General features: G+C 70.1%; 63 protein-coding genes (2 of these 63 running past the window's edge). 23 read left to right on the forward strand and 40 right to left on the reverse strand.

Translation table 11 applies throughout. From position 1 onward, the window contains the following. A protein-coding gene (locus BLT23_RS25740) for a metallophosphoesterase family protein (protein ID WP_090053164.1) crosses the window boundary here: on the forward strand, positions 1-629 show its 3' portion. The gene continues 40 nt to the left of window position 1, outside the view; the window shows 629 of its 669 coding nt (coding positions 41-669); its start codon lies off the left edge, out of view; the stop codon is at positions 627-629. Continuing rightward, a complete protein-coding gene (locus BLT23_RS25745; RefSeq protein WP_090053167.1) occupies positions 619-1,473 on the forward strand; it encodes a ParB N-terminal domain-containing protein in 855 nt (284 codons plus the stop codon). The genes BLT23_RS25740 and BLT23_RS25745 overlap by 11 nt, the downstream gene beginning before the upstream one ends. Before the next feature lie 10 nt (positions 1,474-1,483). Here the strand turns inward: BLT23_RS25745 and BLT23_RS25750 are convergent, their stop codons facing one another. The 14 genes from BLT23_RS25750 to BLT23_RS25815 form a co-directional block, all read right to left on the reverse strand. Continuing rightward, positions 1,484-1,759, reverse strand: a complete 276-nt coding sequence (locus BLT23_RS25750) for a hypothetical protein (RefSeq protein WP_090053170.1) — start codon at positions 1,757-1,759, stop codon at positions 1,484-1,486. 52 nt (positions 1,760-1,811) lie between these two features. Beyond that, positions 1,812-2,423, reverse strand: a complete 612-nt coding sequence (locus BLT23_RS25755) for a hypothetical protein (protein ID WP_090053172.1) — start codon at positions 2,421-2,423, stop codon at positions 1,812-1,814. A 70-nt stretch (positions 2,424-2,493) separates the two neighbouring features. Further along, positions 2,494-3,486: a hypothetical protein gene (locus tag BLT23_RS25760; RefSeq protein ID WP_090053175.1), complete on the reverse strand. Its 993-nt coding sequence runs from the start codon at positions 3,484-3,486 to the stop codon at positions 2,494-2,496. Positions 3,487-3,701: 215 nt separating this feature from the next. Next, positions 3,702-4,589: an SDR family NAD(P)-dependent oxidoreductase gene (locus tag BLT23_RS25765; protein ID WP_090053177.1), complete on the reverse strand. Its 888-nt coding sequence runs from the start codon at positions 4,587-4,589 to the stop codon at positions 3,702-3,704. A 268-nt stretch (positions 4,590-4,857) separates the two neighbouring features. After that, on the reverse strand, positions 4,858-6,042 hold the full coding sequence (locus BLT23_RS25770) for an ABC transporter ATP-binding protein (RefSeq protein ID WP_090053180.1): 1,185 nt from the start codon (positions 6,040-6,042) through the stop codon (positions 4,858-4,860). Between the two features lie 8 nt (positions 6,043-6,050). Further along, positions 6,051-6,896 (reverse strand): carbohydrate ABC transporter permease, encoded by an 846-nt coding sequence (locus tag BLT23_RS25775; RefSeq protein ID WP_090053184.1) that lies wholly within the window; start codon positions 6,894-6,896, stop codon positions 6,051-6,053. Beyond that, a complete protein-coding gene (locus BLT23_RS25780) occupies positions 6,896-7,855 on the reverse strand; it encodes a carbohydrate ABC transporter permease (protein WP_090053187.1) in 960 nt (319 codons plus the stop codon). Before BLT23_RS25780 ends, BLT23_RS25775 begins: the two co-directional genes overlap by 1 nt. After that, positions 7,852-9,105 (reverse strand): ABC transporter substrate-binding protein, encoded by a 1,254-nt coding sequence (locus BLT23_RS25785; RefSeq protein ID WP_090053190.1) that lies wholly within the window; start codon positions 9,103-9,105, stop codon positions 7,852-7,854. The genes BLT23_RS25780 and BLT23_RS25785 overlap by 4 nt, the downstream gene beginning before the upstream one ends. Before the next feature lie 176 nt (positions 9,106-9,281). Beyond that, complete coding sequence (locus BLT23_RS25790; protein ID WP_090053192.1) at positions 9,282-9,806, reverse strand: YflT domain-containing protein; 525 nt, start codon at positions 9,804-9,806, stop codon at positions 9,282-9,284. Between the two features lie 365 nt (positions 9,807-10,171). Continuing rightward, positions 10,172-10,546, reverse strand: a complete 375-nt coding sequence (locus tag BLT23_RS25795; protein ID WP_090053195.1) for a hypothetical protein — start codon at positions 10,544-10,546, stop codon at positions 10,172-10,174. Positions 10,547-11,073: 527 nt separating this feature from the next. Next, the gene (locus BLT23_RS25800) at positions 11,074-11,730 is read right to left on the reverse strand and encodes a barstar family protein (RefSeq protein WP_143036040.1); all 657 of its coding nucleotides are present in this window, start codon (positions 11,728-11,730) and stop codon (positions 11,074-11,076) included. A 141-nt stretch (positions 11,731-11,871) separates the two neighbouring features. Next, complete coding sequence (locus BLT23_RS25805; RefSeq protein ID WP_143036041.1) at positions 11,872-12,435, reverse strand: hypothetical protein; 564 nt, start codon at positions 12,433-12,435, stop codon at positions 11,872-11,874. A gap of 79 nt (positions 12,436-12,514) precedes the next feature. Next, entirely contained in the window at positions 12,515-13,336 is an 822-nt protein-coding gene (locus BLT23_RS25810) for a DUF3396 domain-containing protein (protein ID WP_143036042.1), read from the reverse strand. An 81-nt stretch (positions 13,337-13,417) separates the two neighbouring features. Then, positions 13,418-14,614 (reverse strand): acyl-CoA dehydrogenase family protein, encoded by a 1,197-nt coding sequence (locus BLT23_RS25815; RefSeq protein ID WP_090053207.1) that lies wholly within the window; start codon positions 14,612-14,614, stop codon positions 13,418-13,420. 202 nt (positions 14,615-14,816) lie between these two features. Here BLT23_RS25815 and BLT23_RS25820 point away from each other — a divergent pair, with 202 nt between their 5' ends. After that, positions 14,817-15,206 (forward strand): DUF4190 domain-containing protein, encoded by a 390-nt coding sequence (locus BLT23_RS25820; RefSeq protein ID WP_090053209.1) that lies wholly within the window; start codon positions 14,817-14,819, stop codon positions 15,204-15,206. A 9-nt stretch (positions 15,207-15,215) separates the two neighbouring features. On the opposite strand, the gene BLT23_RS40970 is transcribed toward BLT23_RS25820, so the two are convergent. From BLT23_RS40970 to BLT23_RS25840, 4 genes are all read right to left on the reverse strand, one after another. Further along, positions 15,216-15,392, reverse strand: coding sequence for a hypothetical protein (locus BLT23_RS40970; RefSeq protein ID WP_176946924.1), 177 nt, complete (start codon positions 15,390-15,392; stop codon positions 15,216-15,218). A 144-nt stretch (positions 15,393-15,536) separates the two neighbouring features. After that, positions 15,537-15,797 (reverse strand): DUF4276 family protein, encoded by a 261-nt coding sequence (locus BLT23_RS25830; protein ID WP_245744172.1) that lies wholly within the window; start codon positions 15,795-15,797, stop codon positions 15,537-15,539. Between the two features lie 2 nt (positions 15,798-15,799). Next, positions 15,800-16,876 (reverse strand): AAA family ATPase, encoded by a 1,077-nt coding sequence (locus BLT23_RS25835; RefSeq protein WP_090053217.1) that lies wholly within the window; start codon positions 16,874-16,876, stop codon positions 15,800-15,802. Between the two features lie 43 nt (positions 16,877-16,919). Beyond that, positions 16,920-17,879 carry an HpcH/HpaI aldolase/citrate lyase family protein gene (locus tag BLT23_RS25840; RefSeq protein ID WP_090053220.1) on the reverse strand — a complete coding sequence of 320 codons (960 nt, stop codon included), beginning with the start codon at positions 17,877-17,879 and terminating at the stop codon, positions 16,920-16,922. A 116-nt stretch (positions 17,880-17,995) separates the two neighbouring features. On the opposite strand from BLT23_RS25840, the gene BLT23_RS25845 reads away from it, so the two are divergent. Genes BLT23_RS25845 through BLT23_RS25865 form a run of 5 tightly spaced genes read left to right on the forward strand, consistent with a single transcriptional unit; the run spans position 17,996 to position 21,371 of the window. Next, the gene (locus BLT23_RS25845; RefSeq protein ID WP_090053813.1) at positions 17,996-18,325 is read left to right on the forward strand and encodes a hypothetical protein; all 330 of its coding nucleotides are present in this window, start codon (positions 17,996-17,998) and stop codon (positions 18,323-18,325) included. Continuing rightward, entirely contained in the window at positions 18,322-19,158 is an 837-nt protein-coding gene (locus tag BLT23_RS25850; RefSeq protein WP_176946925.1) for an aminoglycoside phosphotransferase family protein, read from the forward strand. Before BLT23_RS25845 ends, BLT23_RS25850 begins: the two co-directional genes overlap by 4 nt. Before the next feature lie 14 nt (positions 19,159-19,172). Next, entirely contained in the window at positions 19,173-20,426 is a 1,254-nt protein-coding gene (locus tag BLT23_RS25855) for a magnesium transporter MgtE N-terminal domain-containing protein (RefSeq protein WP_090053225.1), read from the forward strand. Next, positions 20,419-20,904 carry a DUF1003 domain-containing protein gene (locus BLT23_RS25860; protein WP_090053228.1) on the forward strand — a complete coding sequence of 162 codons (486 nt, stop codon included), beginning with the start codon at positions 20,419-20,421 and terminating at the stop codon, positions 20,902-20,904. The genes BLT23_RS25855 and BLT23_RS25860 overlap by 8 nt, the downstream gene beginning before the upstream one ends. Next, on the forward strand, positions 20,901-21,371 hold the full coding sequence (locus BLT23_RS25865) for a hypothetical protein (protein WP_090053231.1): 471 nt from the start codon (positions 20,901-20,903) through the stop codon (positions 21,369-21,371). Before BLT23_RS25860 ends, BLT23_RS25865 begins: the two co-directional genes overlap by 4 nt. On the opposite strand, the gene BLT23_RS25870 is transcribed toward BLT23_RS25865, so the two are convergent. Together BLT23_RS25870 and BLT23_RS25875 are read right to left on the reverse strand one after the other, a co-directional pair. Beyond that, a complete protein-coding gene (locus BLT23_RS25870) occupies positions 21,361-21,759 on the reverse strand; it encodes an NUDIX hydrolase (RefSeq protein WP_090053234.1) in 399 nt (132 codons plus the stop codon). The two genes, BLT23_RS25865 and BLT23_RS25870, sit on opposite strands and share 11 nt — an antisense overlap. Beyond that, complete coding sequence (locus tag BLT23_RS25875; protein WP_090053238.1) at positions 21,756-22,223, reverse strand: MarR family winged helix-turn-helix transcriptional regulator; 468 nt, start codon at positions 22,221-22,223, stop codon at positions 21,756-21,758. The genes BLT23_RS25870 and BLT23_RS25875 overlap by 4 nt, the downstream gene beginning before the upstream one ends. A gap of 103 nt (positions 22,224-22,326) precedes the next feature. On the opposite strand from BLT23_RS25875, the gene BLT23_RS25880 reads away from it, so the two are divergent. Continuing rightward, a complete protein-coding gene (locus BLT23_RS25880; protein ID WP_090053241.1) occupies positions 22,327-23,472 on the forward strand; it encodes an Mrp/NBP35 family ATP-binding protein in 1,146 nt (381 codons plus the stop codon). Positions 23,473-23,554: 82 nt separating this feature from the next. On the opposite strand, the gene tatB is transcribed toward BLT23_RS25880, so the two are convergent. The 4 genes from tatB to sigE form a co-directional block, all read right to left on the reverse strand. Then, positions 23,555-23,932 (reverse strand): Sec-independent protein translocase protein TatB, encoded by a 378-nt coding sequence (gene tatB, locus BLT23_RS25885; protein WP_090053243.1) that lies wholly within the window; start codon positions 23,930-23,932, stop codon positions 23,555-23,557. 17 nt (positions 23,933-23,949) lie between these two features. Further along, positions 23,950-25,473 carry a S1C family serine protease gene (locus tag BLT23_RS25890; protein WP_090053246.1) on the reverse strand — a complete coding sequence of 508 codons (1,524 nt, stop codon included), beginning with the start codon at positions 25,471-25,473 and terminating at the stop codon, positions 23,950-23,952. Between the two features lie 65 nt (positions 25,474-25,538). Then, a complete protein-coding gene (locus tag BLT23_RS25895; RefSeq protein ID WP_245744173.1) occupies positions 25,539-26,072 on the reverse strand; it encodes an anti-sigma factor family protein in 534 nt (177 codons plus the stop codon). Then, positions 26,069-26,650 (reverse strand): RNA polymerase sigma factor SigE, encoded by a 582-nt coding sequence (sigE, locus tag BLT23_RS25900; RefSeq protein ID WP_176946926.1) that lies wholly within the window; start codon positions 26,648-26,650, stop codon positions 26,069-26,071. Before sigE ends, BLT23_RS25895 begins: the two co-directional genes overlap by 4 nt. A gap of 219 nt (positions 26,651-26,869) precedes the next feature. Here sigE and BLT23_RS25905 point away from each other — a divergent pair, with 219 nt between their 5' ends. After that, positions 26,870-27,502, forward strand: coding sequence for an O-methyltransferase (locus BLT23_RS25905; RefSeq protein ID WP_090053250.1), 633 nt, complete (start codon positions 26,870-26,872; stop codon positions 27,500-27,502). A gap of 88 nt (positions 27,503-27,590) precedes the next feature. Here the strand turns inward: BLT23_RS25905 and glgC are convergent, their stop codons facing one another. Further along, complete coding sequence (gene glgC / locus BLT23_RS25910) at positions 27,591-28,805, reverse strand: glucose-1-phosphate adenylyltransferase (protein ID WP_090053253.1); 1,215 nt, start codon at positions 28,803-28,805, stop codon at positions 27,591-27,593. 88 nt (positions 28,806-28,893) lie between these two features. Between glgC and glgA the strand changes: the two genes are divergently transcribed. Beyond that, on the forward strand, positions 28,894-30,045 hold the full coding sequence (gene glgA / locus BLT23_RS25915; protein ID WP_176946927.1) for a glycogen synthase: 1,152 nt from the start codon (positions 28,894-28,896) through the stop codon (positions 30,043-30,045). Between the two features lie 1,332 nt (positions 30,046-31,377). Here the strand turns inward: glgA and BLT23_RS25920 are convergent. Further along, the gene (locus BLT23_RS25920; RefSeq protein WP_245744174.1) at positions 31,378-32,664 is read right to left on the reverse strand and encodes an MFS transporter; all 1,287 of its coding nucleotides are present in this window, start codon (positions 32,662-32,664) and stop codon (positions 31,378-31,380) included. 52 nt (positions 32,665-32,716) lie between these two features. Here BLT23_RS25920 and BLT23_RS25925 point away from each other — a divergent pair, with 52 nt between their 5' ends. After that, positions 32,717-33,607: a LysR family transcriptional regulator gene (locus BLT23_RS25925; RefSeq protein WP_245744175.1), complete on the forward strand. Its 891-nt coding sequence runs from the start codon at positions 32,717-32,719 to the stop codon at positions 33,605-33,607. Here BLT23_RS25925 and BLT23_RS25930 read toward each other — a convergent pair. The 3 genes from BLT23_RS25930 to BLT23_RS25940 all read right to left on the reverse strand — a co-directional run bounded on the left by BLT23_RS25930 (position 33,589) and on the right by BLT23_RS25940 (position 36,992). Beyond that, on the reverse strand, positions 33,589-35,187 hold the full coding sequence (locus BLT23_RS25930) for an amidohydrolase family protein (protein ID WP_090053260.1): 1,599 nt from the start codon (positions 35,185-35,187) through the stop codon (positions 33,589-33,591). The genes BLT23_RS25925 and BLT23_RS25930 overlap by 19 nt on opposite strands. A 92-nt stretch (positions 35,188-35,279) precedes the next feature. Then, positions 35,280-36,689 carry a leucyl aminopeptidase family protein gene (locus BLT23_RS25935; protein ID WP_245744176.1) on the reverse strand — a complete coding sequence of 470 codons (1,410 nt, stop codon included), beginning with the start codon at positions 36,687-36,689 and terminating at the stop codon, positions 35,280-35,282. Between the two features lie 135 nt (positions 36,690-36,824). Then, positions 36,825-36,992 carry a DUF3117 domain-containing protein gene (locus BLT23_RS25940; RefSeq protein ID WP_065914675.1) on the reverse strand — a complete coding sequence of 56 codons (168 nt, stop codon included), beginning with the start codon at positions 36,990-36,992 and terminating at the stop codon, positions 36,825-36,827. Between the two features lie 253 nt (positions 36,993-37,245). Between BLT23_RS25940 and BLT23_RS25945 the strand changes: the two genes are divergently transcribed. Both BLT23_RS25945 and BLT23_RS25950 read left to right on the forward strand, forming a co-directional pair. Continuing rightward, positions 37,246-38,043: a PaaX family transcriptional regulator gene (locus BLT23_RS25945; RefSeq protein WP_090053817.1), complete on the forward strand. Its 798-nt coding sequence runs from the start codon at positions 37,246-37,248 to the stop codon at positions 38,041-38,043. A gap of 10 nt (positions 38,044-38,053) precedes the next feature. Next, positions 38,054-38,839 (forward strand): enoyl-CoA hydratase-related protein, encoded by a 786-nt coding sequence (locus BLT23_RS25950; RefSeq protein WP_090053266.1) that lies wholly within the window; start codon positions 38,054-38,056, stop codon positions 38,837-38,839. A 143-nt stretch (positions 38,840-38,982) separates the two neighbouring features. On the opposite strand, the gene BLT23_RS25955 is transcribed toward BLT23_RS25950, so the two are convergent. The 5 genes from BLT23_RS25955 to BLT23_RS25975 are packed head-to-tail and all read right to left on the reverse strand — an operon-like array spanning position 38,983 to position 41,209. Next, positions 38,983-39,528 carry a DNA-3-methyladenine glycosylase I gene (locus BLT23_RS25955; protein WP_090053818.1) on the reverse strand — a complete coding sequence of 182 codons (546 nt, stop codon included), beginning with the start codon at positions 39,526-39,528 and terminating at the stop codon, positions 38,983-38,985. Continuing rightward, a complete protein-coding gene (locus tag BLT23_RS25960; RefSeq protein WP_090053268.1) occupies positions 39,528-39,929 on the reverse strand; it encodes an SRPBCC family protein in 402 nt (133 codons plus the stop codon). Before BLT23_RS25960 ends, BLT23_RS25955 begins: the two co-directional genes overlap by 1 nt. Next, positions 39,913-40,212 (reverse strand): DivIVA domain-containing protein, encoded by a 300-nt coding sequence (locus BLT23_RS25965; RefSeq protein ID WP_090053270.1) that lies wholly within the window; start codon positions 40,210-40,212, stop codon positions 39,913-39,915. The genes BLT23_RS25960 and BLT23_RS25965 overlap by 17 nt, the downstream gene beginning before the upstream one ends. Further along, positions 40,209-40,886 (reverse strand): permease prefix domain 1-containing protein, encoded by a 678-nt coding sequence (locus BLT23_RS25970; protein WP_090053272.1) that lies wholly within the window; start codon positions 40,884-40,886, stop codon positions 40,209-40,211. The genes BLT23_RS25965 and BLT23_RS25970 overlap by 4 nt, the downstream gene beginning before the upstream one ends. Continuing rightward, positions 40,871-41,209, reverse strand: a complete 339-nt coding sequence (locus BLT23_RS25975) for a PadR family transcriptional regulator (protein WP_090053275.1) — start codon at positions 41,207-41,209, stop codon at positions 40,871-40,873. The genes BLT23_RS25970 and BLT23_RS25975 overlap by 16 nt, the downstream gene beginning before the upstream one ends. Before the next feature lie 141 nt (positions 41,210-41,350). Here BLT23_RS25975 and BLT23_RS25980 point away from each other — a divergent pair, with 141 nt between their 5' ends. The 4 genes from BLT23_RS25980 to BLT23_RS25995 are packed head-to-tail and all read left to right on the forward strand — an operon-like array spanning position 41,351 to position 45,751. Next, the gene (locus tag BLT23_RS25980) at positions 41,351-42,511 is read left to right on the forward strand and encodes a cytochrome ubiquinol oxidase subunit I (protein WP_090053277.1); all 1,161 of its coding nucleotides are present in this window, start codon (positions 41,351-41,353) and stop codon (positions 42,509-42,511) included. After that, positions 42,511-43,134: a cytochrome d ubiquinol oxidase subunit II gene (locus BLT23_RS25985; RefSeq protein ID WP_090053280.1), complete on the forward strand. Its 624-nt coding sequence runs from the start codon at positions 42,511-42,513 to the stop codon at positions 43,132-43,134. The genes BLT23_RS25980 and BLT23_RS25985 overlap by 1 nt, the downstream gene beginning before the upstream one ends. Next, the gene (locus BLT23_RS25990; protein WP_090053282.1) at positions 43,104-44,453 is read left to right on the forward strand and encodes an ABC transporter ATP-binding protein/permease; all 1,350 of its coding nucleotides are present in this window, start codon (positions 43,104-43,106) and stop codon (positions 44,451-44,453) included. Before BLT23_RS25985 ends, BLT23_RS25990 begins: the two co-directional genes overlap by 31 nt. Further along, positions 44,450-45,751 carry an ATP-binding cassette domain-containing protein gene (locus BLT23_RS25995; RefSeq protein WP_245744177.1) on the forward strand — a complete coding sequence of 434 codons (1,302 nt, stop codon included), beginning with the start codon at positions 44,450-44,452 and terminating at the stop codon, positions 45,749-45,751. Before BLT23_RS25990 ends, BLT23_RS25995 begins: the two co-directional genes overlap by 4 nt. Here the strand turns inward: BLT23_RS25995 and BLT23_RS26000 are convergent. Together BLT23_RS26000 and BLT23_RS26005 are read right to left on the reverse strand one after the other, a co-directional pair. Further along, positions 45,683-46,594, reverse strand: a complete 912-nt coding sequence (locus tag BLT23_RS26000; RefSeq protein WP_090053820.1) for a glucosyl-3-phosphoglycerate synthase — start codon at positions 46,592-46,594, stop codon at positions 45,683-45,685. The genes BLT23_RS25995 and BLT23_RS26000 overlap by 69 nt on opposite strands. Further along, positions 46,594-46,932, reverse strand: a complete 339-nt coding sequence (locus BLT23_RS26005; RefSeq protein WP_143036043.1) for a hypothetical protein — start codon at positions 46,930-46,932, stop codon at positions 46,594-46,596. The genes BLT23_RS26000 and BLT23_RS26005 overlap by 1 nt, the downstream gene beginning before the upstream one ends. A gap of 116 nt (positions 46,933-47,048) precedes the next feature. On the opposite strand from BLT23_RS26005, the gene BLT23_RS26010 reads away from it, so the two are divergent. Next, positions 47,049-48,542, forward strand: a complete 1,494-nt coding sequence (locus BLT23_RS26010) for a CocE/NonD family hydrolase (RefSeq protein ID WP_090053287.1) — start codon at positions 47,049-47,051, stop codon at positions 48,540-48,542. Between the two features lie 10 nt (positions 48,543-48,552). Beyond that, positions 48,553-49,611 (forward strand): winged helix DNA-binding domain-containing protein, encoded by a 1,059-nt coding sequence (locus BLT23_RS26015; protein WP_176946928.1) that lies wholly within the window; start codon positions 48,553-48,555, stop codon positions 49,609-49,611. Here BLT23_RS26015 and BLT23_RS26020 read toward each other — a convergent pair. From BLT23_RS26020 to dapE, 3 genes are read right to left on the reverse strand one after another with little or no spacing between them, the layout of a single operon-like run. Further along, complete coding sequence (locus BLT23_RS26020) at positions 49,582-50,133, reverse strand: LOG family protein (RefSeq protein ID WP_090053292.1); 552 nt, start codon at positions 50,131-50,133, stop codon at positions 49,582-49,584. The genes BLT23_RS26015 and BLT23_RS26020 overlap by 30 nt on opposite strands. Continuing rightward, positions 50,115-50,891, reverse strand: coding sequence for an LOG family protein (locus tag BLT23_RS26025; protein WP_090053294.1), 777 nt, complete (start codon positions 50,889-50,891; stop codon positions 50,115-50,117). The genes BLT23_RS26020 and BLT23_RS26025 overlap by 19 nt, the downstream gene beginning before the upstream one ends. A gap of 17 nt (positions 50,892-50,908) precedes the next feature. After that, positions 50,909-51,976 carry a succinyl-diaminopimelate desuccinylase gene (gene dapE / locus BLT23_RS26030; RefSeq protein ID WP_090053297.1) on the reverse strand — a complete coding sequence of 356 codons (1,068 nt, stop codon included), beginning with the start codon at positions 51,974-51,976 and terminating at the stop codon, positions 50,909-50,911. Positions 51,977-52,035: 59 nt separating this feature from the next. Between dapE and BLT23_RS26035 the strand changes: the two genes are divergently transcribed. The 3 genes from BLT23_RS26035 (at position 52,036) to BLT23_RS26045 (ending at position 54,664) form a co-directional block, all read left to right on the forward strand. After that, entirely contained in the window at positions 52,036-52,452 is a 417-nt protein-coding gene (locus tag BLT23_RS26035; protein ID WP_143036044.1) for a hypothetical protein, read from the forward strand. A gap of 271 nt (positions 52,453-52,723) precedes the next feature. Further along, positions 52,724-53,680: a 2,3,4,5-tetrahydropyridine-2,6-dicarboxylate N-succinyltransferase gene (gene dapD, locus BLT23_RS26040; RefSeq protein WP_090053303.1), complete on the forward strand. Its 957-nt coding sequence runs from the start codon at positions 52,724-52,726 to the stop codon at positions 53,678-53,680. A 78-nt stretch (positions 53,681-53,758) separates the two neighbouring features. Then, a complete protein-coding gene (locus BLT23_RS26045) occupies positions 53,759-54,664 on the forward strand; it encodes an AlbA family DNA-binding domain-containing protein (protein WP_143036045.1) in 906 nt (301 codons plus the stop codon). Here BLT23_RS26045 and dapC read toward each other — a convergent pair. Next, a protein-coding gene (gene dapC / locus BLT23_RS26050; RefSeq protein ID WP_218133903.1) for a succinyldiaminopimelate transaminase crosses the window boundary here: on the reverse strand, positions 54,654-55,015 show its 3' end. 730 nt of this gene lie beyond the right edge of the window; the window shows 362 of its 1,092 coding nt (coding positions 731-1,092); its start codon lies beyond the right edge, outside the window — the gene reads right to left on this strand; it ends in the stop codon at positions 54,654-54,656. The genes BLT23_RS26045 and dapC overlap by 11 nt on opposite strands.

The following is a 55,015-nucleotide window of genomic DNA, read 5'->3' on the forward strand; positions in this document are numbered from 1 at the left end:
AGCTGTGGACCGAGCAGGTGCGGTCCTACCGGGTCGACCTGGTCCTCGCGGCCGGTGACCTGCCGTTCGACTACCTGGAGTTCCTGGTCAACGCGCTGGAGAGACCGCTGGTGTTCGTGCCCGGCAACCACGACACCGACCTGTCCGGCTACACGAACGTGCGCGGCCTGTGGACCAAGGCCGGCCTGCCGGCGCGCTGGCCGGGCCCCGCCGGTGCGGTGAACGCCGACGAACGCGTGGTCGACGTGGCCGGGCTGCGCATCGCGGGCCTCGGTGGTTCGATCCGCTACAACAAGGGGCCGAACCAGTGGACGGAACGGCAGCAGGCACGCCGGGCCCGCCGGGTGTCCCGGCTGGCGGGGTGGCGCAGGCTGCGGGACGGACGTGGCGTGGACGTGCTGCTGACCCACTCGCCGCCGGCGGGCTGCGGGGACGAGCCGGACCCTCCCCACCGCGGGTTCGAGTGCCTGCACGGCCTGGTCTCGCGCCTGCGGCCGTCGTTCCTGCTCCACGGGCACATCCACCCGCACGGCGTGCCGCGCCCCGACCGGGTGCTGGGACCGACGAGGCTGGTCAACGTCGTGGGGCACAAGGTGCTGGACATCCCGGGAGGCAACGATGAGACATGACACGGGTTTCCCCGTCGCCGACGCCGAGAACGACTTCCAGCGGGCCCGCCGCCGCCAGGTGATGTCCCGGCTGGCGGCCTGGCTGCGCCGCGAGCCGGACGACGTGAACATCATGCTGCCGTTCCACGAGGTCGTGGAGGCACTGGGCATGGTGTCGGAGAAGCGCCTGGGCCTGCAGTCCATCCGGCTCGACTCGATCGTGGGCAGCGTCGACCGCACCCGCGACTTCGACCGCCGCTTCCGCCCGACCTCGAGCCGCGTCCGGGAACGCTGGCAGCGCCTGGCGCTGGCCGCGCGCCGCGGCGAGAACGTGCCGCCGATCGAGGTGTACCGGATCGGTGAGCTGCACTTCATCATGGACGGCCACCACCGCGTCTCGGTCGCGCACGCGCTGGGCCTCACGGTCATCGACGCGTACGTGACGCAGGTGATCACGCGGATCAACTCGTCCGGCATCCGCTACCGCGGCGACCTGATCGTGAAGGACTACCGGCGGCTGTTCCTGGACAGGGTGCCGCTCAGCGGCGAGGCCCGTGCCGCGGTCGTGCTGTCCGACCCGTGGGACTACGCCGAACTGGGCGAGCACGTCGAGGCGTGGGGGTTCCGCCTGATGCAGGACACCGGCACGTTCCTGGACCGCGCGGAGATCGCCCGGCGCTGGTACTCCGACGAGTACAAGCCGGTCGTGGCGATGCTGCGGCAGGCGGACATGATCGGCGACCGCACCGAGACCGAGGCGTACATGTGGGTCGCCAAGGAGCGGTACCGGCTGATCAGGACGCACCGCTGGGACGCCGACGTGATCAACGCCGTCCGCCAGGAGACCCGCGGGCGCCGCGGCTGACGCCGCACCGTCAGGCCGGGCCGAGCTCCTCGTCGAGCAGCTCCGGCCAGTTCCCGTGACCGAGACCGGCGGCCATGAGCAGGTCGCGCCAGTCGACGTGGCTGAGCTCGACCAGCCGCGTCAGCCGCTCCAGGTCACCGCGCGCGGCCAGCACGACCGCGGCCTGCACCCGTTCGACGTCCTGGTTGCCGGTCTCGGTGCGGGCGACCTCCCGCAGCACCTCGTCCACCTGTTCCGCGGGGAAGTCCCCGCGCACGCGAGCAGCGACCCGTTCCGACACGTCCACCGGCCGAACCTACCGCTGTGCGACGATCCCGATCACCGCCGCACGGCGGCACTCACCTCTTCTTCCTGCGCGGGCCCGGCTCGGGGAATTCCCGGCGCAGCACCTCGGCCCAGTCCTCGTGGGCCAACGCGCCATCCGCGGCCATCAACGTGTCACGCGGGTCCACGTGGCTCTCGTGAACGAACGACTTCAAGCGCCGCAGGTCGCCCTTGGCGCCCAGCACCGCTGCGGCCTGGATCCGCTCCGCCAGCGCCTTCAGCGCTTCGTCGTCCCCGGCGTCGCACGCGTAGCCGGTCGACAGCTCCCGCACCACCTCGTCCACCTGCTTCGCCGGGAAGTCCCGGTGCACGCGGGCCGCGACCCGTGCGGACACAGGTCCAGGAGGAGCGCCTGACGAGCCCAGCTCACGCCGGACGCGGTCACGCCAGTCACCGTCGAGGACCCCGCCCTCCGCGAGCACGGCGCGCCGGTCCGCGCGGCTGAGCGCCACCAGCTCCTTCAGCTTCGCCAGGCTCGTCACCGAGGCCAGCAGGATGGCCGCGTGCAGCCGTTCGGCCTCCGGGTGACCGATCCCGGCACCGGCCAGTTCCGCCAGCGCCTCCTCGGCGTCCTCCGCCCGGAAGTAGACGCGCACCCGCCGCTTGACCCGCCCCGTCAGATCCATCGCGATCCCTCCCCCGACCACATTGTGGACCTGACGCCGCCCGCGGAGGAGTGGAATCAGCGGGGTGGAATCAGCGGGGCGCCACCCGCGGCCCGTCCGCCTCCGGCAGCGGCCGTGCCTGGTCCAGCACCTCGTCGGTGTACTTGTCCAGCAACCGGGTGCCGATCTGCTGCGCGTACCCGAAGATCACCGCCCACAGCAGCAGCGCGGCGGCCGACGGGATGCCGATCAGCCCGCTCGTCACCCCCGCTCCCAGAGCCAGGATCCCGACCACCGCCAGCGCCGCGCCGAGCATGATCTTGATCAGCGCCTGGTAGCCGATCATGACGTACGGCGAGAGCGACGGCCGGCGGCGCAACAGCAGCACCACGGCGGCCAGCACCGCGCCGAACGCCCCGAGCACCTGCACCAGCCACACGTCCACCCCGGACGCCTTCACCGTCCCGCCGGGGCACACGGTCGGCAGCGCGTTCTCCTTCGGGTCGACGCAGAGCGGGATGATGCCCGGCTTCGCGATGCCGACGACCCCGAGCACCGTGTTGATCACGAACAGCACGATCGACGCGGCGATCAGCTTGTTCCGCAGCGCCCGCGACCCGGCGTGCGCGAAGTCGGAGTTGTCGAAGGCCGCCCGCAGCGCGTCCACGACGATCGCCCGTTCCACCGCGGGCGTGAACTCCCCCGGCCGCAGCTCGTCCAGGGCACGGCGGCGCGGATCGTCGTCGTCGAGGTACTGCGCCACCCGTGCCCGCAACCCCGGCAGCCGCCCCAGGAACCCGCGCTCCGCCGCGATCGTGGCCACCTCGGCCTCGTGCAGGGCGCGCCAGGCCCGTTCGATGTGCCAGCCCGACCACCACGACGGCACCATGCGCCACCACGGCTCGCGCTCACCCAGCATCGCCTCGACCACCGCCGCCTGCTCCTCGGCGGTGCGGCGCCACACATCACCCTCCGGGTCGACCGGGTCGGGCGGGCCGAGCGCGGCCAGATCCGCGCGGACCCGGTCGAGCCGGGACTGCACGACGAGTCGCCAGTCGGTGACCCTGGGTCTGCGGTCGGCCATGATCCGATGGTGGCAGGCGGCACCGACATTTTCGGGAGCCATCCGTGTGACGTGCGGAAACGTCGCCCGGACGCCTCAGTGCGCGCTCATCGGGCCATCTGGGCGTGAGCCGGGGGCGGCTACTGCCGGTGAGCGGGCCCGCGATGACCGGCAGTCGCCTCCGACGCGCCCCGCCGGGGAGACGTCCCACGCCACGCCTCCCCGGCGGGCCCGGCTCAGGCGGTCTGCGGCGGCTCCACCAGCGCCCGCAGCCGCGGCGGCATCCGCTTCTCCAGCCCGTACGGCTCCAGGTGGGCCTGCAGCACGCCGGTGAACGCCCGCTCCACCGAGGCGGTGTCCCAGCTGTCGCTCTCCAGGATCGGCTGCTTGAAGTACGGCTGCCCGACGAGGTGGAGCTGCCGCCCGTTGCAGCGGATGACCTGGCCGGTGATGCCCTCCGCGCGGTCGGACAGCAGGAACAGCACCAGCGGCGCCACCTTGCCGGGCGTGCGGTCCGCGGGGATCGCGCGCAGGGACCGCTCCGACTTCCACACCATCCGCGTGTGCGCGACCGGGCACACGGCGTTCACCCGGATGTTCTCCGATTCCAGGTCGAGCGCCCAGGAGTAGCTCAACGACGCCACCGCGCCCTTGGTCGCCGAATACGTGGCGAGCTTGCGCTGGCCGAAAGAGGCCCCGGAGGAAATGTTGACGATCGAGCCGCCGCCGGTGGCGCGCATCGCGCGCATCGCCGCTATTCCGGTGTAGATGACGCCCAGGACGTTCACCTCGACGACGTTGCGGATCGTCTCCGGGTCGTCTTCCCACGGCGCGGTCTCGTAGTTCAGGCCGGCGTTGTTCACCAGGCCGTCGACGCGGCCGAACTCGTCCACGCACAGTTCGACGATCTTGGCCGCCTCGCTGGGGTCGGCCACCGTGTGGTTCGAGGAGACGGCGCGGCCGCCGTACCCCCTGATGTGTTCCGCGACCCGTTCTGCCAGGTCACCGTCGTTGTCGTTGACCACCACCGACGCACCCGCGAGGGCGGCGTGCATCGCGTAGGCTTCGCCGAGACCTCGGCCGCCCCCGGTGATGACGACCGCTTTGCCGTCCAGGATCCCCATTGCACGCTCTCTTTCCTCACTCGGCGGCGGCGCTGGACCCCCTGTGTCCTTCTCCCGCCTCCGACAAGCGTGCGGACGATTCGCGAAGACGGCGCGGTGGTTTCGATGAGATGACGCTGCCGAGCGCCCAATGGCGCGGTGAGTTCGGTCGGGCAGTTTCCCCGGACCTGTCGGTCCCACCAGGACCGAGGACTTTCGCCCTCACTCGTCCGAGTGACATAAAACAGGCCGCCGTCCGCATGGGACGACGGCCTGTCCTATCGAGAATTCACCGTTCCGAGTAGGTCAGGTTCTTTCCGCTGGACGGGTCGAACAACTGCACCTTGTCCGCGTCGAACCAGATGTCCGACGAGGCGCCCTCGACGGCGCCGGAGGCCGACGACAGCCGCGTGACCAGTGAGATGCCGTCGCCCGGCACGTCGTCCGATCCCGCGTCCTTCGCGAGCTCCTGGAGCTCGGCCGAAGCCGCCTGCTCGCCCGTGAGGTTGAAGTAGGCGTACTTGTCCGAGCCCATCGACTCCAGAACGTCCACCTGGGACGTGAACTTGCCGCCCGCCGACAGCTTCGCCGGCTCGACCAGCGACGCGTCCTCGAAGTGCTCGGGGCGGATGCCCAGGATCACCTCGCGGGGCGCGTCGGCCGCCTCGACCAGCTGACGGACCCGGTCCGTCAGCGTCACGTCGCCGATGACCGAGCGCAGCGCGCCGTTCTCCAGCGTCGCCGGCACGAAGTTCATCGACGGCGAGCCGATGAAGCCCGCGACGAAGAGGTTGGCCGGGTGGTCGTAGAGGAACTGCGGCGCGCCGATCTGCTGCACGATGCCGCCGCGCATGACGACGACCCGGTCGCCGAGGGTCATCGCCTCGGTCTGGTCGTGCGTCACGTAGACGGTCGTCGTGCCGAGCTGCTTCTGCAGGCGCGACACCGAGGTGCGCATCTGCACGCGCAGCTTGGCGTCCAGGTTGGACAGCGGCTCGTCCATGAGGAACGCCTTGGGGTTGCGCACGATCGCGCGCCCCATCGCCACGCGCTGCCGCTGGCCACCGGACAGGTTGGACGGTTTGCGGTCGAGGTGCTGGGAGAGGTCGAGGATGTCGGCCGCCTCCTTGACCTTCTTCTCGACCGTGGCGTTGTCCACCTTGGCCAGCCGCAACGGGAAGGCCATGTTCTCCTTCACCGTCATGTGCGGGTAGAGGGCGTAGGACTGGAACACCATCGCGATGTCGCGGTCCTTGGGCGCCTTCTCGTTGACGCGCTGCCCGCCGATGCGCAGCTCGCCGTCGGTGATGTCCTCCAGGCCCGCGATCATGTTGAGCGTGGTGGACTTCCCGCAGCCGGACGGTCCGACCAGGATGATGAACTCGCCATCGGCGATCTCCAGGTTGACCTCCTGGACGGCCAACGCGCCGTCCGGATACCGCTTGGTCACCTTGTCCAGAACGATCTCTGCCATTGGTCAACTCACCCCTTGACGGCGCCGGAGGTCAGGCCGGCGACGATCCGGCGCTGGAAGAACAACACGAAGAGGATGATCGGGATGGTGATGACCACGGCGGCCGCCGCGATCGACCCGGCCGGGTCCTCGAACTGCGAGCTGCCGGTGAAGAACGACAGCGCCACGGGGACGGTCCGCGACTGCTCGGTCGAGGTGAGCGAGATCGCGAACAGGAAGTCGTTCCAGCAGAAGATGAACACGAGGATCGCCGTCGTGAACACACCCGGCGCGGCCAGCGGCGCGATGACGCGGCGAAACGCCTGCCCCGGCGTCGCCCCGTCCATCTTCGCCGCCTTCTCGAGCTCCCAGGGGATCTCGCGGAAGAAGGCCGACAGGGTGTAGATCGCGAGCGGCAGCGCGAACGTGATGTACGGCAGGATCAGGCCGGGCCACGTGTCGAAGAGGCCGAGCGTGCGCTCGATCTCGAACAGCGGGGACACCAGCGAGACCTGCGGGAACATCGCGATCAGCAGCGAGACGCCCACCAGCAGGTTCTTGCCGGGGAAGTCGAGCCGCGCGATGGCGTAGGCGGCCATCGTGCCGAACACCACGGCGATCGCGGTCGCGATGACCGCGATGCCGATGGAGTTGAACAGCGCCCGCGTGAACTCCGACGTCGAGAAGATGTTCTGGTAGTTCTCCAGGCTCCACTCGCGCGGGATGAAGTTGCCGTCCGCGAGCGTGGCGGACGACTTGAACGACAGCGACACGATCCACAGCACCGGAACCAGCGCGTAGATCACGACGACGGCGTTCAGCAGACCCCAGCCGACCTTCTTGCCGGTGGTCTCCGCTCCTCCGATTCCAGCCATTACCGCTTCCCCCCGTCGTCACTGCCGGGGGCAGCGGTGCCGAAGAGCTTGATGAACACGAACGCGATGATCGCGACCATGATGAAGATCAGCACGGACATGGTCGACCCGATGCCGAGGTTCAAGCCCTTGATGAGGTTGTTGTAGGTCAGCATCGACACCGACGACGTGCCCTGCGAGCCCGCGGTGAGCACGAAGAGGTTGTCGAAGATGCGGAACGCGTCCAGCGTGCGGAACAGCAGCGCCACCAGGATCGCCGGCTTCATGATCGGCACGGTGATCTTGATGAACCGCTGCCACCCGCTCGCACCGTCCATCGCGGCGGCCTTGAGCAGGTCGTCCGGCACGAGCGCCAGACCGGCCATCAGCAGCAGGGCCATGAACGGCGTGGTCTTCCAGATCTCCGCGAGCGCCACGACCATCAGCGCGGGGATCTTCTCGGTCAGCACCGGGTCGCCGCCGAGGGCCTCGGCGAGGTAGCCGGTGCCGGGCGTCCAGGCGAAGCGCCAGGAGAACGCGGCCACGACCGTGACGATGCCGTACGGGATCAGCGTCGTCGTCCTGACGATGCCGCGGCCGACCAGCGCGCGGTGCATGATCAGCGCGAGCGACATGCCCAGCACCAGCTCGATCGCGACGGTGACGACGGTCAGCAGGACCGTCACCCACACCGCGTTCCACCAGTACGGGCTGCTGAGCACGGTGACGTAGTTGTCGAACCAGATCCACTCGGTCCGGTCCGGGAACTTGAGGTCGAACCTCTGCATCGACAGCAGCAGCGAGTAGAGGATCGGCCAGCCCGTCACCGCGATCATGGTGAGCGCGGCGGGTGCGCAGAGCAGCCAGCCGAGCCTGCGCTCGGCCTTCTTGCCCTCGCTCAGCGCGGCCTTCTTCTTCGGGGCGGGCGCCGGGGAGGCCCCGGAAGCCGCCGCGGTGTCCGTGGTGGTCGTCTGGCTCACGGCAGCACTCCCTTGGAGTCGAGAGCGTCCTGCAGTTCCTTGCGCAGCCTGTCGGCCGTCGCCCGCGGGTCGATGTCCGCGGGCGGGGACAGGATCGTGGAGATCACCGTGGACACGTTCTGGTACGCGGGCGTGCTCGGCCGGGCACTCGCGTTCTGGAGCGTCTCCTTGATGTCGTCCTTCATCGGGTACGCCTCGACCATGTCCGGGTCGTCGTAGATCGACTCGATGGTCGGCGGCACGCCGTCCTTGAGCGCGGCGAACTTCTGGTTCTCCGCGTTGCGCAGGCACAGCACCGCGTCGAAGGACTCCTCCGGGCGCGTGGTGTAGTTGCTGACGGCGTAGTTGATCCCGCCGACCGTGACCTTGGCCTGGTCACCGCTCAGCGCGGGGTACGGCGCCCACTTGAAGTTCTTCGCGAACTCCGGCTTCTTCTGCGCCGCCGCGTAGACGTACGGCCAGTTGAGCTGGAACGCCGCGTTGCCGTTCTCCATGGCGAGGCGCGCGTTGTCCTCGGCCGCGTTGGAGAACGACGGGTCGATCGCCTTGGACGTCGCGAGCTTCTTCAACGCCTCCAGCGCCTCGACGGCCTTGTCGTCGACGATCGCCTTGGTGCCGTTCTCGTCGAGGATCGTGCCGCCGTTGGAGTTGACGAGGGTGTTGTACAGCACGACGAGCCCTTCGTACTGCTTGCCCTGCGCGACGATCTGGCCGGGCTTCCCCTCCGCCACCAGCGCCTCGGCCATGGAGATCATCTCGTCCCACGTCTTCGGCGGCTCCGGCACGAGGTCGGAGCGGTACCAGAGCAGCTGGACGTTGGTGTTGTCCGGAGCCCCGTACAGCTTGCCCTCGTACGTCGCCGTCTCCAGGGGCGCGGGCAGCGTCCCCTCCGAGACCTGGGACTTCGCCGAGCCGGTGAACTCCTTGATCCACCCGGCCTTGGCGAGCTCCGCCGTCCACGTGACGTCGAGCCCGAGGACGTCCATGCTGTCGTCCTCGGCCGCGAGTCTGCGCACTATCTGCTCGCGCTGACCATCGGCTTCTCGAGGCAGTTTGTTGTAGACGATGTTGTAGCGTCCGCCGGCCTTCGCGTTGCAGTTGTCGACGATGGCCTGGAAGTTCTCCTGCGGATATTTGTAGACGTTGACGGTGATGCCGCCGCTGTTGGACCCGCATGCCGTGACAGTGGACGCCGCGAGCAGTGCGACCCCCACACCGGCAGCGAGTCGATAGCGCCGTTTCGCACCCATCGGCCCAGCCTCCTTCCCGACTGCACGGAGGAGCCAGACCGCAGCGCCTGGCACCTCGTCGTGCCACCGGCCGCACCGGGCGGACCGGTTCACAAAACCTAGGCCCGGTGATCACCTACCGCAACCAAGGGAAGCAACGATTCAGAACCAATGCCGCGCGGTGTGTCGCGACCGGACTAGTTCGCGGGCCGCATCGCGAGCCTGGCGAGCAGGTCACGCCCCTTCTCGGCGGACTTCGGGTGGCAGAGCACGTCGTACCTGCCCGCCACGAGCTGGCTGGCCGACTGGAAGTCCCGCTTCCCGCGCGCCGACCCGTACCCGACCGCGGCGAACACGAGCCCGAAGAAGACACCGGTGACCAAACCGGTCAGCACCGGCCCGACCGTCACACCCGGCTCGGGGCTGAAGAGGGTGAGCAGAAGGCCCACGAACAGACCGAACCACGCACCGCTGGCCGCGCCCGTCATGAGCACGCGGCCCCACGTGAGCTTGCCGGTGACCCGCTCGACGAGCATGAGGTCGACACCGACGACCGTGATGTCCTGGACCGTGAAGTCCTCGGTGGCGAGGAAGTCGACGGCACGCTGCGCTTCCTCGTACGTGGCGTACGAACCGATCGGCCACCCCGTGGGCGGGGTGGGCAGGCGGGGCGGGACACCGGGCCGGTTCGGGTTGGCGAACGGACTCGTCACAGGGACCACCTCTGTCGGACGCTGATCGTTCCATCCTGCCAAAGCCGGTTGCGGCGTGCTGAGACGCCTACGGGTGTTTTGCCGGGATCGTCGTCCGTGACGGACGTCGATCCCGGCACCTGCACGGCCCAGGCGCCACGAGGACGCCTGCGCGTCCAGCCAAACGCCTGGCCGCCTCTTTCTCCCACTCTCTTGCAGCAGGCCAGGTGAGCATCCGCTCGCCGTACTTGCGAACCGATGAGCGCACATACGGCTCCCGCATCAGAACGCGGGTCCCGCTCGCCGAACAACCCCTCCACGCATAGCGGACGCCACTCGACATTCGCCTCCGCCACGACTCCCGCAGGTTTTGTCCCACCTAGGCCGCCGCCACATCACTCCAAAATATCCTCTGCCCATGCTCCACCCAAGACGTCCGCCACCCTCTGCGCTGACCTTCGCAACGCCCCCCAACTTTCCACGCTCTCGACGAAATCGAGGGTCCACCCGCCAACCGGAATACTCTCACCAAACTCGAAAACTTGCCGACTGAACCCCTCCAGCAACGCGAAGTGTTCTCTATCGAGAGTCCCGTCATCGACTCTCGACCTAGAGATGTACATGACGTCGTCCAACTGAAGAAAAATCTCATCCAGCCCTACACCGTTCTCACGGAGGTACTGCCGTTGATCTTCAACAGTTGCGGAAAGCGTGGCCAGCACAGAAAGAACCCAATTTCTGAATCCCGCCAAGGCGATTTCATCCGTCACCGGATCACTCCTCCCAGGTCACCATTGAATCCAACGACTCGCCAGCAGGCGCCTTCACCGTGCTCGCGGAACGGGACGTGTCGATATGGATCCCGCACCAGCACCAGCCCGATGTCCCGCTCCCAGGTGTCCCCTCGGACGATCACATCCCCCGGCAACGAGAGCATGACGAAGGCGGGGTTCCCGTGACCATTGCCGAGAAGCCCTGTCGCCGATCCCGCTCCCGCGAGATCCCACGCCCCAGGCAGGCCCACCTCCGCCCATCGCCAGGCCTCCGACTCGTCCTCGGCCGCACAGTTCACCGCGACCAGAAAACGCGGGTCCCCCACGTCGAACAACCCGCCGTCCCAACATGGCCACCTCACGGCCCTCACCTGGCGGCGTCGCGGTAGCGAACCCCGCGAGCGAGGGCGGGATGAGCGGCAGCGACGGGTCCGCCATCTGACGGAAGATCAACCCGGCACGCGCGAGCCCTGCGATGAAGCCCGGTCATCCGGCGAAACCAACCCCTCGTCTCTCTTTCCGCATCACCGCTCGACGACGTCGACGGAGTGCTCCCCCAAGATCTCCAGCACCGTCCGCACGAACGTCCCGCCGAGCGCGCTCTTCGACCTGCCGAGGTCGCGCCATTCGAGCCTCCTCAGCCGCCGCTCCGCATCGCTCGGCCTCAGGCAGTCGTGCAGGGCGTCGCGGTTGGAGCCGAAGTACCCGCCAGGACCGTTCACCGCTTCCCCCAAAGCGCAGTAGAAGCCCGCGCGGGTCGAGAACTGCGCGCCGTCCAAGTGCGCGACACCCTCGTCGCCGTAGTAAGCGGCGGAATGCCCTGACGCGAACCACGAGTTCTGCACCACGTGCAGCCATGCCTCGTCGAAACCGGCGGGCCTGCCGGCCCACTCGCCGGACCGCAGCGGCGTCGCGGACGCCCACCGCCACCAGATGGCAGCCGCCTGCGGAACGTCGCAGCGCTTGCTGAAGACCCGGAAGCGCACGTCGGCGCTCCCACTGCCCGGCGCTTCCTCTGCCGCGAGGCTGCGCACGACTCGTGCGGCGTTGTACTCCCCGATCTTCCGCTGCCGGAGGTCGCGCACTTCGAGGAACGCTTCTTCGGACTTGCGCCTCGACCCCAAGTGGTGCACTCCCTGGAAGACCACATCGGACTCGTCATCAACGAAGAATCCGGACACGCGCTCCGTGGAAACCATCAACTCCCGCGTGCTCTCATCCACCAAGAAATAAATCGGCACTCCTGAGTGCATTCCCGTGTCGCGCGCGAGCGGCCCGCCTCCGGGCACAGCGAAACACGGACCGGCTGCATGGCCAAGTGATTAACGAGCGACCATCAGCTCGAACCGGTGCGCGAAGCCGCGGTAGGAGCGAGCGTAGACGTCCCCGCTGTCCGCGACCCGCTCACGTTCCTCCCGCAACACCTCGCCTGCCGCGCCCACGTCCCCGTTGATCAGATGGGTGATCGCCAGCTTCCGCGCCCGCTCGAAGTCGAGCAACGACGCCGGTTTCGCGACAAGTTCGCGGGACAGCGCATCCCACGTGGCGTGCTTGTCGATATACGGCTTGCCGTGCTCCAAAAACGTTGCCACCAAGCAAGAAGCAGTCGCGGCATGATCGCCACCAGGGACGAAGTTCCAGTGCCACACGGGTTCTTCCGGCATCAGAGCACCGAGCGGCACGGAAACCAGTGGCGCGATGGGAACTCCGACGCCCAGCTGTCGGCAGATCTCGTCATAGCGGCGGAAGCGGACGCCGACCAGCGGGGTCAGGTCGAGCGTGCCCGAGAGGCCGAAGCCGAGCCAGCCCTCGACGCCGTCGCCGCGGTCCTCGAGCCAGACGTGCCCGCGGCGGACGAAGCCTGTGGGACGCAGGGCGGTGCCCACGGCCAGCAGGACGTCGGTCTTCAGCGATGGCCTCATGGACGACAGAGTCCCAAACGACCGCGCATCGCGCCGGGTGATCTCAGTGCAGGACCGGGGCGAGGAACTCGGTCAGCTCCCGGACGGCGTCCGGGGGCACCTCGTCGAGGTGTTCGGTGAGCTGCAGCAGGATTCGGCCGCCGCCGAGGTCCTCGACCGCGAAGCACGGCGCGGTCGAGCGGACCTCCCGCACGCCGCCTAGCGCGGCGACCTGGCGTGGTCCCAGCAGGGTTGCCCAGTGCGGGCCGCGGCACAGTTCGGCCGCCGTGAACAACGACTCGTCGAGACCCACGCCGACGGCGGCCTCGTGCTCGGTCCGCACGCCGGAGCGGTCCAGCGTGACCCAGCCGCCGCAGGCGCGCACCAGGGTGGCGCCGGACTTGAGGGCCGACAGCCATCCTTGTTGGGTGACAAGGGAAATCCAGCCGCCGAACAACGACCGGGAGGCGGTGACGGTGATCTGGTGCGGGAACGCCGGGTCGTCCTTCAGCAGCACCTCGGCCGACCAGCCGCCGTCGACCAGCGGCAGGCCCTGCGAGTCGAGGCGCACCAGCTGCACGCGCAGGAACGACGGCAGGTCCGCCAGCGCGGCCGACCACGACGCCGGGGTGAACTCGCCGGTGGAGAGCAGCAGGCGGGCGTACCCCGGTGGGCCCCAGGGCGTGGTGTCCGAGGGGTGGTAGTCGCGGGCCACCGACACCAGCTCCCCGACCGAGGCCGGGCACAGCGGCAGGAGCAGGTCGGCGACCACCGCGCCGAACCAGGTGGCCAGCGCGGCGCGGTCGACGCCGGAGAACGTGTCCAGCTCCAGACGGACGACATGCGGCGGCGACACCGGCTTCGGAAGCGTCAGGTCTGCACTCAAAGTGAGCGAACCTTACGTCCAGTGGCGGACCCGCGGCAGGGGCCACTCCCGTGAAAGAGCGGCCCCCAACGGAGGAACGGGTTACCCGCGCGACTGGTAGTCGCGGAGCAGGCCGCGGGAGATGATCGTCTTCTGGATCTCCGACGTGCCCTCGCCGATCAGCAGGAACGGGGCCTCGCGCATCAGGCGCTCGATCTCGTACTCCTTGGAGTAGCCGTAGCCGCCGTGGATGCGGAACGCCTCCTGCGTCACCTCGGCGCAGTACTCCGACGCGAGCAGCTTGGCCATGCCCGCCTCGACGTCGTTGCGCTGCCCGGAGTCCTTCAGGCGCGCGGCGTTCACCATCATCAGGTGCGCCGCCTCGACCTTGGTGGCCATCTCGGCGAGCTTGAACGCGATGGCCTGGTGCTCGGCGATGGTCTTGCCGAACGTCTTGCGCTGCTGCGAGTACTCGATCGCGAGCTCGAAGGCGCGGATCGCGATGCCGCACGCGCGGGCGGCCACGTTGACGCGGCCCACCTCGACGCCGTCCATCATGTGGCGGAAGCCCTGGCCGGACTGGCCGCCGAGGATCTGCTCCTCGGCGATCTCGAAGCCGTCGAACACCATCTCGGTGGTGTCGACGCCCTTGTAGCCCATCTTGTCGATCTTGCCGGGGATCGTGAGGCCCGGCAGCACCTCGCCGTAGCCCTCGGGCTTCTCGACGAGGAACGTCGTGAGGTTCTGGTGCGGCTTCTCGGCGCCCTCGTCGGTGCGCACCAGCACGGCGGTGAGGTTGGACGTGCCGCCGTTGGTCAGCCACATCTTCTGGCCGTTGATCGTGTAGCCGTTCGAGCCCTTGACGGCCTTGGTGCGGATCGCCGCGACGTCGGAGCCGAGCTCGGGCTCGGACATCGAGAACGAGCCGCGCACCTCGCCAGCGGCCATCCGCGGCAGGTACTTCTGCTTCTGCTCGGGCGTGCCGTGCTGCTTGAGCATGTGCGCCACGATGAAGTGCGTGTTGATGACACCGGAGACGCTCATCCAGCCGCGCGCGATCTGCTCGACGACCAGCGCGTAGGTCAGCAGGGACTCGCCGAGCCCGCCGAACTCCTCCGGGATCGTCAGGCCGAAGAGGCCCATCTCCTTCATGCCGTCGACGATGTCGGCGGGGTACGTGTCGCCGTGCTCCAGCGTCTGGGCGTGCGGGATGATCTCCTTGTCCACGAACGTGCGCACGGTCGCGAGGATTTCTTCCTGGATGTCCGTGAGACCCGCGGTCTGGGCGAGGCGCGCCATCGCACTTCCCTTCCGAAGCAAGAGTTACCGGCGAGTATGAACCGGTTAACGCTCGTTCGCGACCGCGATGTGCGCTCCGCAACAACGCCGTCGCGAGCTGTACCGAAACAGCACCACTGCCAGATGCGATCCCCCACCCTCGCGGGACGGGACACGCGTGCGGACCTAAGATCCCGGCTCACCACACCTAGGGGGACCAGCGATGACCTACGACCCGTACAACCCGAAGCAGCCGGGCGACCCGTACGGCCAGCCGGACCCGTACGGCCAGCAGCCCTACGGTCAGCCAGGCCCCTACGGTCAGCAGCCTTACGGCCAGCCGGCGTACGGCTATGCGCCACCCAAGCCCCAGACGAGCGCGATCCTGGCCCTGGTGCTGTCCTGCGTCGGGTTCGTGACGTGTGGCATCACGTCGATCGTGGGCGTCGTGTTCGGCCACATCGCGATGGGGAAGATCAAGCGGGGCGAGGAAGACGGCCACGGCATGGCGGTCGCCGGCCTGGTCGTCGGCTACTTCGTCATCGTCGGCTGGGTCGCGTACGCCGCGTTCATCATCGCCGCGATCATCGCGGCGGCCAACTCGACCTACTGACGCCCGGCGTCAGCCCGCGAGGGAGACGTCCAGGGCTCCACCGCAGTGGCGGCAGACGTCGGCGAACACGTGGACGTCCGCGGCGCATCCCGGGCAGCTGCGGAAGCTGCGCTCGAGCAGGTCGTCCTCGCGGCGCTTGAAGAGCCGCAGCCGTCTGCCCGTCTTTGCGTTACTCGAACGTGACATGGCGACGAGCATGCGCTCCTCGGGGGGTCGTCACGCAAACCCTGGTGACGGATTGTGCGTCACCTCACCTGATTTGAACACGAACAGTCATGACTGACTGCGTTCGGTGAGATCCGGGGTGAAATGACGCACAATCCGTGACGATCACTCGAAGGTGCGCAGCCACGCGTCGAAGTGCGGGCAGCGCGCCCGGAGCGCGGTCACACCGAGCTCTTCGAGAGCGATCGGACCGTCCGATGTCTTCATGTAGCCGGGGCAGTAGCGGAGGATCCGCTTGGACGGAGCGGTCGTCGGACCGTCGTTCACCCGCTCCGGTCCACCGGCGGCCTCCTCGTCGGCCCTGAGCCGGTCGGCGACCTCCTGGCAGTGCAGCAGCCCGAGCAGATGCAGACGCCGGTAGCCCACGCTCACGAATCTCCGCTCGGCCTGCCACCGAGGAGGTTCTTCTCCCAGAGGTCGCCCAGGGAGTACTCCTCCAGCCATCCGCGCAGCCGTTCGGGGTCAGGCCGCTCGAACACCGAAGCGCCCTCCTGCCTCCCGACCACGATCAGCTCGTCCAGGGCGAACTGGTTCATCAGGGTCACCGACTGGGTCGCGATGAGCACCTGGCCGCGGGTGGCCGCCTGCCTGAGCAGGTGGGCGAGCTGGACGACCGCGAAAGGATGCAGTCCCAGCTCCGGCTCGTCGAGCACGACGAGCGACGGCAGCCGCGGGTGCAGCAGGAGCGTGGTCAGGCAGACGAACCGCAGGGTTCCGTCGGACATCTGGTCGGCGGAGAAGACGAGATCCGAGTCGGCCTGCCGCCAGCGCAGGCGAAGCTGGTCCCCCTGCTCCGGCTGAAGCACGAAGTCCCGGAAGAACGGCGCCACGAGGCGAATGGTCCGGACGATGCGGCGATAAGCGGGAGGAGCGCTGTCCCGCAGGTGCAGCAGGACGGCGGCGAGGTTCCCCGCGTCGTTGCGCAGTTGCAGGTTGTCCGCGGTGGACACCCGCCTCTTGACCGGAGCTTTCACGCTTGTGTCGTGGAAGTGGTAGACGCGGCATCCGCCCAGGAGGTCGATGACGGGAGCGGCGACGGAGTCTTCGCCGGTGGGCTCCTCCACGTGCTCGTGCAGCCGCGTCTCGCGGTGACCGCGGCCGATCTCCTCACCCCGGCCCCGGTGCCCGATCCACTCCGACTCGAAGATCAGCTCGTCGCCCGCGGCGGGCACCAGCGTGGCCTGGTACCGCGCCTGTCCGTGCAGCGCGACCCGGATCTGGTCCTCGCCCGCGGCGCAGAGCGCGCTGGCACCGCCGTTGCGCCCGACGAACAGGTTGAGCTCACCGTCCGCGATCCGGCCGAGCAGCTCGAAGACGCGGATGAAGTTGCTCTTGCCCGCCCCGTTGGCCCCGACCAGGACGTTGATCTGGCCGAGCGTGACGGACGCCGAGCGGATCGACGTGAACCCGTCGATCTCGATGGACTTCAGCTTCCCGTCGGCCATGCGCCCTACCTTAAGGCGCACGGCCGACAGGAAGCCGGATTGGTCAGTCCTCCGGGGGCGACCAGACGTTCGCGCGCGTCATGCCCGCGGCGCGGCCCTTGCCGGAGATCACCAGCGCCATCTTGCGGGACGCCTCGTCGATCATCTCGTCGCCGAGCATCACCGCGCCGCGCTTCCCGCCCGCCTCGGACGTGAAGTACTCGTAGGCGTCGAGGATGTTCTCGGCGTGGTCGTAGTCCTCCTGCTTCGGGCTGAAGACCTCGTTGGCCGCGTCGATCTGGCCGGGGTGCAGCACCCACTTGCCGTCGAAGCCGAGCGCCGCGGACCGGCCCGCCACGCGCTTGAAGCCGTCGACGTCGCGGATCTGCAGGTACGGGCCGTCGATGGCCTGCTTGTCGTGGGCCCGCGCGGCCATCAGGATGCGCATCAGGATGTAGTGGTAGGCGTCGCCGACGTCGTAGCCGGGGGGCTGCTCGCCGACGACGAGGGACTTCATGTTGATCGACGCCATGAAGTCGGCGGGACCGAAGATGATCGTCTCGACGCGCGGGGACGCGGTGGCGATCGCGTTGACGTTGTTCAGGCCCAGGGCGTTCTCGATCTGCGCCTCGATGCCGATCCTGCCGACCTCGTAGCCCATCGTCTTCTCGATCTGCGTGAGCAGCAGGTCGAGCGCGACGACCTGCTCGGCCGTCTGGACCTTCGGCAGCATGATGCAGTCGAGGTTCGCGCCCGCGCCCTCGACGACCTCGGTGACGTCGCGGTAGGTCCACTCCGTCGTCCAGTCGTTGACGCGCACGACGCGGGTCTTGCCGTCGAAGCCGCCCTCGTTGAGCGACGCGACGATGGTCTTGCGGGCGTCGGGCTTGGCGAGCGGGGCGCAGGCGTCCTCGAGGTCCAGGAAGACCTGGTCCGCCGGCAGCGTGCGCGCCTTGTCGATCATCTTCTGGCTCGAGCCGGGCACGGCCAGGCACGAGCGACGGGGACGCTGCTGGTCGACCACTGGAGTACCTCCTTGTACCGGCCGGTAACTACGAGCGACACAGTCGCACGCATCGTCTCCGGGCGCATATTCGCTGAGTCCGGTTTCACAGACCCTGGCAGGCTGAACCGGTGGAGATGACTCGAGTTCTCGACGCGGCGCTGCGGAAGGCCGCCGCCGTGTGGATCACCTCACCCGGCCACGAGCCCCGTCTCGTGCACGCGCACTGGCGTGACGACGCGCTCTGGGTCATGAGCGGCGGCACCGAACCGGAGGTGCCGCTGGGTGACGGCGCCCAGGTCACCGTCACCGTCCGCTCCCCCAGCACCCACTCCCACCTCGTCGACGCCCCTGCCACCGCGCACCTCACCGAGCCCGATGAGGACACCGCGCAGGCCCTGCGGACCGCCCGTCTCAACACCACCCCTGAGTGGGAGTCGGTGTACCGCCTGGAGTTCGGCGCGTGATCACCGTCCCGGACGGCTTCGGCGCCGAGCTCGGCGAAGGCTCCGCGGAGTGGGTCGCGCGACTGCCGACGATCGCCACCAAGGCGTGCGCGCGGTGGAAGCTCACCCCGGACGGCGCGCTGCTGCACGGCTTCTGCGCCGTCGTGCTGCCGGTCCGCCTCCAGGACGGCCACCCGGCCGTGCTCAAGCTCACCTGGGTCGACGACGAGACGCGGCACGAACCGCTGGCGTTGCGGCTCTACGACGGCAACGGCGCCGTCCGGCTGCTCGACCACGACGCGGAGCTGGGCGCGTTGCTGCTGGAACGCCTCGACCAGCACTCCCTCGACGACGAACCGGTCGACCTCGCCATCGGCGTGATCGGCGAGCTGCTGCGCCGTCACCGCGGGATCGAGGCGCCGGACCAGCTCCGCCGCTTCCGCGACACCCTCCCGCGCGAGCACCCGGTGATCCCGCGCAAGCTGCTCGACGCGGCTCGCGAGGCCGGCACCAGGCCGATGGGCACGACGCTCGTCAACGAGGACCTGCACTACCAGAACGTCCTGCGCGGCGACCGCGAACCGTGGCTGGTGATCGACCCGAAGCCGCTGTCCGGCGACCCCGAGTACAGCGTGATCCCGTTGCTGTGGAACAGGTTCCGCGAGCTGGACGGGCACAAGGGCCTCACCGGGCGGTTCCTCGCGATCTGCGACGCGGGTGAGCTCGACGTCGCGAAGGCCCGCGACTGGACGCTGCAGCGGGCCGTCGCCAACTGGGTCTGGTGCCTGGAGGAGGGCCTCGACGGCATGGCGGCCGTCTGCGCGGACATCGGCCTGTGGGCGGCCGGAACCTGATCTAGCCTGGATCCGTGGTGGCTGTGAACAGGATCTTCATCGCTCAGCTGGCCGGGCTCCCCGTGTTCGGCCCCGACGGCGAACCCGTCGGCAAGGCCAGGGACGTGGTGATCAGCCTCCGCATCGACCGGCAGCCGCCGCGCGTGCTCGGCATGGTCGTCGAGCTGGTGACCCGCCGCCGGATCTTCGTGCCGATGCTGCGGCTCACGTCGATCGAGCCGAACGCCGTGACGCTCACGACCGGGTCGGTGAACCTGCGGCCGTTCCACCAGCGCGTCAACGAGGTGCTGGTGATCGGCGAGCTGCTCGACGCCAAGATCCAGGTCGAGGACGGCCGCACGGCGGTCGTCGTGGACGCCGCGATGGAGCTGACCCGCACCCGCGACTGGCGCATGGTCCGCGTCGCCGGGCGGGAGCGCACCGGCCGGTTCAGCCTCAAGGGCCCGGTGCAGGTCTGGAACTGGGAGGACGTCGGCGGACTGAGCGTCAACGAGATCGCGAGCCAGCCGCAGGGCGCGCAGCAGCTCGTCGCCGTCTTCGAGGGAATGCGCGCGGCCGACGTGGCGCACGCGCTGCACGACCTGCCGCCCAAGCGCCGCCACGAGGTCGCGGACGCGCTGGACGACGAACGGCTCGCGGACGTCGTCGAGGAACTGTCCGAAGAGGACCAGAAGGACGTGCTGGCGCACCTGGACGAGGAACGCGCCGCGGACATCCTGGAGGCGATGAACCCGGACGACGCGGCGGACCTGCTGGGCGGGCTGTCCGAGGGCACCAAGGACCGGCTGCTCGAACTGATGGAACCCCAGGAGTCCGAACCGGTCCGGCGGCTGCTGGAGTACTCGTTCGACACCGCCGGCGGCCTGATGACGCCGGAACCGATCATCCTCACCCCCGACGCGACGATCGCCGAGGCCCTGGCACGGGTGCGCAACCCCGACCTCACACCGGCGCTCGCGTCGATGGTGTTCGTGTGCCGCCCGCCCTCCGCGACGCCGACCGGCCGCTACCTCGGCTGCGTGCACATCCAGCGGCTGCTGCGCGAACCGCCGTTCGACCTGGTCGCGGGCGTCCTCGACACCGACCTGACGTCACTGTCCCCGAACGCGTCGCTCAGCGACGTCACGCGCTACTTCGCCACCTACAACCTGGTGTGCGCGCCGGTGCTCGACGAGACTGAGCACCTGCTCGGCGCGGTGACCGTCGACGACGTGCTGGACCACCTGCTGCCGGACAACTGGCGCGAGACGGGACTGAGCCATGCCTGAACTGCTGCCGCGGCGCAGACTCGACCAGCCCCGCGAACCACGCGGCTTCCGCCTCTCGATCGACCCCGACGCGTTCGGCCAGTTCTCCGAACGGCTCGCGCGCTTCCTCGGCACCGGCAAGTTCCTGTTCTGGCAGACGGTGATCGTGATCGCGTGGATCTCGGTGAACCTGCTCGCTGTCTCGCTGAGGTGGGACCCGTACCCGTTCATCCTGCTCAACCTGGCCTTCTCCACCCAGGCCGCCTACGCCGCGCCGCTGATCCTGCTCGCGCAGAACAGGCAGGACGACCGCGACCGCGTGTCGCTGGAGGAGGACCGGGCGCGTGCCGCGCAGACGAAGGCGGACACCGAGTACCTGGCACGCGAGCTGGCGGCGCTGCGGCTCGCCCTCGGCGAGGTGGCGACGCGCGACTTCATCCGCGGCGAGCTGGAGAAGCTCGTGAAGGAGCAGAACAACCTGAAGAAGGTCCGGCCGTGACGGTCGAGGGGTTCCGCGACGTCGTGGCGGCGTGGCACGTGGGCGAGAAGTCGGCGGCCGACGTCGTGAGCGCCGCCTGCGACCTGGTGCTGGCCGGCATCGACGGCCCGGCCGTGTGCATGCTGGCCGGCGCGTCACCGCGGAACGCGCACGACGAGGTGCTGCTCCTGCTCGAAGACGCCCTGCTGGAGCTCGGTCTCGACCACCACGAGCACCACGGCGACGGCGCGAAGGTCGAAGGTCTGCGCTGGAAGGCCAGGCTGACGCTCTCCGGCGAGTTGCCACCGCACGAGCTCACCCACTGGGCACGGCTCACCTTCTTCGGGAGCCTGCCGGAGGCGGGCACCCTGGTGGACCTGTCCTACCACTACAGATACTTCGACCACTTCGGGCAAAGCTTGGACGGCCTCACCGGGCCGGAGCTGGACGAACGGGTGCTGGCGGAGGCGCGTCGCCTCACGGCCTGACGAGGCCGAGCGTCACCAGGTCGTCGAGCACCTCGTGGATCGCGGGTGCCGTCTCCGCGTGTTCCCGGTACTCGTCGCGGGTCACCCAGGTCAGCTCGGCGATCTCCCCGAACGCCCGCGGCGTGCCGACCGGCCGGGCGGTGAAGCAGGTCATGTCGACCATCGCGCCCTCCCCCTCGCCGTAGGCGGGTGAGACGTAGCGCCGGAACTCGGCCGGGTCCTCCACCTCGGTCCCGAGCTCCTCGCGGACCTCCCTGCGCAGCGCGTCGACGGTGGTCTCGCCGGGCTCGATCTTGCCGCCGGGGAGGTAGAACGCCTTCTTGTTGCGTGAGCGCACAACGAGGAGGCGGCCAGCCTCGACGTGCACAAGACCGACCACCGTGATCACGGGTACACGTCGTCCGCGGCCAGGCGGTCGCACGTGCGGCCGAAGGCTTCGAGCTCGCCGGGGCCGAAGCTCTCCCCGAAGTGCTCGGCCACGCCCGTGAGGTGGGTGGCGGAGGCGCTGCGCAGGCGTTCCACACCGAGCGGTGTGAGCACGGCCACGATGCCGCGTCCGTCACCGTCTGCGCGTTCCCGTCCGACGAGGCCCGCGCGTTCCAGGCGGTCCACCAGGCGGGTCACGCCGGAGCGGGACAGCAGGACGGCGTCGGCCAGTTCGGTCATGCGCATGCGCATGGAAGGCGTCTCGGCCAGTTGAACCAGCACGTCGTACGCCGCGAGCGAAAGGCGCTGCTCAGCAATCAGTTCGGCCTCGAGGACCCTCGTGATCCGTGCATGCGCGCGGAGGAACGATCGCCACACCCCTAGCTCGACACGGGTGGGCAACCGGGAACTACCCGATTCCGGCACGGGCGTCGATGTTACGGACAGCTCCGAACCCACTACGACCTGGGCCTGCACTGGAAAGTGACCGGCCGGTAGGACGGGCGTCCACCGGACGTAGCATGGCCGGGTGACCACCACACAGCCGCTTCCCACGGTCGAGGACGTCCGCAAGGCGCTCTCGGGCGTGCAGGACCCCGAGATCCGCCGTCCGATCACCGAGATCGGCATGGTCAAGGACGTCGAGGTCGGGTCGGACGGCGCCGTGGTCGTGGGCGTCTTCCTCACGGTCGCGGGCTGTCCCATGCGCGACAAGATCACGTCCGACGTGACGGCCGCCGTGTCGGCGCTGGACGGGGTCTCGTCCGTGCGCGTCGACCTCGACGTGATGAGCGACGCCCAGCGCACCGAGCTGCGCAAGACGCTGCGCGGCGGTGTCGAGGAACCCGTCATCCCGTTCGCCCAGCCGGGCTCGCTGACGCGCGTCTACTGCGTCGCGTCCGGCAAGGGCGGTGTCGGCAAGTCGTCGGTCACCGTGAACCTGGCCGTGGCGATGGCCGCGCGCGGCCTGTCGGTCGGCATCGTCGACGCGGACATCTACGGCCACTCGATCCCGCGGATGCTGGGCGCCGACGGCAAGCCCACCCAGGTCGAGAAGATGATCATGCCGCCGCAGTCGCACGGCGTGAAGGTCATCTCGATCGGCATGTTCACGCCGGGCAACACCCCGGTCGTGTGGCGCGGGCCGATGCTGCACCGCGCGTTGCAGCAGTTCCTCGCGGACGTGTTCTGGGGCGACCTGGACGTGCTGCTGCTCGACCTGCCGCCCGGCACCGGTGACGTGGCCATCTCCGTCGCGCAGCTCGTGCCGAACGCCGAGATCCTGGTCGTGACGACGCCGCAGCAGGCCGCCGCCGAGGTGGCCGAGCGCGCCGGGTCGATCGCGCTGCAGACCCGGCAGCGGGTCGCGGGTGTCATCGAGAACATGTCGTGGCTGGAGATGCCCGACGGCTCCCGCATGGAGGTCTTCGGCTCCGGTGGCGGCGAGGCCGTCGCGGAGTCGCTGTCGAAGGCCATCGGCTCGGACGTGCCGCTGCTCGGCCAGGTGCCGCTCGACCCGCGGCTGCGGGAGAACGGCGACACCGGCACGCCGATCGTGAAGGCCGTGCCGGACTCGGCCGCCGCGAAGGTGCTGACCGAGGTGGCCACGAAGCTGAGCGTCCGCTCCCGCGGCCTCGCCGGCCGCCTGCTCAACGTCTCCCCCGCGGGCCGCTAACCCCCTGTCTCGCACTGCACGCGGGGCCCTTTCGTACTGTCAGACAGTACGAAAGGGCCCCGCGTACTTGAAAAACCAGGGGTCAGGTCGCGTCCGGGTCGAACGGCGGGCGCTCGCCGGGGGCGAGGGGGCGCTGCTCGGCCGCGGGAGGCGTGGGCGGCGCCGGGTAGCCGTTGGCCTTGGCCGGCGGCTCGGGGTCGTCGAAGAGGTGCTTGGCCACCGCGCGCTTCGGGTCGAAGTTGCGCAGCTCCCGCAGGTCTTCGAGCGGCTTGCGGAGCTGCTCGAAGTCCGGTCCCATCTCCTGCTTGAGCTGTTCGCGGGCACCGGTCGCATACTCGCGGACCTGACGCACGGTCTTGCCCAGCCAGGCCGCGGCGGACGGCAGGCGCTCGGGTCCCAGGATGAAGAGACCCGCGACCACGATGATGAGGATCTCCACCCATCCGATGCTGTCGAACACGAGTCCCAGCCTACTTCTCAGTCGCTCTTCAAAGTCACGTCCAGCGTGAGTTCCCGGCCCTGACGGGCGAGCGTCACCTGGACGGTCTCACCGATCTCGTGCTCGCGGACGGCGACGACCAGCTCGGCCGCGTTGCGGACCATCCGGTCGCCCACCTTGGTGATCACGTCACCCTCCTGGATGCCCGCTGCCGCCGCCGCGCCACCGGCGGGGACGTTCTGCACCTGGGCACCCTCGGAGGTCTCCGCGGACACCGACTTCACGTTGACGTTCATGTCGGCGTGCTTGACCTGGCCGCTGCGAATCAGCTCCTGGCTGATCTTGCGGGCCTGGTTGCCGGAGATCGCGAAGCCGAGGCCGACCGACCCGCCCGTCTCGGTGCGGATCGACGAGTTGATGCCGACGAGGGCACCGCGCGAGTCGACCAGCGCGCCGCCCGAGTTGCCGGGGTTGATGGCCGCGTCGGTCTGGATCGCGTCGTAGGTGACCTGCGGGCCGCCGTTCTCACCCGCGGCGGTCACCGGGCGGTGCAGCGCGGAGACGATGCCCTCGGTGACCGTGTTGGACAGCTGCAGCGGCGAACCGATGGCGATCACGCTGTCGCCGACCTGGAGCTCGTCGGAGTTGCCGAACTGCAGCACCGTCGGGTTCGTGACCTCGACCTTGATGACGGCGAGGTCGGTCTTCGGGTCGCGGCCGACGACGCGGGCCTGCGCGCGGGTGCCGTCGGTGAAGACGGCGCTCAGCTTGGCCGACGAGTCCTGCGCGGCCGGGGCGATGACGTGGTCGTTGGTCAGGATGTAGCCGCCGCCGTCGATGACGACGCCGGAGCCGACGCCCGCCACGTTGGTGCCCTTGAACTCGATCGACACGACGCTGGGCGTCACGCGCTTCGCGATGTCCGAGATCGACCCGGCGGGGCGTTCCTTGCCCTCGGCGACCTCGGCGAGGGTCACGGTCGAGTCGGTCAGGGGGTTGCCCGCGCGGCCGATCAGCCAGCCGACCAGGCCGCCCACGGCGCCGAGCAGCAGGGCCACGGACAGCAGCAGCGCCAGCGCGGTGGGCTTCACGCGCCGGCCGAAGAGCAGCTCGGGGATGCTGAGCTGCGGGCCGGGTGCCGGCTTGCCCTCGGGCTCGCCGGGCGGGTCCTCGGTGACGGCGGGTGGGCCGATGACGGCACCGGAGGCCGGGTCGCGCCACGGGTCGCCCGCGGGCTTGTCGCCCCAGAAGACCGGGTCGACGTCGGGGTCCTGGCCGGTGGAGACGGGCTGCGGCGGCCGCTGGAGCAGCTCACGCGAACCCTGGCGGCCGAAAGCCGTGGCGAGGGACTCGGGAGGCGGCGGCGCCGTCCGCATGGGGGCGACGGGCACGTCACGGGCGGCGAACGCACCGGGAACACCGCGGGGACGGCCGAACGCGGCGGCGGAGGCGGGGTCGACCGGCGGCTGCACCAGGGGCCGTGGCCGGAGCCTGCGGTGCGCTCCGTCGTCCACTCCGGAAACGGGTGTGGACGTCTGGCCGTTGGGCGACTGCTGGCTCATCTCTCCCCGAGTTTTCCGCTAGGAGTGCTGAACCACAGCGTGCCTGACGAACGGTGAAATGACTGTCAGGGGGTGGTCGCGAAGACGGCGCCGGCGTTCTGCGGGACGGCAGGCGCGGAAGGCTGCTCACCGCTGTCCGGCGTGGTGAACGCGAGTGCGCCGAGCAGCATGCCGCTCACGACGACACCGGCGCCCTGACGGGCCCGGCGGCCGCTGAACCAGCCGTTGCTGCCGAGCGGCCGTGACGACCCGAGCATCGGCCCGGAGCCGAACGCGGGCTTGTCGGTGCGCTGGACGGCGACGAACTGCCCGTCCTCGGTGATCGAGAGGCCGTCCGGAGCGGAGGGCAGCTCGACCTCCTGCGGGATGGCGCCGAGCCGGTCCAGCAACGACGCCGGCGCCGTGGGCGTCGACGCGGTGCGCACGGCCGCGCGCGCCTGCTGCTGGGTGTAGGTCTCGAACGCGCAGAAACCGCAGCTCTGGATGTGCGCGGAAGCCCGCTCGCGCGCGGTCGAGGACAGTTCCCCGTCCACGAACGCGACCACGGCGTCCGGCAAGAGGTGCTGCTCCGGCAGTCCCCAACCACGGAGGTCGGTCATGCAGTGTCCTCCAGCGACGATTCCCGACGACGACGTTCGAGCGCGACCCGCAGGGCCTGGCGGCCCCGGTGGATCCTGCTCCTCACGGTACCCATCTTCACCCCGAGCGTGGCGCCGATCTCCTCGTAGGAGAGTCCTTCCACGTCACAGAGCACGACCGCGGCGCGGAACTCCGGCGGGAGCTCGTCCAGCGCGGCCTGCAGGTCGGGGTCGAGGTGGTTCTCGTCGAAGATCTCCTCGGGGGACAGGTCGTCACCCTCGAGGCGGTCGTTGTCCTCGGGCAGCGCCTCCATGCGGACACGGCTGCGACGGCGAGCCATGTCGAGGAAGAGGTTGGTGGTGATGCGGTGCAGCCACCCCTCGAAGGTGCCCGGCTTGTACGACGCGAGGGACCGGAAGACGCGGATGAACGTCTCCTGCGTCAGGTCCTCGGCGTCGTGCTGGTTGCCGGTCAACCGGTACGCGAGCCGGTAGACGCGGTCCGCGTGCTCGCGAACGATGGAGTCCCACGAGGGCGGCGTCCAGTCGGCCGTCTCGATGGGCGCGACGGCCTCCGGCGAACTCGACTGCGTGCGCATCAGGTGTTTCGGCACCTCCATGTGGGCCGCCCGGCGACCCTCGTGCGGCTCAACGGACGGCGGGTCCGGCTTGTTCCCGACCAGAGCCTGGCTTGTTGCTTACTTACCTTCCCCGCCTCTCTTTAAACGATCGTGAGAGATGCCTGAGAGCACCCTGAGAATCTCGGTTCGGGCCACGTTCACCCGTTTTGGGCACGGGTGGCACTAACCTGGTAACCCGTGACCACGGAATCGGCCCTGCGGGAGTACGTCGAGCAGTACCTCCCCGAGGACGACGTGCACCTGGCGGCGAGAGCACGCGGCCAGGAACTGGGCTGCGTGCCCATCGGCGCGGGCGGAGGCGCCGCCCTGCGGTTCCTCGCGACCGCACTCCAGGCCCGGGCAGTGGTGGAGATCGGCACCGGCGCGGGCACCAGCGGCCTCTACCTCCTGGCGGGCATGCCACAGTCAGGCGTCCTGACCTCGATAGACGTGTCCCCGGAACACCAACGGGCAGCCCGCGAGGCATACGCGGCGGCAGGCATCTCCCCGTCCCGCACCCGCCTCATCATGGGCAAGGCCCTGGACGTCCTCCCCAGGCTGACCGACGCGGCCTACGACCTGGTCTTCGTGGACGCCTACAAGCCGGAGTACCCCCAGTACCTCCAGCACGGCGTCCGCATGCTCCGCCCAGGAGGCGTGATCGCCTTCGACAACGTCCTCTGGCACGGATCGGTAGTGGACCCGACCAAGCAGGACGACTCCACCCAGGCCATGCGAGACATAGCCAAGCTGGTCAGGGACGACGACCGCCTGGTCCCGGTGATCCTCCCCCTGGGCGACGGCCTGCTGGTGGCCGCCCGCCGCCCGTAGCCACCCGCCGCTCGTAGCCGCCCCAGAGCCGTCACGCGGGGGCCTTTCGTACTGTCACGTAGTACGAAGGGCCCCCGCGTGCGGAAAGTCAGTAGGCGCGGACGCCCTTGCCGAGGACTGTGACGCCGCCGGCGGACACCGTGTAGCGCTCGCGGTCCATCGGCGCGTCCACACCGATCAGAGCCCCGTCCGGCACCACGACGTTCTTGTCCAAAATGGCCCGCCGGACGACGGCGCCCTTGCCGATCCGGACACCGGGCAGGAGAACCGATCCCTGCACCACCGACCCGACCTCGACGGTCACGTCGGAAGAGATCACCGACCCGTGGATCTTCCCGGAGATGATCGACCCCGGGCCGACCATCGAGTCCTCGGCCGACCCGCCGGCGATGAACTTGGCAGGCGGCAACGGCGGCGTAGCAGTGCGAATGGGCCACAACTGGTTGTACAGGTTGAAGATCGGATGGACCGAAACCAGGTCCATGTGCGCGTCGTAGTAGGCGTCGATCGTCCCGACGTCCCGCCAGTACCCGCGATCCCGGTCGGTGGCCCCCGGAACCACGTTGTCCTGGAAGTCGTAGACGTGCGCCTTACCCCGGTCCACCAGCATGGGGATGATGTCCCCACCCATGTCGTGGTCCGAGTCGGGGTTCAACGCGTCCCCGCGCAGCGCGTCCAGCAACGCCTCGGTGGTGAACACGTAGTTGCCCATCGAAGCGAAAGTGACGTCCGGGTCGTCCGGCACGTGCGGCGGGTCGGACGGCTTCTCCAGGAACCGGGTGATCTTGCCGGAGGCGTCGCTGTCGATGCAGCCGAACGCCTTCGCCTCGGTCCTGGGCACGCGGATGCCGGCGACGGTCACGGCCGCGCCCGACTCGACGTGCTGCTCGATCATCTGGCCGGGGTCCATCCGGTACACGTGGTCGGCGCCGAAGATGACGACGTGGTCGGGCTTCTCGTCGTGCACCAGGTTCAGCGACTGGAAGATCGCGTCGGCGGAGCCGGTGTACCAGCGCGGGCCCAGGCGCTGCTGGGCCGGGACCGGCGTCACGTACTGACCGAGCACATTGGACAGGCGCCACGTCGTCGAGATGTGGCGGTCCAGCGAGTGCGACTTGTACTGCGTCAGCACGCAGAGCTTCGCGAGCCCGGCGTTGACGAGGTTGGACAGCACGAAGTCGACCAGCCGGTAGTTGCCCCCGAAGGGCACAGCCGGTTTCGCGCGGTCGGCCGTCAGAGGCCACAGGCGCTTGCCCTCACCACCGGCAAGCACAATTCCGAGAACGTGCGGCTGCCCCTTCACAGCATGTGACCCTATCCGTGCGATCGTTTCTGAACCAGACGCAACGCGGTGCGTCCCGCCGGGTACCACCGTGATCTACGGTGAACACGTGCGAGTTGCGCTCTTGACCCGGGAATATCCGCCGGAGGTCTACGGCGGTGCTGGCGTGCACGTGGGATTCCTCGTGCCCCACCTCCGCGAACTGGTGGACGTCGACGTGCACTGCTTCGGCGGGCCGCGATCGGACGCCACGGCCCACAACCCGCCGCACAGCCTGGAGCAGGCGAACGCGGCGCTCACGACGCTCGCCGTTGACCTGGAGATGGCCGCGGCGGTGTCGACGGCCAACCTCGTGCACTCGCACACCTGGTACGCCAACATGGGCGGTCACCTGGCCAAACTCCTGCACGGGATCCCGCACGTGGTCACGGCGCACTCGCTGGAGCCGCGCCGGCCGTGGAAGGCGGAGCAGCTCGGCGGCGGCTACCGGATCTCGTCGTGGGCCGAGCGGACCGCGTACGAGAGCGCCGACGCGGTGATCGCCGTGAGCGAGGGGATGCGGGCCGACGTGCTCGACGCGTACCCGTCGCTCGACCCGGCGAAGGTCCACGTGGTGCGCAACGGCATCGACTCGGCGGCGTACCACCCGGTGACCGAGAGCGACGCGCTGACGTCGCGCGGCATCGACCCGGAGAGGCCGATCGTCGCGTTCGTGGGGAGGATCACCCGCCAGAAGGGGGTGGGCCACCTCGTCGCCGCCGCGCACCACGTCGACCCGGAAGCGCAGATCGTGCTGTGCGCGGGTGCGCCGGACACCCCGGAGATCGCCGAGGAGACCCGGCGGGCGGTGAGCGAGCTGTCCGAGTCGCGGCCCGGTGTGTTCTGGATCCAGAAGATGCTGCAGCCGGCCGAGGTGCGGCAGATCCTCAGCCACGCGACGGTGTTCGTGTGCCCGTCGGTCTACGAGCCGCTGGGCATCGTGAACCTGGAGGCGATGGCGTGCGGCACGGCGGTCGTGGCCAGTGACGTCGGCGGCATCCCGGAGGTCGTCGCGCACGACGAGACCGGTCTCCTCGTCCACTACGACGAGCGGGATTTGTCGACTTATCGCCTCGAACTGGCCCAGGCGATCAACGACCTGATCGCCGACCCCGACCGGGCACGCCGCTTCGGCGCCGCCGGACGCACCCGCGCCGAGCAGGAGTTCTCCTGGTCCGCGATGGCCGCGCAGACCGTCGAGGTTTACCGAGCTGTGACCTGAGACACAAGTCGTTTGGGCAACCTGCGTGCCTGAGGACCGCCTTTAACCAGTAGTGACGTTGTCGATGCATCTGGTGAGGGGCGCGAAGACTGTGCGTGGTGCGCTGTTGGGTCTGACGATCCTCCTCGCGGTGGCCGGATGTGCGACGACTCCCGCTTCCCAGCCCACGTCCGTGCAGCTCACCGTGGACGGCGTGAAGCTGGCGGGCGCCGACGACCTGCAGTCGCAGGCCGAGGCGCAGCTGGCCTACACGCTCGACTACGGCTACGTGGCACGGGCCGGCGCAGCGGCGGTGAGCTGCTGGTTCGCCAAGACCGGTGTCGAGTTCGAGGTCGAGAGGCGGCTGTGGTGCGGACCGGTCCAGGTGCCCGGCACCGGAGCGGGCACCGACTGGGTGCCCGTGCCGATGAAGGAGACCGCCAAGGACGGTGACGAGGTCCGGTTCGAGGTCCAGTCGCCGCAGGTGCCGGAGAAGGGCAACCGCAGCACGCCGACGAACAGGCTCGTGCGCACCGACGGCAAGGAGATCGACCCGTCGAAGCAGCAGGACCTCACGGCCGGGCGGGACTTCCTCGCGGTGCTGCCCGACGACGGCAAGCGCCCGAACTCCGACCTGGGTCTCGGCAACGTCGAGATCAAGGTCCGCGACGACCTGCTCTCCGCGGTCGTCACGGGCTGGGCGAACCCGGACGTCTGGTACACCGCCGAGGGCACCGTGCGCGCCGAGGACGGCACCCGGCTGCGGGTCGTGCGGGTGAAGGTCGAGAAGCCGCATGAGACGGACAGCGGTTTCCACCGCACCAACTGGCAGGGCTTCGCCCCGCAGCCGTCGGAGCTCGCGCTGGAACTGCCCGGCAAGCGTCAGGTGCTGCCCCACGACCGGCTGCCGGCCAGCGGCTCGGTCTTCATCGTCTACACCGTGCCGGACGCGCCGGGCGAGGGCGCGGAGGTGCTCTCGCTCAGCACCCTCGGCGCGAAGTCGCTGGAGCAGCGGGTCGAGGTGCCGTCCGGCAAGCGCCTCGACACCCCGCCGCCCGTGCTCCGCCGCGCCGCCGGTCCCGCGCACTTCACCGAGCCGACCCAGAAGATCCGCTTCGGCGACCGCGAGCTGGGCATGAAGGTCACCGGCCTGAAGCTCGGCAGGCAGCGCCCGGTCAAGCTCGGCGAGAGCCAGTACGACGTCGCCACGATCTCCGCGGACGACAAGGCGTTGCTGGAGGTGCGGCTGGAGGCCACCGGCAACCTGCCCGACACCGCGGGCGGCAACCTCACCAAGGAGCTGGTCACCGTCGAGCTCGCGGACGGCACCCCCGCCCGGCAGGTGGGCGCCCGCTACGACGGCGGCCCGCTGCCCTTCGCGGTCGTGGTGGAGATCCCGGCGGACGCCCGCTCGGTCTCGGTCGGCCTGGTCGGCGGCACTCCGGAGCTGCCCCGGCTCGGCACGACGCCGATCGCCCCGCTCGACGGCCGCATGACCGTGGCACTGGACTTCTGAGCCTCGGCGGCCTCGTGCCGCACCCGCGCGCCCGAGTTGTGGGCGAGCATCGCGGCCAGCGCGAACCAGCCGAGGACCACCAGCACCAGCCCGCCCCAGCCCCACTGCTCGTACGAGGCGCTGCCGGACGTGCCGCCGATGCTGCTGCCCACGTAGAACCCGCACAGGTACAGGCCGGACGCCTGGCCGCGGGCGTTCTCGGGTGCCCGCGCGCCGACCCAGCCGCTGGCGGTGGCGTGTGCCGCGAAGAACCCGGCGGTGACGACCGCGAGCCCGAGCGGCACCCACGCGAGGCTCGCCACGGCGCCGAGGGCCAGCACGCCGATGCACATCTGCAGCACGCGGCCACGCCCGTACCGGTCGGCGAGCCTGCCCGCGAACGCCGCCGACGTGCTGCCGAGGCCGTAGAACAGGAACACCAGCGTCTCCAGCCACACCGGCCCGGTCAGCTGGAAGCCCGCGACGTTGTAGAACGAGATGAACGCGCCCACCAGCAGCACCGCCACCACGTACAGCGAGAGCAGCACCGGGTCCGTCAGCGCCGCCCTCATCCCGCGCGGCGCCCGCTTCGGCCCGCTCACCGCCTTCGGCAGCAGGAACACCACGACGAGCGCCGCGACGAGCCCGAAGACACCGGCGAGCAGCACCGAGCCGCGCCAGCTCAGCCAGTCGGCGGTCATGCCGGTGACGAGCCGTCCCGTCATGCCGCCGAGGCTGTTCCCGGCGATCATCGCGCCCATCGCGGCACCGAGCCCGCGCTTGTCCAGCTCGTCGGCGAGGTAGGCCATCGACGCCGCGGGCACCCCGGCCGCCGCGACGCCCTGCAGCACGCGCAGCACCAGGAACACGTCGTACGTCGGCGCGAACGGCAGCGCGATCCCCAGCAGCGCCGCCACCAGCACGCTGGCCACGATCACCGGCCGCCGCCCGACGCGTTCGGACAGCATCGCGACCGGCACCACCGCCGCGGCCAGCGCGAGCGTCGCGGCCGAGAGCGCGAGCGACGCGCCGCTGGGCCCCAGCCCGTAGTCGCGCGCGATCTCCGGCAGCACCGGCTGCGGCGTGTAGAGCAACGCGAAGCACGCGAAGCCCGAGGCGGCGATGGACGCGGTCAGCCTGTTCACGATTTCGACGCTAAGCCATACGTCCAATACGGAAATGAGTGAGAATCAATTCATGGACGAATTGGAGCTGGCGCCGAAGCTGGCGGTGCTGAAGGCACTGGCCGCCGACGAGCACGTCACCCGTGCCGCGGACCGCGTCGGGCTCCCCCAGCCCACCGTCAGCCGCTGGCTCGCCGAGCTGGGCGAGCGGCTGGGCGCGCCGGTGGTCGTGAAGAGCGGCAGGCGGGTGCGGCTCACCCGTGCCGGACGGCTGCTGGCCGACGCCGCGACCCGGTCGCTCGCCGCGCTCGAACCGGGGCTGCGTGCCGTCGAGGAGGAGCTCGACCCGGAGAAGGGCAGGGTCGTGCTGGGCTTCCTGCACATGCTCGGCCGGTCCGTGGTGCCCGAGCTGGTCCGCGGGTTCCGCGCCGAGCACCCGCACGTGCGGTTCGGCCTCGTCCAGAACGCCCGCTACACCGTCGTCGACAAGCTGTTGCAGGGTGAGATCGACCTCGCCCTCGTCGCACCGCCGCCGGACGACCCGGCGATCGAGTCGGTCGTGGTCTTCGAGCAGGAGCTGATCGTCGTGGTCCCGGCCGCGCACCCGCTCGCGGCACGAGAGGACGTGCGGCTCGCCGACCTCGTGGACGTGGACCTGATCCTGCTGGAACACGGCTACGGCCTGCGGCAGATCACCGACGACATGTTCGCGCGGGCGGGCCTCACGCCGCGGGTCGCGTTCGAGAGCCAGGAGATCGAGACCGTGCGCGGGCTGGTGGCGGCCGGTCTCGGCGTCGCGGTGCTGACGCGCGCCGAGAACCCGCCGCAGGGCCTGCGCGAGCTACCGCTGACGCCCCGGTCGGCCCGCGTCTTCGGCCTCGCGTGGCTGCGGGACCACCCGCAGCCGCCCGCCGTCCGCGCGTTCCGCGAGCACGCCCTGCGGACTCACGGCGTCCAGGACTGAGAGCGCGACCAGGTCCGCAGGTACGACTCGGCGCCGCCCAGCATGTCCGTCACGAGCTGGTCGCCGCCCAGCTGGCGCACCTTCTCGACCCAGTCCGGCAGCAGGCCGATGTGCGCGCCGCCGTCGACGTTGATGTCCCACACCCGCTCACCGGTGCGCTGCCGGTCGACCAGCGGGCCGTCCGGGTAGCTGCGGAACGGGTACGTCACCCCGGACTGCGGTGCCGGGTGCGAGCCCACGCCGTTGTAGTCCGAGCCGAACCCGATGCCCACGTCGTACCGACGCCGCAGCGGCTCGGCGGCGGCGGCCTGGGCCACGTAGCCGCCGGGGTCGTTCTCGTAGCCCGCGATGAACCCGCCGAGCCGGTAGACCTGCTCGGTCCACTGGGCGTCCATCCAGCTGTGGCTGGAGACGATGCCGGGGTAGCCGGCCTGCTCGGCGAGCCGCAACGTGCGCCCGGCCGCCTTCACGCTCATGTGGTCGATCTCGATCATCATGTGCCTGCGCATCATGGCCTGCACCGCGTATTCGCCGAGCGACGTCAGGCCGCGCACGTTGCACCGCTTCGCCGGGTCGTAGGCGGGCGCGACGACCCCCGCCGGGATCAGCGCGTTCGGGCCGACGGTGCCGATCGGGTTGTCCTGCTGCGGGCCCTGGCACTGCTCGGTCTTCCACCACGTGCCGGTGCGCAGGAACTGGCCCGCGTTGATCACGCCGCCCTGGGTGCCGGAGTCGAAGCGGACGCCGCACAGCGCGTTGTCGAACTTGTGGCACAGGAACGCGCTGCGCACGCCGAGCGCGTAGACCTCGTCGAGGCCGCGGTCGATGTCGGCCTTGTCGCACAACGGGATGTCGAGCAGCATCCGGCAGCCGAAGATCTCCGAGGTCTCGATGCCGAGCACGACCGCGAGCTTGCCCTGCGCGACGACGTTCCTGGCCTGCTCGGACGACGTGACGATGCGGAACCAGCCCTTGCCGGGCCCGCCGAACATGCGGTCGACGTACGCCTGCAGCTCGTAGGTGCGCTGGGCTTGGAGCCGGACCGACGTCATCTCGTCGCACGGCCGGTCTTTGAACGGGTGGATGACGCACAGCTCGGCGTTGCTGGTGAGATCGGTCACCAGGACGCGCTGGCCGCCGCGCCAGGCCCGTTCCAGCCAGGCGTAGTAGTTCTGCTGGTGCGAGACCGTCGTGTCGGACGGCCAGTCGCGGAACGTCGGCCAGCCCACCGGGTCGTGACCGTCGAGGTCGCCCGTCACGATCGCCTCGAAGATCGCGCCGAGACCCGCGGGGTGGTGCTCGGGGCAGTCCTTCAGCGCGTCCGCGACGCCCTGCTCGGAGAACGGCGCTCCGCAGATCAGCCTGCCGCCGAAGCCCTCGTGGGTCATCAGGTGGTTGTGCGCGTCGACGAAGCCGCGCACCCGGCCCTGCTCGTCGGTGCCCTTGAACGGTTCGCCGGTCACGTTGACCTGCGAGTCCACCGCGGGCCGTGCGACGGGTTCCCACCACGGCGTCGCGGCCGACGCGGGGGTGAGCGCGGCGGCCAGCAGGGCAAGGGCGACGACCAGGCGAACGATCATGCGAGCGCTCCTCCGTGTGGTGGCGCTCACATGATGCCGCGACACCCGCCCGTTCCGGATCGGCGGATCGTAGGGACCTCGCGGGATCGACCTCAGCTGGAGTAGTGCTCGGCCAGCTCCACGAGCGTCCGCGCGCCGAAGCCCGTGGCGCCCGGGACGACCTCGTCGTAGACCTTCTCCGACCGCGCCGGACCCGCGATGTCGAGGTGCGCCCACGGCACGTCGCCCGCGAACTTCTGCAGGAACAGCGCCGCGGTGATGCCGCCGGGGCCGGGAGGGCACTGCCGGTAGTCGGCGATCTCGCTGTGCACGGCCTCGGCGTGCTCCTCCAGCAGCGGCATCCGCCACCACTGCTCCGCGACGCGGGCACCGGCGCCGACGACCTGGGCCGCGATCGCGTCGGACGGCGTGAAGACACCGCCCGTGCGCAGGCCCAGCGACACCTTCATGGCGCCCGTCAGCGTCGCGACGTCCACCAGCAGGTCCGGCTTCAGGTTCTTCACCGCGTACGCCAGCGCGTCGGCCAGGACCATGCGGCCCTCGGCGTCGGTGTTCGTCACCTCGGTGGTCGCGCCGCCGTAGTGGCGCACGACGTCGCCGGGCCGGTAGGACGAGCCCGAGACGTGGTTCTCCGCGCACGGCACCAGGCCGGTGACCCTGATCGGCAGCTTGCGCCTGGCCACGGCGATGAGCGCGGCGATCACCGCGCCGCCGCCCGCCATGTCGGTGCGCATCAGGTGCATGCCGTCGGCGGGCTTCACCGAGATGCCGCCGGTGTCGAACGTGATGCCCTTGCCGACGAACACCAGGTGCGGGCCGGTGGTGCCGTAGGTCAGCTCCAGGAAGCGGGGCGGGCGGGCCGAGCCGCCGCCGACGGCGAGCACGCCGCCGAAGCCCTGCTGCCGGAGCCACTTCTCGTCGCGCACGACGGCGGACAGGCCGTCGACCTTCTCGGCGATCTTCGCGGCGGTGGTCGTGAGCCAGCGCGGGTCCTTGACGTTGGACGGGGTGTTGGCGAGGTCGCGGGTGAGCGAGGTGGCCGTGGCCAGCGCGTGCGCCTTCAGCGCGGCCGACGTCAGCACCTCCTCGAACCCGGTGTCGCCGGTCACGAGCCGCAGCGAGCCGACGCGCTTGCGCGCGTCCTCGCCGGTCACCTTGAAGCGGTAGCCGCCGAGCGCCGCGCCCAGCACGAACGCGCGCACCTTCTCGGCGTCGAAGTCGGGGGTGAGCAGCACGTCGACGGACTTCGGGGCGTCGTCGCCGGTCAGCGCCCGCACGAGCGCGGCACCGGCGGCCCGGTGGTCGGCGGGGGTGCCCGCGCCGACGCCGAGTGTCCAGGCCCGGTCGTGCCGCACCGTCTCACCGGTCTTGCCGGTCAGGGCGGAGACGTCGATGCCGTCGCCACCCGGTCCGAGCTCCGGTCCGGTGGCCGCGAGAACGACCGCCGGAACGCCGCGACGCGTGGTGGTGGCCACCTCGACGTCCACGAGCTTGGTGGGCACGGACGGAACCGTCGACGCCACTGCCTGACCTCCTAGAACATCGCTTACCGCTCATTCTCGCCCGAGCCGAGAACGAAGCGATGCCCCGGTCTCCACTGTGGAAACCGGGGCGCTACTGCTTCCTCGCCGGGTGCCTCAGCCGGCGGCGGCCTTCAGCGCGTCGCCCAAGGCGCTGGCCTCGTCCGCCGACATCTCGACGACGAGGCGCCCACCACCCTCGAGCGGCACGCGCATGACGATGCCGCGTCCCTCCTTGGTGACCTCGAGGGGACCGTCGCCGGTCCGGGGCTTCATGGCCGCCATCGCGTGCTCCCTCCGTCAACATCTTCCCCGTCCGGCCAGGCCGGATCTGCTCCATTCTCCCCTATCGCGACTCCGGGGCGAAACCGAACCGATCTTTTGGCGAGTCCGGGTGACAGTTGTCGATCTTGACTTGTCGCTGTTCAGTACCCGTTTTCCAGGCAAGGCAACACTTTCGGCACAACCGGGTGGTGTGACGTTCACCGAACGGACCAACCGCACCCGGCCACCGGCACGGCGTGCCAGACTGGGCAGGGTGCGAGCCCGTTCCGCGCTCTTCGACGTCTACGGCGGCCACCTGCGCGAACGCGGAGGCGCCGCCACCATCGCCGCGCTCGTCCGGCTGCTGGAGCCCCTCGGCTTCGCCGCGCCGGCCGTCCGCACGGCCGTGTCGCGCACCGTCCGGCAGGGCTGGCTGCAGCCCGTGCGGCTCCCTGACGGGCCCGGATACGCCATGACACCTCGCGGGGAACGACGCCTCGACGAGGCCGCTGCCCGCATCTACCGCACCCGGCCGTCCACCTGGGACGGTCGCTGGCACGTGGTCGTGCTGGAGGAGATGCCCGGCCGCGACTCGCGCGACCACCTGGCCTCCTCGCTGCAACTGCTCGGCTACGGCGCGCTCGGTCCTGTGACGTGGATCGCGCCCCGGCCGTCGCCTGAGCTGGGTGACGTGCTGGCCGCGGAGGAAGTCCAGGCACGAACTTTTCACGGTTCACACGACGGACAGGACTCCGAGCTCGCGGAGAGGGCCTGGGACCTCGCTGAGCTGGGCCGCGACTACGCCGCGTTCGTCGCGCACTGGCACGCCGAGGTGTCCGGTGTGGACGCGACGGACGACGCGGCGGCGTTCGCAGGATCACAGCGGCTGCTGCACGCGTGGCGCAAGTTCCTGTTCCGCGATCCCGGTCTTCCTGCTGAACTGTTGCCACCGGACTGGCCGGGCCACGCGGCAGCCTCGTTCTTCGACGAACAGACGCTGCGGCTGGCACCGGGCACGACTCGCTTCGTCGACGAGTGCCTGCGGCCGGCCCGCAACGTTTCCACCGCTTGATGGAGGTCCAGTGGCCGAGCTCCTCGTCGACGACGCCGATGGTGTGCGCACGCTCACGTTCAACCGCCCCGAGGCGTTCAACGCCTTCACGACCTCGCTGAAGGAGTCGTTCCTCGCCGCGCTGCGGGACACGGCCGCCGACGCGTCGGTGCGCGCGGTGGTGATCACGGGTGCGGGCAGGGCGTTCTGCGCGGGCCAGGACCTCAAGGAGCACATCGGCCTGTTGCAGGCGGGCGACCCGGCGCCGCTGCACACCGTCGAGAAGCACTACAACCCGATCGTGCGCGAGCTCGTCGGCATGCCGAAGCCGGTGATCGCCGCCGTCAACGGCAGCGCGGCGGGCGCGGGCGCGTCCTTCGCCTACGCCGCGGACCTGCGCATCGCGGGCGCGTCGGCGAAGTTCCTGATGGCGTTCGCGAACGTCGGCCTGACCGCCGACTCGGGCGCGTCCTACACGCTGCCGAGGCTGATCGGCCACGGCAGGGCGATGGAGATGATGCTGCTCGCCCAGCCCGTCGCCGCCGAGGAGGCGCTGCGGATCGGCATGGTCAACCAGGTCGTCCCCGACGAGGAGCTGCTGCCCACCGCGCTCGCGCTGGCCGCGAAGCTCGCCGCGGGCCCGACCACGGCGTACGCGAAGATCAAGGAAGCCCTCGCCGCCGCGGCGGACGGGACGCTGGAGGACGCGCTGGAGGCCGAGCGCCGCACCCAGGCCGACTGCGGCGCGACCCAGGACCACCGCGAGGCCGTCGACGCGTTCGTGAACAAACGCGCCCCGAAGTTCACCGGCCGCTGATCCCGCCCACCCGCTCCCCCTGCCCGCCCGCTCCCCCGCCCCACCCGCTTCCCCGCCCACCCGCTTCCCCGGATCGCACGCGGGGCCCTTTCGTACTGTCAGACAGTACGAAAGGCCCCCGCGTGCGCAGGCCGGGCGGCGGGTCAGGGGTGCGGGGCGGCCCGGAAGCAGGTCGAGATGTGGTCGTCCACCATGCCGGTGGCCTGCATGAGCGCGTAGCACGTGGTGGGGCCGAGGAACTTGAAGCCGCGGCGCTTGAGCTCCTTGGCCATCGCCTTCGACTCGTCGGTGATGGCGGGGACGTCCGCGCTCGTCTTGGGCCGCTTGTGCTTCTCCGGCGCGAACGACCACAGCAGGGCGTCGAGGTCAACGTCCTGCTCGACGAGGACGCGCGCGTTGTGGACGGCGGCGTCGATCTTGAGGCGGTTGCGGACGATGCCCGCGTCGGCCATCAGGCGTTCGACGTCGGCCGGTCCGAACTCGGCCACGAGCTTCGGGTCGAACCCGGCGAACGCCGCGCGGAAGGCGGGACGCTTGCGCAGGATCGTGATCCACGACAGGCCGGACTGGAACGCCTCCAGCGACATCCGCTCGTACAGCTCGGGCGTGCCGTGCAGCTCCACGCCCCACTCGGTGTCGTGGTACTCGGCGTAGTCCGGCGTCGAGTCGCCCCACGGGCAGCGGCTGATCACCGGTACTCCTCGGCGAACCGGGCGAACCGGTGCAGCGACCGGCGCAGCATCAGCACGAACAACGGCTTCACGACGGGGAAGAAGAACGGCACGTCGAGCCGTTCCGTCCACACGAAACGGCCGCCGCGCACGGCGAACACGCCGGTCCCTCGCACGACCCGGCCGAGGTGCAGCACCTCGACGGCGTGCGGCGGGTCCCAGCGGGTGATGCGCATGCGGTCCGAGACGCCGAACGTGACGGCGTCGATCTCGCTGCCCACCGACCTGCCGTCACCCTCCACCACGGACACGCGGGTGCCGAACACCCACTCCGACTGGCGTTCCCAGTCGGTCATCGCGCGGAAGACCGTGTCCGGTGGCGCGGCCACCTCGACGCTCAGCTCAAGCTCGGTGCTCACTGCTCTCCAGCTCCTCGACGCGGGCCCGCAGCTCCCCGACCTCCGTCGCGAGCCGCTGCAGCACCCAGTCGACCTCGCTCATCTTGTAGCCGCGGAACGACTGCTGGAACTTCAGCTCGCGGACGTGCTCCTCGGTGAGGCCGTCCGCGGGCAGACGCGTCGGGGAGGCGCCCGGCGGCAGCGGTTCGAGCTCCTCGCCGCGCCCGAACACCAACGCCGCGAGCAGGAACACCACTGCCGCGACGGCCACCATCACGATCAGGTAGAGAAGGGCGTTGGTCACACGACGATCGTGGCACAGCTCAGGCACCGGCGAGCGAGCAGACCGAGACGAACGACCACGATCCAGCTGACCGCGCTCGCGATCGTCATCGGCGCCGACTGCAGCAGCCGCTGCGGGTCGAGGTGCGCGGTGGCCAGGACGATCGACAGGTTGCCCGCCAGCACCGCCCCCACGGCCACCATCCCGATCGACGCGGCCACCCTGGCCAGCAGCTTCGGGTCGTAGCGGCGGGCCACCAGCCGGCCTGCCACCAGCGCGGCGAGCGCGACGGCGGACGCGATGCCGTTGGTGAGGTCGTTGGCCTTGGCGACGAAGAGGTACCAGGACGGCGGCGGCGTGGCGAAGGCCGGCCACGGGCCGATGAACAGCATCCGCCCGTACTCCCACGCCATGTGCATCAGCGGCAGCACGATCGCGAGCCACACGAGCGTGCGCGTGCCGTACCCGACGGCCAGCTCGGCCTGGTACTCGTTCGCGATCACGCGGACCGGGCCGAACTCGTCGACCGCGCGCCGCTGCGCCTCCTGCTCGGTCAGGCCGCTGCCGAGGTGGGCCTCGGTCGCGTCGGCGAGGCTGTCGCGGGTCTCGGTGAGCAGGTCGCGGACCTGCCTGGGCGAGCCGTTGAGCCGGGACCCGAGGTCCGTCACGTACCTGTCGATCACGTCTGCGCCCACGTTCCGCCCCCTCCCAGCACCCCGCCGATCACCGTCGTGAACTCGCGCCACGCCGCGCGTTCGGCGTGCAGCGCCTTCCGTCCCGCCGAGGTGAGCCGGTAGGTGCGGCGCTTGCGTCCGCCGACCGTGCTCCAGTCGCTCGCCACGTGCCCCGCCCGTTCCAGCCGGCGCAGCGCCGGGTAGACGGTGCCCGTCGGCAGGTCGAGCGCACCGCCGCTGCCCTGCTGCAACGCCTCGATGATCGCGTAGCCGTGCAGCTGCCTGCCGTCGAGCGTGGCCAGCAACAACGCGTCGAGGTGGCCGCGTAGCGCGTCGGGCTTCATGTCCCCGCACTCTACTGACCGGCCCGCCGGGGCCGGTCCCGGAAGATTCCCGTAGTGCCGGTCGGGGACGTCCCTGAGTTCTCCCCGGTATCGGCGGAGAAGCGTTCATAAGTAGCACAGCTACACATAGCTTCCCTACACATGAGCGCAGTAGACCTCGCCCGCCTCCAGTTCGCGACGACGACGTCGTTCCACTTCCTGTTCGTGCTGCTCACCCTCGGTCTGGTCACCCTGCTCGTGGTGATGCAGACGAGGTTCACCATCACCGGGGCGCGCGTGCACGAGCGGATGACGTTGTTCTGGGGCCGGATCTACGTGATCAACTACGCGCTCGGGATCGTCACCGGCATCGTGATGGAGTTCCAGTTCGGCCTGAACTGGTCGGGGCTCGCGACCTACGCCGGTGACGTGTTCGGGGCGCCGCTCGCGGTGGAGACGCTGGTCGCGTTCTTCCTGGAGTCCACGTTCCTGGGGCTGTGGATCTTCGGCTGGGGCAAGCTGAACCGCTGGCTTCACCTCTCCCTGCTCTACCTGACCGCGCTCACGGCGTTCGCGTCGGCGTTCTGGATCATGGCGGCCAACGGGTTCCTGCAGAACCCGGTCGGCCACCGGGTGGACGGGAACGTGCTGCGGCTGACCGACTTCGGCGCGCTGCTGACGAACCCGGCTTTCGTCCACGCGCTGCCGCACGTGATCTCGGCCGCCCTGACCGTCGGCGGCGTGTTCCTGACCGGGGTGTCGGCGTACCACTTCATCAAGCGCACCCCCGAGGCCGACTTCTTCCGCCGCTCGCTGCGGATGGGCGTCGTGACAACGGCGCTGGCCACGCCGGTGCTGTTCACGTTCGGCATCACGCAGCTGAACGTCGTCAGCGAGCTCCAGCCGCACAAGAACGAGGCGGCGTCGTGGATCGGTCTCCCGCTCGGGTTCATGATCCTCATCGGGCTGGGGCTGACCGTCGTCAGCTGGCTCACGCTGCCGCTGCTCGCCAGGGACGCCGTGATCCGGATGCGCTTCCCCTTGTACCTCATGGTGATCGGCATCCCGGTCCCGTTCGCCGCCGCGATCTTCGGCTGGCTGTACCGGGAGGTCGGCAGGCAGCCGTGGGTCGTCTACGGCCTGCTGCGCACCGAGGACGCGGTGTCGCATGTGGACGCCGGTCAGATCCTGTTGTCGCTCATCGTGTTCACGTCCCTGTTCGTGGTGCTGGCCGGTGTGGACTGGGTGTTGATCGCACGTGCGGTCCGCCGCGGTCCGGACGTGGCTCCCGCCCCTGTCTCGCCGTTGGTGGTGACGCTCTGATGGAAACGCTCTGGCTGGTCGTGCTCGGCACGCTCGCCACCGGCTACTTCACGCTGGCCGGCTTCGACTACGGCACCGGGTTGCTGCTGCCGTTCCGCCGCCGTGACGAGGCCCTGTCCAGGATGACGCCGTTCTTCCTCGGCAACGAGGTGTGGCTGGTGGCCGCGGTCGGCGTGCTGCTCGCGGCGTTCCCGCGGCTCGAAGGAGAGCTGCTGTCCGGGTCGCACTCGGTGTTCACGCTGCTGCTCGCCGGGCTCGTGCTGTTCATGGCGGCCGTGCAGCTGCGGCTGTGGTGGTGGCTCGTGTTCACCGGCGCGCTGATGGTGTCCGTCGGCTGGGGCCTGTTCCTGGCGCACCTGCTCGACGCACCGCCGTTCGTGGCGCTGGTGATGCCGGTGCTGTTCGCGGTGCACGGCTGGGTGTTCCAGAACCGGCGGTGGGCGCTGTTCCCCGTGTCGGCGGCGTTGTGCGCGCTGCCGATCCCGCTCGCGTTCGGCACGATCGACGTCTCCGGCCTGATGGCGCACCCCGCCACGCTCACCCTGCTCGCGTGGGTCGCGATCCCGGTCATCCCGCTGGTGGTGGTGTTGCAGTGGTCGATCGTCGCCATCTCCTCGCGCTGATCCCGATCCCGTTCCTGGTGCTGGCGCAGGCCGAGCTGCTCGCGTCAGTGCTGAGCGGCGGCACCGGTTTCCTCCTGCTGTGCCTGGTGGTCGGCGTGCGCGTGCTGGTCTGGTGGCTGCACCGCGCGTGGGCGCACCGGGCTGCCGAACGCACTCGTGCGCGGTTGCGGGAGGCGTTCCTGCGCTCGCCCGGCACCAAGGCCGGTGAAGTCGCCACCCTGGTCACGCGGGGCGTGCACGACGTGACCCCGTACGTCGTGGGGTACCTCCCGATGCGGGTCCTGGCCGTGGTGGTGCCGCTCGCGGTCATGGTCAGGCTGGCGTTCGCCGACCTGACGGCCGCGCTGACGATTCTGGTGACGCTGCCGTTGATCCCGGTCTTCGGCGCGCTGGTGGGCGCGCACACCCGTGAGCGGACCGCCCGCCAGTGGGACGCGCTGGCGACGCTCGGCGGGCACTTCCTCGACGTGGTCAAGGGAATCGGGACGCTGCGGACGTTCGGCAGGGCCGGGGCGCAGTCGGCGACGGTCCGCGAGCTGGCCGCACGGCACCGGGCCGAGACGATGTCGGCGCTGCGGATCGCGTTCCTGTCGGCGTTCGTGCTGGAGCTCGTCGCGACGCTGTCGGTGGCCTTGGTCGCCGTGCCGGTAGGGCTGCGGCTGCTCGGCGGAGGGGTGCCGCTGCACACCGCCCTGCTCGTGCTCTTCCTGGCCCCGGAGGCGTTCCTGCCGCTGCGGGCCGCGGGAGCGCAGTTCCACGCGAGCGCACAGGGCCGTGAGGTGCTGGCCAAGGTGCCCGAGGTGGTCGAACGCGCCGGTGTGGAGCCGCCGGATCTCAGCGAGGCCGAGATCGTGCTCGACTCGGTGAGCGTCCGCAGCCTGGAGAACTTCTCGTTGCGCATCGCGCCGGGCGAACGGATCGCGCTCGTCGGCGCGAGCGGTGCGGGCAAGAGCACCGTGCTGGGGCTGCTGCTCGGGTTCGTGCGACCGGACAGCGGCCGGGTGCTCGTCGGCGGTGTCGACCTGGCCGAGATCGACCGGGAGAAGTGGCTGGCGGCGCTGTCGTGGGTGCCGCAACGGCCGACGCTCGTCCCGGCGAACCTCTCGTCCGGTGAACAGCAACGCGTCGCGCTGGCGAACGCGGTGGCACGGCGGCATGCCGGTCTCTTCCTGCTCGACGAACCGACCGCGCACCTCGACGCGGAGACCGAAGCCTTGGAGCTCAAGGCGATGCGTGACTTCACGAAGGGGCGGACCGCCGTGGTCGTGGCCCACCGGCCCGCGTTGCTGGACGAGGTCGACAGGGTGGTGACGGTGTGAGACTCGCGATCCTCGTGGGCGTGCTCGCCGAACTGGCGGGCGTCGGCCTCACCGCCACGGCGACCTGGCTCGTCATGCGCGCCGCCGAGCACCCGCCGATGCACGCGCTGACCGTGGCGATTGTCGCGGTCCGCACGCTCGCCCTCGCCAAGGGCGCCCTGCGCTACCTCGAACGCCTGACGAGCCACCGGGCCGTGCTGGGCGAGGCCGTCGAGCTACGCGGACGCGTCTACGACGACCTCGTGCACCGCCGACACATCCCGTCCGGCACGGCGCTGACCCGCATCGTCACGAACGTCGACCAGCACCTGGACTCGCGGCTGCGCACCACGTTGCCGTGGACCACGGCCGCTGTCGTGGGCGCGGTCGTCGCGGCAGCCTCGGGCTTCTCTCCGCCACTCGTCATCGGTCTGCTGATCACCCTGGCCCTGCTCCCCTGGCTCGCGCTCCGCGACCCGCGGGACCTCACCCCGTTGCGCGCGAAGCTGACCGAACAAACCACCGAACTGGTGCACAGCAAAGAAGAACTCATCGCGTACGGCCTCTTCGACGAGAAGCTCTCCGCCGCTACGGCGACCGCGAAAGCGTTGTCCCGCAAGGAACGCACGCGCGACCTGACCCCGCTGGCGATCGCCGTCCAGTTCGGCGTGGCACTGCTGATGCTCGCGCAGCACGAGCCCGCGTGGCTGGTCATGGCCGCGATCGCGACGTTCGAGATCACCGTCCCGCTGGCCGCACTGACGAAGCCCGCACCGGAACCCACCGACGAACCGGAGCCACCGGCCATCCACGAAATCCCGCTTCTGCAAGGGAAGACGGCGATCGTAGGACCGAGCGGAGCGGGCAAGACGACGTTGCTCAACGCCATCGCGCACCGGCTGGAACCCAGCAAGGGCGCACTGGCCGACGCGCACGTCTTCCACACCACCGTCCGCACGAACGTGCTGCTCGCCAAGCCGGGTGCCACCCAGGAGGAGCTGGACCGCGCCGCCGCGATCACCGAGCTGGACCTCGACTGGGACCAGGTCGTCGGCGAACGCGGCGAGGAGATCTCCGGCGGCCAGCGGCAACGCCTGGTCCTCACCAGGTCGGTGCTCGCGAACCCGGACGTCCTGCTGCTCGACGAACCCACCGAAGGACTCGACCCCGAGCAGGCCGACCGGGTGCTGGGCAAGGTGCTCGACCACAGCCGCGGCACGGCGCTGGTCGTGACCCACCGGACCGAGCAGCTAGCGCTCTTCGACCACGTGCGCCATCGGCGGCCGGTCGGCCACCAGGACGTCGGTCGAGTCGGGTAGCCACTCGCCGCCGACCTGCACGAACTGGGTGAGCGGGCCCGCCTGCGACTCGACCCCGCAGCGGGCCAGCGCCGTTCCCATGATCTGCGAGGACATCACGCCCAGCTGCAACAGCGACCGGTTGCGGTGCTTGCGCACCCCGAGGTTCACCTGCGCCAGCGCCGACAGCCCGTGCAGCCGGTGCACGTCCAGCAGCAGCCCGATCTCCACGCCGTACCCGGCCGCGAACGGGACGGACTCCAAAAAGGACCGTGTCGCCGCGTACTCGCCGCCGAGCGGTTGCACCACACCGGAGAGCTCGGGCCGCAGCGTGTTCAGCAACGGCCGCGCCACCAGCTCGGTGACCCGTCCGCCGCCGCTGCTCTCCAGCCGCAATGGCCGCCGGTAGAAGCCCTTCACCAGGTGCACGTCCCGGTCGAGCAGCAACGGCCCGAGCAACGCCGTCACGAACGCCGTCTCCGGGTCCACCAGGTCGGAGTCGAGGAAGACGACCAGGTCACCGGTGGTCGCCGCGAGCGAGCGCCACAGCACCTCGCCCTTGCCGGGCACGGGTTCCAGCCACGGCACGACGTCCTCGCGCAGCACCACGCGTGCCCCGGCGGCGGAGGCGACGGCCACCGTCCGGTCGGTCGACCCGGAGTCCATCACCACCAGCTCGTCGACGAGCGTCCCGAGCAGCGGCCGGACCACGGAGACGACGTCGCCGACGGTCTCCTCCTCGTTCAGCGCGGGCAGCACCACGGACACCGTGCGGCCGCGTTTGAGCGCCACGAGCTCCTCGGGCGTCCAGGACGGCTGCTGCCAGGTGTGCGAGGCGAACCAGGCTTCGACGGCGGGCAGCATCACGCGAGCGCCCTCAGCGCACGGGCCGGCGGACGGGTGCCCATCACGCTCGCGACCATCTCCACGACCTTTCTCGCCTGCCGCACGTCGGACGCGCGCAGCGCACGTGCTCCGGACAGCGCGGCGACCGTCGCGGCGGCCAGGGTGAAGTCCTCGTCACCCGGCGGCACCGTCGCCACCTCGACCGCCTCGGTGAACTCCGGCAGCTCCAGCTCACCGTCGAACTCGATGACGTCCGCGCCGTCCGCCACCGCCCGCTCGGCCTCGTCCGCGCTGGTCACAGCCGCGATCACCAGCACTCTGTCGGTCGGCGGCTCGCTCACGCGGAATCGGTTCACACCCTCCAGCGTAGACAGTGACCTGACTCACAGCCTCTTGCTACTCCCGAGTAGCAAGACCTTTACTCCTCGGTAACACCCTGTGTGATGTGCGTCATGGTCAAGGAGGACCTTGCGTGCGCCGTTCCCTAGTCCTGTTCCTGGTCTTCCTCACCACCCTGCTCGGTGCGCCGACGGCCCAGGCCGCCCCCGGCCACCAGATCACCTACCGCTCCATCCCCGGCGTCGGCGGCACCGCGCTGAAGGCGTTCGTGATCGAGCCGACCGGCATCGGCTCCGGCCCGTTCCCCCTGCTCGTCATGCCGTCCAGCTGGTCGGTGCCGAACATCGAGTACGTCGGCGCCGCCGCCAAGCTCGCCAAGCAGTCCGGCTACGTCGTCGTCAGCTACACCAGCCGCGGCTTCTGGGACTCGGGCGGCCAGATCGACATCGCCGGGCCCGACACCGTCGGTGACGTCAGCAAGGTCATCGACTGGGCCGTCGCCAACGTGCGCGCGGACGGCACCAAGGTCGGCGTGGCCGGCATCTCCTACGGCGGTGGCCAGTCGCTGCTCGCCGCCGCCGCGGACAAGCGCGTCAAGGCCGTCGCGGCGCTGAGCACGTGGACCGACCTCGCCCGGTCGCTCTACCCGAACACCACCGTGAACAAGCAGGCCGTGGACCTGCTGCTCACCGCGGGCAAGCTCACCGGCCGGCCCGGCCCCGTCCTCCAGGAGGCGGAGGCCGCCTACCGCGCGGGCAGGTTCTGGGAGGTCGTGCCGATCTCCGAGGGCCGCTCGGCCGCCGCGAAGATCGACCAGATCAACGCCAACGGCACCGCGGTGATGATCGGCAACGCCTGGAACGACGGCATCTTCGCGCCGGGCCAGATCGCCGACTTCTACTCGCGGCTCACCGGGCCCAAGCGGCTCATGCTCTCGCCGGGCGACCACGCCACCGCCGAGCTGTTCGGCGCGGCCGGTCTGCCCAACGAGATCTGGGAGTCCACCGGCCGCTGGTTCGACCGCTACGTCAAGGGCGTCGCCAACGGCATCGACTCCGAGCAGCCGGTGCGGCTCAAGCCCAACAACGGCGGCACGTGGCGCACGTTCGGCGCGTGGCCCGCCGGTGCCACCGACACCCTGCAGCTCGACGGCAAGCGGATCGCCGCCGGGTGGAACACCCTCGCCGACAGCGGCACGATCCTCGTGTCCGGTGCGCTGCAAGGGTTCCTGAAGATCCCGACCGGCGTCTCGCTGCCGCTGGTCGACCGCAACGCCGCCGCGGTGTGGACCGGCCCGCGCTACTCCGGCGGCGTCACGCTCGCCGGGACGCCGAAGCTCCGGTTGCAGGTCACGCCCAGCGCCGAGACCACGACGCTGTTCGCCTACCTGTACGAGGTCGGCCCGCTCGGCCTCGGCGCGCTGGTCACGCACAAGCCCGTCACGGTGACGGGTGCGGGCCGCACGCAGACGCTCGACGTCGAGCTGGAACCGACGGTGTGGAACGTCGGCGCGGGCAACCGGCTGGCACTCGTGATCGACACGGTCGACCCCCGGTACTCGTCGGAATCGACACGTGGCTCAACCGTCACCTTCGGACCGTCGAGCCTCACCGTGCCGAAGGCGTAAGAATGACCGGGTGGAACTCACCCGGCGACAGGTGCTCCTCCACCGGATCCACCAGCACGAGCTGGACCGGCGGACCGGCGACGCGGCCGAGCTGGCGGTGTTGTCCCTGGGCGTCCAGGACAACACCTCCGGCTCGGCCCTGCTGAGCCTCGCCGCCAGGCTCACCGAGCCGAAGGCGGACGACTTCGTCCTCACCTGGTCCGTGCGCGGTGCCCCGCACCTGCACCGGGCTGGTGAGCTGAAGGCGTTCGCCCGCGCGCTGTGGCCGTGGAGCGACGCCGACGCACGAGCACGCGCGTCCCGCCCGAAGACCGACGACATGCTGGCGTCGTTGCGGCACATCGCGACGGCAATGAGGTCGATCGTCACGAAGCCGATGACCAAGGGCGATCTGAGCGCGGCCCTCACTCCGCTGGCCCCCAGGCAGACGATCGAGGCGTGCCGCGGCTGCGGGACCGAGCACGTGAGCGACCCGATCTTCCGGCTCGGCGCGCTGCCCGCCGGTCTGCGCATCCTGCCCGAGCACAAGACCGTGACGTTCGAACGCATCCACGGCTGGCCCGTGGTGCCGGTGCCGCGCAAGACGGCCGGGTTCGACGAATTGGTCCACCGCTACCTCACCCTGCACGGCCCCGCCGGACCGTCCGAAGTGGCCGCTTACTTCGGCACGACGCTGCGTGAGCTGAAGAAGCGCTGGCCGGAGGAAGGACTGGTGGAGGTCACCGTCGAGGGCAGGCGGGCGTGGCTGCCCGAGGGCCTGGAGATCGCCGACGCCGCACCGCCGGACGTGCGCCTGCTGCCGCCGACCGACCCGTACCTGCAAGCCCGCGACCGCGACCTGCTGCTGCCGGACAAGGCGGCGCAACGGGACGTCTTCCGCGTCCTCGGACGGCGCGGCGCGATCCTGGCCGACGGCGAGATCGCGGGCTCCTGGCAGGGCAGGGTGGTGTCCGGCAAGCGGTTCGAGGTGACGGCGACGCCGTACCGCCCGTTGCCGGACCTCCTGCCGGAAGCCCAGTTCCTGGCTCAGGCCAGGGGACTAGCGGACGCAAGCGTCAAGAGCGGCTGACACGTCGTCGGTGACGACCAGCGACTCCAGCGCCGCGTGCGAGACGAAACCCTTGTCCCGCAGCTCGGTGAGCCACTCGACCAGGCCCTTGTAGTGGTTGTCGACGTCGAGCAGCACGACCGGCTTGCCGTGCATGCCGAGCACACCGGCCGTCCACACCTCGAAGAACTCCTCGGCGGTGCCGATGCCGCCGGGCAGGGTGAGGAACGCGTCCGCCTTGTCGTCCATCATCTTCTTGCGCTCGCGCATGGTGTCGACGACGTGCAACTCCGTCGAGTCGTGGTCGGCGATCTCCCTGGTGGCGAGGCTCTTCGGGATGACGCCGTAGGTGTGCGCGCCACCGGCACGCGCCTCCCGCGCCACCGCGCCCATCATCGACGTCTGCCCGCCGCCCCAGACGAGGTGCCAACCGCGCGCGGCGATCTGGCGCCCGACCTCGGAGGCGAGGTCGACGTAGCTCTGCGGGACCGTCGCGAGACTTCCGCAGTACACAGCGACATACATCAGTGCGCGTCCGCCCATGCCTGGTGCGCTTCCTTGACCACGCGCACCGCGTCCTCGATGTCGTCGGTGAGGTGCAGCAGCGCCAGGTCCTTCTCGCCGACCTTGCCGCCTTCCAGCACCGAGTCCTTGACCCAGTCGTACAGGCCCTGCCAGTACTTCTTGCCGAACAGCACGACCGGGAACTTCGTGACCTTCTTCGTCTGCACCAGCGTGAGCGCCTCGAACAGCTCGTCGAGAGTGCCGAACCCGCCGGGCAGGCAGATGAACGCCTGCGAGTACTTGATGAACATCGTCTTGCGCACGAAGAAGTAGCGGAAGTTCACGCCGAGGTCGACCCACGGGTTGAGGCCCTGCTCGAACGGCAGCTCGATGCCGAGCCCGACCGAGAAACCCCCGGCCTCCGAACACCCGCGGTTGACCGCCTCCATCGCGCCGGGACCACCACCGGTGATCACCGCGAACCCGGCCTGCGCCAGCGCGCCGCCGAGGTCGCGCCCGACCTGGTACTCCGGGTGGTCACGACCGGTACGGGCCGAGCCGAACACGGTGACCGCGCTGGGCACCTCGGCCAGCGCGCCGAACCCCTCGACGAACTCGGCCTGGATCCGCAGCACCCGCCACGGGTCGGTATGCACCCAGTCCGACGGCCCGCGCGAGTCCAGCAGCCGCTGGTCGGTGGTCGTCAGCTCGTCCCTGCGTTCCCTGCGCAGCACCACAGGACCGCGCTGCTTCTCCTTGGGGTGCTCGTCCACGGCACCGTTCTTCTCTTCCGTCATCACTGAGATTCTAGTGATCAGTCGAGCAGAAATCGCTGAAGCACCGCGAAACACTCGGTAACCTGCCGCACCGGCAGATGCTCTTCCTGAGTGTGCGCCAGCGTCGGGTCACCAGGCCCGAAGTTCACCGCGGGCATCCCCAGCGCCGCGAACCGCGCCACGTCGGTCCACCCGAGCTTCGCGACGGGAGTACCCCCGGCGGCAGCGACCAGCTCCTGTGCTGCGGGCGCGCTCAGCCCCGGCAGCGCCCCACCCGCGAAGTCCGTGACCGTGACGTCGAACCCGTCGAACACCTCACGCAGGTGCCGCTCGGCCTCCTCCACCGACCGGTCCGGCGCGAACCGGTGGTTCACCGTCAGCACGGCCTCGTCCGGCACCACGTTCCCGGCGACCCCACCGCTGATCTTCACGGCCTGGAGCCCCTCGTGGTACCGGCACCCGTCGATCTCGGGCTGCCGCGGCACGTACGCCTCCAGCCGCCGCAACGCCTCCCCCATCCCGTGGATGGCGTTGGCCCCCATCCAGGCCCGAGCGGTGTGAGCCCGCCGCCCGGTGGTCCGGACCTCGACCCGCATGGTCCCCTGACACCCGGCCTCGACGGTCCCGTTGGACGGCTCGCACACGATCGCGAGGTCCCCGAGCAACCACTCCGGAAGCTCCCGCTGGATCCGCGTCAGCCCGTTCCTCTCGGCCTCGATCTCCTCGCAGTCGTAGAACACGAACGTGAGGTCATGCCGAGCCTCGGCGCTCAACGCGGCGATGGCGAGCATGACCGCGTCGCCACCCTTCATGTCCACGGTCCCGCACCCGTGCAACACGTCACCGTCACGCCGGCTGGGAAAGTTGGAGTTGATCGGCACGGTGTCCAGATGCCCGGCCAGCACCACCCGCCGCCCCCGCCCGAGACGAGTGCGAGCCAGCACCGAGTTCCCCGAACGAGTGATCTCCAGATGCGGCGCCTGCCCGCGCAACGACCGCTCGACCAGATCGGCGATCTCCTCCTCCTCCCCGGACACGCTGCGCACATCCACGAGAGCGGTGGTCAGGTCGATCGGATCGGCGAACAGATCAAGGGTGTCGGACACCCGCCCACCCTACTCAGCAAACTTGGGCGCTACCCCGTTCAGCCGATACCGTGCGCAGCGTGATCAAGCGCACACTCCTGGTCATCACCCTGCTCCTGCTCGCCACCGGCTGCGGCGACCCACCGGCCACGTGCGACACGCAGTGCGGCGAGATCAGAACGCTGTTCACCGCCCCCTGCGGCGCCCAGCACAGCGGCACCCCGGCGCAATGCGCGACCTGGGTCACCGAGGTGGGCGCCATGACCCGCACCCTCGACACCTCCCTGCGCACCAAGGACCGGGTCAAACGCGATGTCACCGACCTGCTCCCCCGCCTGCTGACCACAGTCCACACCTTCGAGACCAACCGCTGCGGCGAGGTGCGCGTGGAGAACGCCGACAGCACCAACATCCGCCAGTCGAAGTGCAACGAGGCCCTGATCTCCACCAGAGGCGACCTGGGCTCGCTCTACTTCATCGCCGAGGTACCGGACTAAGCACCGGAAGCCCCGCCCACCCTCACCCGCCACACACCCGCCCGCGCGTCACCCACCAGCGTTCCCCGCCTCCTCTGCGTGACGCGGCTTTAGGACGCGGGGACCCCGCGTACTCGTGGAACGAACGCGGGGACCCCGCGTCCTCAGCGGGAAACACGAAAGGGCGTCGCGAGCGGGGCTGGTCGTGACGGACAGCATTCTCGAAGACCGGTCGGAAGAGCCCCTCGCCTGGAACCCGGACCCGCACGCACCAACGACTAGGCTCACCACCGTGAGCACCGCATACGGCATCGGCCTGGCCACAGTGACCCCGGACGGCACCGTCCTAGACACCTGGTACCCGTCCCCCGCCCTGGGAGACGCAGGCGACCCGGGCACGACCCGCCTGTCGTCGGCGGAGATCGCGGACTCCCTGGGCGAGGCGGCGGCGAAACTCCTGGGCGCGGACCCGGAACGCGAGGTGGAGGTGGTCGGCGTCAGGGTCGCCATCGACCTCGGCGAGGCACCGCGGTCCACCTACGACGTCTGGCTGAGGCTGCACCTGCTGAGCCACCGCCTGGTCAAGCCCCACGGCGCCAACCTGGACGGCATCTTCGGCCTCCTCACCAACGTCGTGTGGACCAACCACGGCCCCTGCGCCGTCGAGAACTTCGAACAGACCCGCACCCGGCTGCGCCCCAGGGGCCCGGTCACCGTCTACGGCGTCGACAAGTTCCCCAGGATGGTCGACTACGTGGTCCCCGGCGGCGTCCGCATCGGCGACGCCGACCGGGTCCGCCTGGGCGCCCACCTGGCCTCCGGCACCACGGTCATGCACGAGGGCTTCGTGAACTTCAACGCCGGCACGCTCGGCAGCTCGATGGTCGAGGGCCGCATCTCCGGCGGCGTCGTCGTCGGTGACGGCTCGGACGTCGGTGGCGGCGCGTCGATCATGGGCACGCTGTCCGGTGGCGGCAAGCAGGTCATCAGCATCGGCGAGCGCTGCCTGCTCGGCGCGAACGCCGGTCTCGGCATCTCGCTGGGCGACGACTGCGTGGTCGAGGCGGGCCTGTACATCACGGCGGGCACGAAGGTGACGCTGCCGGACGGCGAGGTCGTGAAGGCCGTGTCGCTGAGCGGCCAGTCGAACCTGCTGTTCCTCCGGGACTCGGTGACCGGCGCGGTCCTGGTGAAGCCGCGCAAGGGCACCGGCGTCGAGCTGAACGCCGCACTGCACGCGAACGACTGACGGACCGGCTTTCCCCAGCAACGCAGCGTCCGGGTCCGGCCACCCAGGCCGGACCCCTGCCGGTCGAGGGAGGTGCCCGTGCTGAAACAGCGTCTGGAGCTCAACGCCCGCGCCGCCATCGAACGAGCCTTGCAGGGGGCGCAGTCGGAGGACTCCTTCGTGGAGTTCAAGACGCAGTGGCCGGTCGACCACGGCAAGGCCGCGCGCCAGATCGCCGCCCTGTGCAACGCCGCCCGCGGTTCCGAGGCGATGTACATCGTGGGCGTCGACGAGAAGGGCCGCTACGTCAAGGGCGCACGCGCCGAGGAGCTGTCCTCGTGGTGGCCGCGGGTGGAGAGCCACTTCGACGGTGTCGCGCCGGGCCTCACGACCGTCGCGTTCGACTGGGCTCCGCGCCGGACCGTCGTCGTCCTGAGCCTGCAGACCGACAACGCGCCGTACGTGTTCGTCACGAAGAAGGAGCCGTACAGCAGGGAGATCCCGTGGCGCTCCGGTGAACGCACCCGCTCGGCGCGCCGCGGGGAGATCCTGGAGCTGCTGGTCCCGAAGCTCGACATGCCGGGCTGGGAGTTCGTGAGCGCCCGCGCCACGCTCAGCCAGCACTCGCCGACGCTGCGGTTCGAGGGCGACCTCTACCTGGAGACGAACCAGCCGCTCTCGCTGCCGCACCACCGCTGCCACTCGTACGCCCGCTACGGGCTCGACAACGAGGCGGTCGACCTGGCGTTCAGCTTCCGCACGAACACGCGGGACGTGCGGGCCGTGGAACGGGTCGTGCGCGTCGCGGAACCGTCCGTACTGCACGTCATCGCGGACACGGACGTCGAGCTGGAAGCCTTCCAGGACCTCTGGGACCTGCACTGGCACCTCGTGCTCGGCCTCGGCCTGAGCGGTGAGGAGATCAGCACCAGCGTCCGCCTGACGACGGACGCGGTGCCTCCGAACCAGTTCACCCGCAGGGTCTGGTCGGCTCTCAAGCCCTGAGGCGCTCCACGGCGGCGGCGACCCGCTCGTCCGAAGCCGTCAGGGCGATCCGGACGTGCCGCTCGCCCTCCGGGCCGTAGAAGGTGCCGGGAGCGGCCAGGATGCCGCGGTCGGCCAGCCAGGAGATGGTCTCCCAGGCGTCCTCACCGCGCGTCGACCACAGATACAGCCCCGCCTCGGAGTGCGACACGGTGAACCCGGCCGCCTCCAGCGCGGGCTTGAGCACCTCGCGCCGGGCGAGGTAGCGCGCCCGCTGCTCGGCGACGTGCTCGTCGTCCTCCAGCGCGGCCCGCATGGCCTCCTGCACCGGCCGGGGCACGATCATCCCGGCGTGCTTGCGCAGCTCCAGCA

This window comes from Lentzea fradiae (genome assembly GCF_900100955.1).
Taxonomy (GTDB): Bacteria; Actinomycetota; Actinomycetes; order Mycobacteriales; family Pseudonocardiaceae; genus Lentzea; species Lentzea fradiae.

Excerpts from the sequence above, each read along its gene's own strand:
- BLT23_RS25745 (WP_090053167.1), top strand. The coding sequence starts at position 619 with ATGAGACATGACACGGGTTTCCCCGTCGCCGACGCCGAGAACGACTTC.
- BLT23_RS25755 (WP_090053172.1), bottom strand. The coding sequence starts at position 2,423 with ATGGATCTGACGGGGCGGGTCAAGCGGCGGGTGCGCGTCTACTTCCGG.
- BLT23_RS25760 (WP_090053175.1), bottom strand. The coding sequence starts at position 3,486 with ATGGCCGACCGCAGACCCAGGGTCACCGACTGGCGACTCGTCGTGCAG.
- BLT23_RS25765 (WP_090053177.1), bottom strand. The coding sequence starts at position 4,589 with ATGGGGATCCTGGACGGCAAAGCGGTCGTCATCACCGGGGGCGGCCGA.
- BLT23_RS25770 (WP_090053180.1), bottom strand. The coding sequence starts at position 6,042 with ATGGCAGAGATCGTTCTGGACAAGGTGACCAAGCGGTATCCGGACGGC.
- BLT23_RS25775 (WP_090053184.1), bottom strand. The coding sequence starts at position 6,896 with ATGGCTGGAATCGGAGGAGCGGAGACCACCGGCAAGAAGGTCGGCTGG.
- BLT23_RS25785 (WP_090053190.1), bottom strand. The coding sequence starts at position 9,105 with ATGGGTGCGAAACGGCGCTATCGACTCGCTGCCGGTGTGGGGGTCGCA.
- BLT23_RS25815 (WP_090053207.1), bottom strand. The coding sequence starts at position 14,614 with ATGGCGCGCCTCGCCCAGACCGCGGGTCTCACGGACATCCAGGAAGAA.
- BLT23_RS25820 (WP_090053209.1), top strand. The coding sequence starts at position 14,817 with ATGACCTACGACCCGTACAACCCGAAGCAGCCGGGCGACCCGTACGGC.
- BLT23_RS40970 (WP_176946924.1), bottom strand. The coding sequence starts at position 15,392 with ATGTCACGTTCGAGTAACGCAAAGACGGGCAGACGGCTGCGGCTCTTC.
- BLT23_RS25835 (WP_090053217.1), bottom strand. The coding sequence starts at position 16,876 with ATGGCCGACGGGAAGCTGAAGTCCATCGAGATCGACGGGTTCACGTCG.
- BLT23_RS25845 (WP_090053813.1), top strand. The coding sequence starts at position 17,996 with ATGACTCGAGTTCTCGACGCGGCGCTGCGGAAGGCCGCCGCCGTGTGG.
- BLT23_RS25860 (WP_090053228.1), top strand. The coding sequence starts at position 20,419 with ATGCCTGAACTGCTGCCGCGGCGCAGACTCGACCAGCCCCGCGAACCA.
- BLT23_RS25890 (WP_090053246.1), bottom strand. The coding sequence starts at position 25,473 with ATGAGCCAGCAGTCGCCCAACGGCCAGACGTCCACACCCGTTTCCGGA.
- BLT23_RS25895 (WP_245744173.1), bottom strand. The coding sequence starts at position 26,072 with ATGACCGACCTCCGTGGTTGGGGACTGCCGGAGCAGCACCTCTTGCCG.
- sigE (WP_176946926.1), bottom strand. The coding sequence starts at position 26,650 with ATGCGCACGCAGTCGAGTTCGCCGGAGGCCGTCGCGCCCATCGAGACG.
- BLT23_RS25925 (WP_245744175.1), top strand. The coding sequence starts at position 32,717 with ATGGACGAATTGGAGCTGGCGCCGAAGCTGGCGGTGCTGAAGGCACTG.
- BLT23_RS25930 (WP_090053260.1), bottom strand. The coding sequence starts at position 35,187 with ATGATCGTTCGCCTGGTCGTCGCCCTTGCCCTGCTGGCCGCCGCGCTC.
- BLT23_RS25940 (WP_065914675.1), bottom strand. The coding sequence starts at position 36,992 with ATGGCGGCCATGAAGCCCCGGACCGGCGACGGTCCCCTCGAGGTCACC.
- BLT23_RS25975 (WP_090053275.1), bottom strand. The coding sequence starts at position 41,209 with ATGAAGCCCGACGCGCTACGCGGCCACCTCGACGCGTTGTTGCTGGCC.
- BLT23_RS25980 (WP_090053277.1), top strand. The coding sequence starts at position 41,351 with ATGAGCGCAGTAGACCTCGCCCGCCTCCAGTTCGCGACGACGACGTCG.
- BLT23_RS25985 (WP_090053280.1), top strand. The coding sequence starts at position 42,511 with ATGGAAACGCTCTGGCTGGTCGTGCTCGGCACGCTCGCCACCGGCTAC.
- BLT23_RS26000 (WP_090053820.1), bottom strand. The coding sequence starts at position 46,594 with ATGCTGCCCGCCGTCGAAGCCTGGTTCGCCTCGCACACCTGGCAGCAG.
- BLT23_RS26020 (WP_090053292.1), bottom strand. The coding sequence starts at position 50,133 with ATGGGCGGACGCGCACTGATGTATGTCGCTGTGTACTGCGGAAGTCTC.
- BLT23_RS26025 (WP_090053294.1), bottom strand. The coding sequence starts at position 50,891 with ATGACGGAAGAGAAGAACGGTGCCGTGGACGAGCACCCCAAGGAGAAG.